Below are 57,671 nucleotides of genomic sequence, written 5' to 3'. Positions count from 1 at the left end.
TCGACCCGCTTTTCCTTGGCCAGCTCGGCAATCTTCTCGATCAGGGTGGATTTATTTACCTGATAGGGAATCTCGTCTACGACGATCGCATAGCGATCCTTGCGCGGTTCCTCGATATGGGTTTTGGCGCGGATGATGACGCTGCCGCGCCCTTCCAGATAGGCTTTGCGTGCACCCGAACGGCCAAGGATCGTCGCGCCGGTCGGAAAGTCGGGACCGGGGATGATTTCCAGCAGACGTTCGGTCGGCAGGTCGGGGTTTTCGATCAGCTCCAGCGTGGCGTCGATCACTTCGCCCAGGTTATGGGGCGGGATGTTGGTCGCCATACCGACGGCGATACCACCCGCGCCATTGACCAGCATGTTGGGGAAGCGCGCGGGCAGAACCGTCGGTTCGCGGTCCTTGCCGTCATAGTTGTCCTGAAAATCGACGGTGTCCTTGTCGATATCCATCAACAGATAACTGGCGGGCTTGTCCATGCGGACTTCGGTATAACGCATGGCGGCCGCGCTGTCGCCATCCATGCTGCCGAAGTTGCCCTGACCGTCCAGAAGCGGCAGCGACATCGAAAAGTCCTGCGCCAGACGGACCAGTGCGTCATAGATCGCGCTGTCGCCATGGGGGTGATACTTACCCATGACGTCACCGACCGGACGCGCCGATTTGCGATAGGATTTGTCGGGCGTATTCCCGCTTTCATCCATCGCATAGAGGATCCGGCGGTGAACGGGTTTCAGGCCGTCACGCAAATCGGGAATTGCACGGCTGACGATGACCGACATCGCATAGTCCAGATACGAAGTCCGCATCTCGTCGCTGATGTCGATGACCGGACCTTCATGGTGCATCACCACGCGTGTCTCGGTGCTGGTTTCGTCACCATTCTCGGGGGTTTGGGGCAGATCGTCTTCTGGGGTGTCGGCCACGGGTATTCCTCAACATCTTGTCGATACTAGGTATAGCCGAGGCAGGTGCAGGGGGCAATCGTGGCCCCGCTGTCACCGCAGGTAAATCAGTCAATTAAGCGGCTTTGTTACCCTTGCGGGCCGCCAATGCCCAGATCACGGCCAGAACCGCCGACCAGATCGCGTTCCATCCGGCCATCGACACGCCAAGAAAGCGCCATGCAACCTCGTCGCAGCGGGTGACGGGGGTTTCTTGCAGTTTTGCCATCAGGTCGCTGGCCGACATGCGGGCGATGCTGCTGACGCTGCCCGAACAATGTGCGGGACCGGGCCACCATGTCATTTCGACACCCATGTGGAAGATGGCCAGCCCCATGGCGGCACCCGCTGCAATCATGCCAAGGATCGCCAGCGACCGGGTCCAGCCGGTCAACCAGACCAATGCTGCCAGAACCATCGCTGCGACATGGGGCCAACGCTGCAGGATGCACAGCTCGCACGGCATATAGCCGGCGGCCTGAAAGCCAAGCGCTGCGATCAGCAGCGCCGCAGATCCGGCACCGGCGTAAAAGGAAAGCTGTTGACCGTTCATAGGAACCTCAGGACTGCGAAACCGCCGATCAGGCAGATCATAAAGATGGTAAAGACAAGGCCGAGGCGGCGTTCGATAAAGTCACGGATCGGCGGACCAAACCGCCATAACAATCCCGCAACAATAAAGAACCGTGCGGCACGTCCAATGATCGTGGTCAGCAGAAAGACCGGAATCGACAGCCCGACCGCCCCCGAGAAAATCGTGATGACCTTGAAGGGAAAAGGGGTCAATGCCGCGAACAGGACCGCCCAACCGCCCTGTGCCGCAAATTGCATGGCCAGATGGTCATAGGCAGCCTCTTTCCCGTAAAGCGTCAGCACCCATTGCCCGACTGATCCCATCAAGGTGGCACCGATCCAATAGCCAAGCAAGGCACCGAAAACCGACCCCAGCGTGGCAATCGATGCAATGACCCATGCACGGGCCCGCCGCGCGAGAATCATCGGGATCATCAGGACATCGGGGGGAATGGGAAAGACACTGCTTTCGATAAAGCTGATGCCGAACAGCCATGCATCCGCGCGCTTATGCGCGGCCAGCCCCATCGTCCAATCGTATAGCTTGCGCAGCATTACGGCTCCCTTGTCCCTGAAGTTTATCGTGCATCCCCTTGTGCGTGCCAAAGGTCAAGCATCTTGCGGCAATGTCGCAGCGCTGTGATTATGCTGTGAAACCCGATGACGACGGGCGCGTTGCCTGCATAACATCATCAGAACAGGAAGATCACCGGATGAAATGGCGCGGACGGCGGGGCAGTAACAACATCGAGGATCGCCGCGGCATGGGACGGGCAGGCGGTATCGGTATCGTCGGGACGTTGGTCGTGCTGGGCGTCGGCTATTTCTTCGGAATCGACGTTACCCCATTGGTTCAGGGGCTGGATAGCGGATCACAGCAAACCGAACTGTCCCAACGTGACGATGAATGGGGGCAATTCGTGTCCGTTGTGCTGGCTGACACCGAAGAAGTCTGGGCACCCGTCTTGCCTGATCAGGCGGGCGTCAATTATGTGAACCCCAAGCTGGTGCTGTTCCGCGGTTCGGTGCAATCGGCCTGCGGCGGAGCCTCGGCTGCTATGGGGCCGTTTTATTGCCCCGGTGACCAGAACGTCTATCTGGATACCGATTTCTTCGATATGATGGAAAGCCGTATGGGCGCGGGCGGCGATTTTGCTGCCGCCTATGTTGTCGCGCATGAGGTCGGCCACCACGTCCAGAACCTGACCGGCGTTCTTGGCGCTGTTAATCAGGAACGTGGTCGCCAGTCCGAAGCGGACGCCAACCGCCTTTCGGTCATGACCGAACTGCAGGCCGATTGTTATGCCGGCATCTGGGCACGTCAGGCGCAGGAACGTTTCGGTAGTCTGGACGTTGGTGATCTGGAAGAAGCAATGCGTGCCGCAGAGGCGGTGGGCGACGATGTTATCCAGCAAAGCGCAGGTCGCACACCGGTGCCGGACAGTTTCACCCATGGATCGGCCGACCAGCGACAGGAATGGCTGATGAGGGGTTACAATTCCGGTCAGATGGGACAATGTGACACATTCGGAGCGGCGAATCTGTGACTAGATTTGCTGTATCGGACAGGAGGGACTGAAGAATGACGCTGATCGTAATGGCTATGGGATTGCTGAGTGCTTTCGCGATTACCCTGAAACTGGGTGCACCGCGTCCGCAGCCGGTGGTTATCCGCAAGGATTAACGCAGAACCCGTCCACCTCGGCCGTGATCCATTGTGGCCCAATCGGGCCACATTCCAAGCTTTTCAAGCAAAAGCATCACCAGGCCCGCAGCAATGATCGCGAACACCAGCTTGACCATTTTCGGGCTAGGCGGGTTTCTAACCCATTTTACGGCGCGCATCAGCCAGATCATATTGTTCATCGCGGGTTCCGCCTGTTAATGCCTGCTGTGAATCGAAACAGACGCCGCGACGAAACTCAAGAGCGAACCCTTGCCAAAAACTCACGATACCCGAGATTTGCCCTATAGCGCCCGCCAGATGTATGATCTGGTTGCGGATGTTGAATCCTATCCGCAGTTCCTTCCGTGGAACAGCGCGGCCCGTATCCGTACACGCAGCCCGCGCGACGACGGGTCCGAGGAAATTACTGCCGATCTGGTCATCAGCTTCAAAGTATTCCGCGAACGTTTCGGCAGTCGCGTCGTGCTGTGGCCGGAGAATGCGGATGGTGTATCCAGAATTGACACGGAATATCTGGACGGTCCGTTCAAATACATGAACAGCGGCTGGACCTTCAAGGATCGCCCCGAGGGTGGATGCCATGTCGAGTTCTTCGTGGATTTCGAATTCAAGAACGCTATTCTGCAACGATTGATTGGCGTAGTCTTCAACGAGGCGATGTCGCGCATCATCCGCGCCTTCGAAGATCGGGCGCGCAAACTTTATTCCTGAACCAGAGGTATCAAGATGACGCCTGATCTACAAAAAACTGACCATGACCTGATGCCTGCTAAGATTATCTATGGCCTTTATGCAGTCGGTTATCTGGTGGCCTTCACGTCGATAGCAGGCGTCGTCTATGCCTATATCTCGCGCGGGAAGGATCAGGTTCTGGACAGCCATCTGCGGTTCCAGATCCGGACATTCTGGATCAGTCTTCTGCTGGCTTTCCTTGGAATGCTGACAATGATGATCGGAATCGGTTTCCTGATCTGGGGTTTTCTGGCCGTTTGGGGCCTGATCCGCGTCATTTCAGGCTTTTTGCTGGCGAACGAAGGCCGGCCAATCAGCGGAACGAAATATTGGGGCATCATGGCGTATTAATCGCCAGTCCTTGGATTGAAAAAGGCCGCCCGATCATGGGCGGCCTTTTTGTTTTCAGGTCAAAGCCGCCTTCAACGCCTCGGCGCGATCAGTGCGTTCCCACGTAAATGCAGTTGCCCCGTTCAATGCATAGGCGTCGCGACCGAAATGGCCATAGCTGGCAGTCGGGCGATAGATTGGGTGCAGCAGGTCCAATTCGCGGATGATCGCGAAGGGACGCAGGTCGAAAACCTCGCGCACGGCGGCGACGATCTTATCCGCAGGCACGGTCTCCGTGCCGAAACAGTTGATGCTAATCGAGGTCGGCTCGGCCACGCCAATGGCATAGCTGACCTGAATTTCGCAGCGGCGGGCCAGACCAGCCGCGACGATATTCTTGGCAACCCATCGACCCGCATAGGCCGCAGAACGGTCAACTTTGGACGGATCTTTGCCCGAAAATGCACCGCCACCATGACGGGCCATGCCGCCATAGCTGTCGACGATGATCTTGCGACCCGTCAGACCGCAATCACCCACCGGCCCGCCGATGACAAACTTGCCGGTCGGGTTAATGAAGTATTTTGTGTCGGCATTCAGCCATTCTGCGGGAAGAACCGGCTTGATGATCTCCTCGATCACAGCTTCGCGTAGGTCGGCCAAGCTGATTTCGGGGTTGTGCTGGGTGGACAGCACGACGGCGTCGATACCTTCGGGACGACCATCGGCACCATAACGCAGCGTGACCTGCGATTTGGCATCCGGACGCAGCCACGCCAGCGAACCGTCACGGCGCACCTTCGACTGGCGTTCAACCAGACGGTGGGCATAGGTGATAGGTGCGGGCATCAGCACGTCGGTTTCATCCGAGGCATAGCCGAACATCAGACCCTGATCGCCCGCACCCTGTTCTTCCAGACTGGCGCGGTCGACACCCTGATTGATCTCGGGTGATTGCTTGCCGATGATATTGATGACCGAGCATGTCGCACCGTCAAAGCCGACATCGGATGAATTATATCCGATATCGCTAATGACGCCGCGCACGATGGATTCCAGATCCACCCATGCACTGGTCGTGATTTCACCAGAGATAATGGCGACGCCGGTTTTCACCATCGTCTCGCAGGCCACACGGGCGCGCGCATCTTCGGTCAGGATGGCATCAAGGATCGCATCCGAAATCTGGTCGGCGATCTTGTCGGGATGCCCCTCCGAGACGGACTCAGAGGTAAACAGCGAATATTCTGTCATGTGATTAGTACCGGTAATGGTCTGATTTGAACGGGCCTTCGGGCGTAACGCCGATGTAATCCGCCTGTTCCTTGGAAAGCGTGCTCAGCTTCGCGCCTACCTTTTCAAGGTGCAAACGTGCAACTTTTTCGTCCAGCGCCTTGGGAAGGATATAGACGCCGGGCTTATATTCGTCGCCCTTGGTCCACAGCTCGATCTGCGCCAGAACCTGATTGGTAAAGCTGGCCGACATCACGAAGGACGGGTGGCCGGTGGCATTGCCAAGGTTCAGCAAACGACCCTGGCTCAGCAGGATGATGCGATTGCCCGAGGGCATCTCGATCATGTCCACCTGATCCTTGATGTTGGTCCATTTGTGGTTGCGCAGGCTGGCCACCTGGATTTCATTGTCGAAATGGCCGATATTGCCAACGATCGCCATGTTTTTCATGACGCGCATATGTTCCAGACGGATGACGTCCTTGTTGCCCGTCGTGGTGACAAAAATATCGGCGCTGTCTGCGACGTCTTCCAAGGTCACAACCTCGAACCCGTCCATGGCGGCTTGCAGGGCGCAGATCGGATCGACCTCGGTCACTTTCACGCGAGCACCGGCGCCGACCAGGCTGGCAGCGCAACCTTTGCCGACATCGCCGTAACCGCAGACAACAGCAACCTTGCCAGCCATCATCACGTCGGTCGCGCGGCGGATGCCGTCGACCAGCGATTCCTTGCAGCCGTATTTATTGTCGAATTTCGACTTGGTCACGCTGTCGTTCACGTTGATCGCGGGGAAGGGCAGCTGCCCTTTTTTCTGCAGATCATACAGGCGATGAACGCCGGTCGTGGTTTCTTCGGACACACCAAGGATCTGGTCGCGGGTCTTAGTGAACCAGCCGGGCGATTGCGCCATGCGCTTGGCGATCTGTGCCTTGATGACGGCTTCCTCATCGGATTCCGGCACGGGAATGATGTCTTCACCAGCCTCGGCCCGCGCCCCTAGCAGGACGTAAAGCGTCGCATCGCCACCGTCGTCCAAAATCAGGTTCGCGCCCTCTTCGAACTGGAACGAGCGGTCCAGATAATCCCAATGCTCTTCAAGGCTTTGACCCTTGATCGCGAAAACGGGGATGCCTGCGGCGGCAATGGCGGCCGCTGCATGGTCTTGGGTCGAATAGATGTTGCAGGATGCCCAACGCACATCGGCACCAAGTCCGACCAGCGTTTCGATCAGAACGGCGGTCTGGATGGTCATATGCAGGCTGCCGACGATGCGGGCACCCTTCAGGGGTTTGCTGTCGCCATATTCCTCAAGCAGGGCCATCAGGCCCGGCATCTCGATTTCGGCGATATCCAGTTCTTTACGGCCAAAATCGGCCAGCGCGATGTCCTTGATGATGTAATCGTTCACGTGATGTCTTTCGTCATTCCCAGGTTGCCCAAGGGATACCCCATGGTATGGCGACCTGAAAGGGGATAAAAAGTCACGCTGCGCTATCTGGGCTGTGACCCGCGCGCGACCCGACGGATATAGTCACGGGTGATATTCTGCGCGGCTTCCATTGCGTTATTGCCACCCGAAAAATCACACAGTCTGCCGTCAACAATCATGCGCGCCACGCCATACACAAAGCAACGGCTGGTCAGAACCAATGCAGGGACGTCTTCTTTTGGATGTAATTGCCCCTGCGCTTGCGCGCGATACATCATACGGCCTGCAAGCTCGTTAATGGAATCCTGATAGCGGCGAAGGCTTTCAAAGCGTGCAACATCCAGCAACCTCTGATCCGACATCAAGCGGAACTGTGACGGGTGCTGTGTCACCCACGTCAGATAGGCTTCGATCAGGGCCTGACATTGTCCCATCGGATCATCCGGATCGACCTGCACGACTGCCCGTGTGCAACTGTCGATCAGGATTGTCATAGATTGTTCGATGACCGACACCAGCAGGCATTGCGCTGTCGCATAGATCTCGCTGACCCGCGAAAGAGGCTCGTCCATTTCGCGCGCGATATCGCCCAGATCCGGCAAGCGGGACTGGGTTGTTTCGACCAATCGCAGGAGTGCGACACCTGCACGTTCATGCAGATTTGCAGATTCCGGAGTGACGGGTTTGCTGGTCATGACTGTAAATCCGGTCAGGGGTGAGTGGCGCAAAAAAGCCAAACGTTACAAGTTAAAACCACAAGCACTGCACGGCGATCTGAACCTCTGGCGATTTCAGAGACAACCCGTGAATACAACTTATGGTCGAATATGAAGCTAAATTGGGCAAACTTTCTATCAAGGATAGATAATTTGCATTCATATCGCGACCTGTCGTTTGGATAGGTCGCGTGGCAATGCAGAAACCCCCGAAGACCTGCTTCGGGGGTTTTTGTCATATTATCTCAAGTCGGTTTGACTTATGCGCCCGAACGGGACTGGCGCTTACGCTCGTGCGGGTCAAGGAAGCGCTTGCGAAGACGAATGTTCTTCGGCGTCACTTCGACCAGTTCGTCGTCGTTGATATAGGCAATTGCCTCTTCCAGCGACAGGCGGACAGGCGGCGTCAGGCGGACAGCTTCGTCCGTGCCCGAGGCACGGACGTTGGTCAGCTGCTTACCCTTCAGGGCGTTCACTTCCAGATCGTTATCGCGCGAATGCTCGCCGATAATCATGCCTTGATACAGCTGTTCCTGCGCACCGATGAAGAACTTGCCGCGATCTTCCAGCTTCCACAAAGCGTAGGATACCGAAACGCCGTTTTCCATGCTGATCAGAACGCCCTGACGACGGCCCTGAATGGCGCCTTTATAGGGTGCCCAGCTGTGGAAGATGCGGTTCAGCACGCCGTTGCCGCGCGTGTCGGTCATGAATTCGCCCTGATAGCCGATCAGACCGCGCGACGGCACATGTGCCACGATGCGGGTCTTGCCGACGCCAGCGGGGCGCATTTCCAGCAGATCGCCTTTGCGGTCGCCGGTCAGCTTTTCGATCACGACACCGGTGTATTCGTCATCAACGTCGATGATGGCTTCTTCGATCGGCTCCATCCGCACGCCATCTTCTTCCTGGAAGATAACGCGGGGGCGGCTGATCGACAGTTCGAACCCTTCGCGGCGCATGTTTTCAATCAGCACGCCCATTTGAAGTTCGCCACGGCCCGACACGACGAAAGCATCGCCACCGGGGGTGTCTTCGACCTTGATCGCGACGTTGACTTCGGCTTCTTTCAGAAGACGCTCGCGGATCACGCGCGACTGGACCTTCTTGCCTTCCTGACCGGCCAAGGGGCTGTCATTAATGCCGAAGGTCACGCTGATGGTGGGGGGATCGATCGGCTGCGAGGGCAGGGCCGCTTCGACTTCCATCGCGCACAGCGTGTCGGCCACGGTGGCTTTGGCCATACCGGCCAGGGTCACGATGTCGCCGGCTTCTGCCACGTCGATCGGGGTCTGGGTCAGGCCGCGGAATGCAAGGATCTTGCTGATGCGGAACTGCTCGAGACGCTCGCCGTCGCGCGACAGTGCTTTCAGCGTGTCACCGGCGCGCGCGGTGCCTGCCTCGACGCGACCGGTCAACAGGCGGCCAAGGAAATTGTCGGCACCCAGCGTGGTGGCCAGCATCTGGAAAGGCTCGTCGTGACGCGTGATCTGCTTTGGCGGCTCGACGTGCTTCAGGATCAGATCGAACAGGTCGTTCATGTCCTTGCGTTCGCCGTCCAGCGTCGCATCTGCCCAACCGCCGATGCCCGAGGCATAGACGTGCGGAAAGTCCAGCTGTTCGTCATTCGCGCCAAGGTTGGCGAAAAGGTCAAATACGTCGTTTAACGCATTTTCCGGATCAGCGGCTTGCTTGTCGACCTTGTTCAGAACAACGATCGGACGCAGGCCAAGCGCCAAGGCTTTCGAGGTCACGAATTTGGTTTGGGGCATCGGGCCTTCAGCCGCATCGACCAACAGGCAAACGCCGTCGACCATCGACAGAATGCGCTCGACCTCGCCGCCGAAATCGGCGTGGCCGGGGGTGTCGACGATATTGATACGAGTCCCTTTCCATTCGACCGAAGTTGCCTTCGCCAGAATGGTGATGCCACGCTCACGTTCGATGTCGTTGCTGTCCATTGCACGTTCGGCGACAGCTTGGTTGTCGCGGAAAGAGCCGGACTGCCGCAGCAGCTGGTCCACCAAGGTGGTCTTGCCGTGGTCGACGTGGGCGATGATGGCGATATTGCGGATATCCATGGCAGCCTTCTTTACGGTTCGCGGTCGCCCTATCGGAACCACTGTCCAAAGGCTAGCCCGCAAATGACCGGAACCCCTGCCGAGAGGGCAGAGGTTCCGCTTTAGTGTCGTTCAGGTCGCAGTTTTGGCTGCAAGCCAGACGTCTGCGTCTCTATATCAGCGTAGGCCAAGCAATGATAGAACCGCAATGACAACAACGACGAGGCCAACGATATAAATGATCGAGTTCATGGTCTTCCCCTTAATACATGCAAGGCAGGTCCGGCATTGCTGCTGTTTCCCCCTGTGCGTCTGATGGTGAACGGTCGTATCGCCACCAAGTTCCCCGAACTCTTTGAAAATAATGACACGGCCTAGATGTTTTTGGCCGCGCGCAGCCAGTCCAGCCCCGTAAATGTCGTGCGGATCGGGTTATATTCCGCGCTGACCCACCCCTTGTAGCCATATTCGTCCAAGGCGGCAAAAAACGCCGGATAATCCAGATGTCCGTGGTCCGGTTCATGACGCCCGGGGAACCCTGCGATCTGGATATGGCGCACATAGGGGGCGACTTTTTCCCAGCACGCCATCATATCACCGGTGATGGTCTGGGCATGGTATATATCCAGCTGCAACCCAAGGTTCGGCGCGCCGATCCGGTCAAGGATACCGGTCGCAACGTCATAATCCGAAAGGAAATACCCCGGAGCGGAGGTTTGGCTGATCGGTTCGATGGTCAGGCTGGTATGGGGTGCACGATCCGCCGCCCATGCCAGATTGGCAACATAGGTTTCGATCGCCTCGGGGCCCGATGCCTTGCCTGCCATGATGTGGATATGGCGCGCGCGCAAAGCCTCGCCCACGCGCAGGCTGCGTTCAAAATCACGGCGGAAACGGTCTTCGGTGCCGGGTGTTGCCGCAAAGCCACGCGGACCGCCTGCCCAATTGGGCGGGGGGGCATTGATCAGCGCAATCTGCATGCCTGCCTTGACCGAGGCGCGGTATAATTCCACCGCGGACAGATCATAGGGAAACAGAATCTCGACCCCTTCGAAACCCGCTTCGGCGGCTGCGGTGAACCGTTCGAACATCGGCAATTCGGTGAACATCATCGTTAAATTTGCAGCAAAACGGGGCATCAGGGCTCCAGTGCGAAAAATTGCCCTTGCGAGGTCACGCCGACGCGTCCGTCCGGTCCGGGGTCTGCAGCCGCGGCCAGCCGGTAGAATGTTTTGCGGTCGATCAACGCCTCCAGCCCGCCACGGATGTGGATATAGGGGCGGGGTTCATCCACCCCACCGCGCATGATGATCGGATTGTCGGGACCGGCCACTGCCTGATCCCCCAGATTCGTGGTAAAGGTGATCCGGTCGGGGGAAAAATCGGCATCGGTGGCGATAAAGGGCGCATCCTCGACCTGAATGCCGACCTTTTCGACGGGGGTGACCAGAAAGTACTGGTCGCCTTCACGCTTTAGAATGGTGGAAAACAGGCGCACCATCGCCGGTCGTCCGATGGGGGTGCCTTCGTGGATCCATGTGCCGTCCTTGCGGATGACCATATCCATTTCGCCACAATAGGGCGGGTTCCACAGATGCACGGGCGGCAATCCGCCCTTGGCTGCTTTGCTTGCGACTTGGGCCAAACCCTCGGCGCTCACGCTTTTGTCACTGTTTTCCGGCATTCGATCTGGTCGCCTCCCACCCAACTGCATATGCTTTGATGTAAAGCAGCAGAAGGGCAATGTCATGACGTCGGACGAAATTCTGGTGCAAGAGGTCGAAACCCTTGCCGTACAACTGTCCGAAGCACGGCTTAGCGTCGAAAAGCGGTTTGTCGGACAGCACGAGGTGGTCGAACAGGTACTGGCGGCGATTCTGGCAGGCGGACATGCCTTGCTGGTGGGCCAACCCGGTCTGGGCAAGACGATGCTGGTCGATACGCTGGCAACCGTCATGGGGCTGGACAGCCAGCGCATCCAGTTCACGCCCGATCTAATGCCCGCCGATATTCTGGGGTCCGAGGTATTGGACGTCATGCCCGATGGCACCCGCGCGTTCCGCTTTATCGAAGGGCCGGTCTTCACCCAGCTGTTGATGGCCGATGAAATCAACCGTGCCAGCCCGCGCACGCAATCGGCACTGCTGCAAGCCATGCAGGAACGTGAGGTCACGATCAGCGGCCAGCACCGTCCCCTTGGCCGCCCCTTCCACGTTCTGGCCACCCAGAACCCGATCGAGCAAGAGGGCACCTATCCCTTGCCCGAAGCACAGCTGGACCGTTTCCTGTTGCAGGTCGATATCGACTATCCCGACCGCGACACCGAACGCGCGATCCTGATGGCCACCACCGGAGTGGAAGAAGGCGCGCCCCATGCCGCCTTTACCGGCGATGCGCTGATCGCTGCCCAAAGGCTGATCCGCCAGATGCCCGTTGGCGAATCAGTGGTCGAGGCAATTCTTGACCTGGTCCGTTCCTGCCGTCCGACATCGGCAGACGCGCCCTCATTCGTGCAGGATGCCCTGATCTGGGGACCGGGTCCGCGTGCCGCGCAGGCGCTGATGTTGGTTACCCGCGCGCGCGCCGTGCTGAATGGCCGCTTTGCGCCGACGCTGGATGATGTGGCGGCCATGGCGGTGCCTGTGCTGCGGCACCGGATGGCGCTGTCGTTTGCGGCGCGGGCACAGGGGCAGGGGATCGACACCGTTATCAAGCGCCTGCTGGATGACCGAATCGGCGGCCGTCGCGCGGCATGATCACCCGCCCCTCTGACCTGCGGGCGCAGGCCGAAACCGCCAGCGCCCATTTGCCTGCCCTGATGCTGTCGGCCGAACGGCTGGCCGCGATGATTGCACCGGGTGCCCACGGATTGCGACGTGCCGGCACGGGTGAGGATTTCTGGCAATACCGCCCCGCCGGTATTGGCGACGGCAGCCGCAATATCGACTGGCGACGATCCGCGCGTTCAGACGCCCAATTCGTTCGCGATCAAGAGGCGCAGACAGCTCAGACCGCCCAGATATGGCTGTCCCCCCATGCGGGGATGGATTTTACCGGCGGCGATGACCGCCCCACCAAATCCGCAACAGGCCGTGTTCTGTCATTGGCCTTGGCGATGCTGCTGCTGCGGGGTGGCGAAAAGGTCGGGATACTAGGAGGCCCTGTCGGAACGGGGCGCTTGCAGGCTGATCGTATGGCCGCAACACTTTGTGCGCCCGCCACGGATACCGCATTCCCCGAATACGACCTGCGCCCCAACCGCCGCGTCATCGTCATCGCGGATTTTCTGGACGACCCCGCTTGGGTGCAATCATTCCTGACCCTTGCGGCGGCCACTGGCGTTTCCGGGATGCTAATACAACTTCTTGATCCGGATGAAGAAAGCTTTCCCTTCGAAGGTGCCATCGAATTCCGTGACCCCACGGGCACCACACGCCATCACAGTCGCGATGCAGGCGGGTTGCGTGGCGAATACCTGCAACGGCTGGCCGCCCGCCGCGACTGGCTGCGCCAACAGGCCGGACAGGCGGGGTGGCAGTTCGACCACTATTTGACCTCGCAGGATCCGGCGCATGTCTTGGGGCGTATCTGGGCCTTGCTGGGTGTCGGAGGCCTTCGCTGATGCTGCTTTTGGGACCATTGGGTTTTGCTGCACCTTGGGTGCTGGGTGCATTGGTGGCGTTGCCGGTTCTATGGGTCATCCTGTGGGCGATGCCACCGGCACCCAAGCGGGTCGTTTTCCCCGGCATCGCATTGCTGGCAGGGCTGACTGATCGCAATCCGGTGGCGCGCCGCACGCCATGGTGGTTGCTGTTGCTGCGCCTTGTGGCGGTGGCTGCATTGATCCTTGCCTTTGCGGGTCCGCTTTGGAAACCCGTGGCGCAGGACCGGACATCGGGACCTTTGCTTGTCATCATGGATGCGGGCTGGCCTGCCGCGCCCGATTGGGCCGCACGTCAGACCCGTGCCGAACGCGCGCTGGCAGACGCGGCGGCGGCAGGTCGCCCTACGGCGCTGGTGCTGGCCGATGGCCGCCCCATTCAGGGCGCATTGCCCTTTCAGGCGGCTGATAGCCTGATTGCGCAGCTGCGGGCTGTCCAACCGGTGGCATGGCGTTCGGGGCTGGATGCTGATCCCGATGCTGCGCTGGCCGATGCGCCAGACGGGGGGCTGTCGACCCTGTGGCTGGCGGATGGGACCCATTACGATGGCCGCGGGGCGTGGCTGGCGGCATTGGCGGATCTGGGGCCGGTAACGGTCATTCCACCCAGCCGGCCTTTGCGAAGCCTTTCGCTAAAGGACGGCGACACGCCGGGGCTGATCCTGCGCGCAACCGATCAGGCGGCGATGACGGTATCAGCCATCGGGCCTGACCCTCAGGGCATCCAGCGTGAATTGGCGCAACTGACCCCATCCGACGCGACAACGGTCGATGGTATCACCGAACGTCAGGTGGCCATTGACCTGCCACCCGAGCTGCGAAACCGCATCACCAGTTTCCGCATTTCCGGCGAAAACCACGCTGGCGCGGTGGTGCTGGCCGATGACCGCGTGCGCCGTCGCAAGGTTGCACTGGTCGGTGACACCCTTGGCCAGTCCGAGGGGCAAGACCTGCTGTCGCCTTTGCATTACCTGCGTCAGGCGCTGACCCCCTCGACCGATCTGGTCGAGGGCAGCCTTGGCGATGTTCTGGACGGCGCACCGGATGTCATCATCCTTGCCGATCAGGTCCACCTGGCCGAGATTGGAGAGCTGGCAGAATGGGTCGATCAGGGCGGGCTGCTGATCCGATTTGGTGGTCCCCGCATGGCCGCCTATGATCGCCTGAACGAGGAACCCCTATTGCCCGTCGCCCTGCGTCAAGGGGGGCGTGATATCGGCGGAGCGCTTAGCTGGGGTGATCCGCGCGGGATAAAGCCTTTCCCCGAAGATGGCCCCTTTGCCGGCCTGACGATTCCCGATGATGTCGCGGTGCGTGCACAGCTGATGGCGCAACCCGCCCCCGATCTGGTGGAAAAAACCATTGCGTCTTTGACAGATGATACGCCGCTGATGACCCGCGAACGCTTGGGCGCGGGGCAGGTGGTTCTGGTCCATGTGACGGCCAATGCGGAATGGTCGAACCTGCCTTTGTCGGGGTTGTTTGTGCAGATGATGGACCGTCTGGTCGACTCCGCCCGCCTTGCACCGGCCGAGGAACAGGGCGACGACCGCCAGCAATCTTTCTGGACGCCGGTGACGGTGCTGGATGGTTTTGGCAATCAGGCGCCCGCGGATGATCTGGCACCAGTGGCGGCGGGGGATATGGCCCAAGGACCGGGTCCTGACCGCCCTGCGGGCATTTATGCCGCAGGCGAACGTCAACAGGCCCTGAACGCAAATGCAAAGTTCACGCCTGCAACATGGCCTGCGGCGACCGTGGTGCGGACGGATGCCGCACCGGGCCGCGACCTGAAAGGCATTCTACTGGCGTTTGCGGCCGTGGTATTGGCGCTGGATGCTGTCGGGTCGGCATGGCTGGGCCGGCAGGGGCGGGCTGTTGCCACGGTCTTGTTGCTGATGTCGCTGATGCCGCGTCCCTATGCCATGGCGCAGGAACTGGACCCCGATCTGATCCGCGCAGCTGACGAGGTGGCCTTGTCCTATGTCATCACCGGTGACGCAGAGATCGACCGGATTTCGGAACAGGGTCTGGCGGGGCTGTCGGCCGCATTGCGACAGCGCACCTCGGTCGAGCCGGGCCAACCGATCGGGATTGATCTGGACAGCGATGATCTGTCACTACTAACGTTCCTTTACTGGCCGATGACCCGCGAACAGCCCGCGCCCAGCCCGCAGGCCTATATGCGGTTGAATGCCTTCATGCGGTCGGGTGGGGTGATCCTGTTCGATACACGGGACGGCGATGTCACCGGCGTCGGCGGGCCTGACATGGGCGATACGTTGCAACAGCTTGCGGCCCCTTTGGATATTCCGCAACTGGCCCATATTCCCGAAGATCACGTCCTGACCCGCACCTTCTATCTGCTGCAGGATTTTCCGGGCCGCTGGCAGGGCAATCCTGTCTGGGTCGAAGCCCCCCCCGCAGGGGTTCAGGCCGAAGATGGCGTTCCCTTCCGCCAGTTGAATGACGGCGTCAGCCCCGTCATCATCGGCGGCAACAGCTGGGCCGAGGCTTGGGCCATCGACCATGACGGCTATCCCGTCTTTCCCATCGGCACCGGATGGGAGGGTGAAGAACAACGAGAGATGTCGTTCCGGTTCGGCATCAATCTGGTCACCTATGTGCTGACCGGCAATTACAAATCCGATCAGGTCCATGTGCCAGCCCTGCTTGACCGCCTGCGGACCGAGGAGGCTTTGGCACAATGACCGAATTGCGTTTTGATCCGGCCCTGCCTTGGTGGGCCATCGCCGCGCTGGCGGCACTGGCGCTATGTGTCGCGGGCTTTGCGTTGTGGCGCGGTTTGCGGGGCTGGGCATGGCGCGGGTTGGCGGGGTTGGCGGCGGCTTTGGCGCTGGCCGGTCCGGCGCTGGAGATCGGCACGCGGGCAGGGCTAAGCGATATCGTGATCCTTCTTGACGACCGATCGGCCAGTCAGGATCTGCCGGGCCGCAGCGCGCAGGTCGATCAGGCCATCGCGCAGCTGACCACGCAGATCGAGGGCCTGCCCGATACGGAGCTGCGCCGCGTCACCGTGGGCGATGACGACAATGGCACGATGCTGGGCACAGCAATCCAGCGGGCGGTTGCCGCTGAACCCGACGCGCGGCTGGCGGGCGTGATCAGCGTCACGGATGGTCGTCTGCATGATCCCGCGATGTTGCCCAAAGCTTTGCCCGCGCCCTTTCATGTGCTGCTGACAGGACAGGAACAGGATTGGGACCGCCGCCTTGTGATCGAACAGGCCCCCGCTTTCGGTCTGATCGATCAGGAAGTCTCGATCCGCCTGCGGATCGAGGATCAAGGCGCCATCCCCACAGGCTTGGGCCAAGGCAGCTCCACCCTGCGCCTGTCCGTCGACGGAGAGGACGAACAGACCATCGCCGTACCGCTGAACACCACGCTGACCCTGCCGGTGACGCCGCGCCATGCCGGTCAGAACGTCGTCCAGATCACCGTTCCTGAAATCGAGGGCGAGCTGACCGACCGCAACAATGCCGCCGCGATCAGCATCAATGGTGTGCGTGACCGTCTGCGGGTGCTGCTGGTGTCCGGTGAACCGCATGCTGGCGAAAGAACATGGCGCAACCTGTTAAAATCCGACGCATCTGTCGATCTGATCCATTTCACGATCCTGCGTCCGCCCAACAAAATGGACGGCGTTCCGGTCAGTGAAATGGCGCTGATTGCCTTTCCGACCCAGGAATTGTTTATGGACCGGATCGATGATTTCGATCTGATCATCTTCGACCGCTATCGGGTACGGGGCATTCTTCCGCCTGAGTATTACCAGAACATTGCCCGCTACGTCCGTGATGGCGGCGCGGTGCTGGTGTCTGCGGGGCCGGAAATGGCCTCGGTCGAAAGCCTGAACCTGTCGCCGATGGGTCAGATCCTGCCCGCGCGCCCCACGGGCCGCATCATCGACGAACCCTTCTTGCCGCGCCTGACAGAAGACGGTCAACGCCATCCCGTGACAGCAGGTCTGCCCGGTTCGAACGGAGAGGATGATCCTGATTGGGGACGTTGGCTGCGGATGGCGCAGGTGACGCCAAATCAGGGGGCGCAAGTCGCAATGACAGGGGCCGATGACAATCCGCTGCTGATCCTGAACCGCGTTGGCGAGGGGCGGGTTGCGCTGTTGACCTCGGATCAGGTGTGGCTTTGGGGGCGCGGCTTTGAAGGCGGCGGGCCCCAGCTGGAATTGCTGCGCCGCATCGCCCATTGGTCAATGAAAGAACCCGAGCTGGAGGAGGAAGCCCTGCTAGCGGATGTCACCGGTGGCCTGAATGTCCATATCACCCGCCGCTCGATGGAGGATCGCATCGGTCCCCTTGTCATCATCAAACCCGATGGCGAAACCGAAGCCCTGCCGTTGGCTGCTGACGGACCGGGCCGCTATGTTGCCGATTGGACAGCGCCCGAGCCGGGTCTTTACCGCCTGCAAAATGGCAACGAAAGCCGTGTTCTGGCGCTTGGCCCCTCGGCCCCGCGGGAATTCGAACAGACGGTGGCGGATGCTGCGTTGCTGGCACCGCTGGCCAGCCAGACGAATGGTGCGGTTCTGAACCTGTCCGACGGCATTCCCGATATCCGGCAGACCAGCGCCGGACGCACGGCCAGCGGGCGCGGTGTGACCGGACGCTGGATCGGTATCACCCCGCGCGATGCGGCAACTGTGACCGGTCTGCAACGACGTCCTTTGTTGCCAGCGTGGCTGTGGCTGGCGATTATTGCAGGGTTCTGTCTGACCGGATGGCTGGCGGAAGGTCGCCGGACGCGCGCGTCGTGATTGCCTGTGATTGCCCTGAATGCTTGCCAAGCGCCGCGCCGGTTGGTAACCCGTTGAAAACCGCCTGAAGGAACGCAAATGGCTGACGACGCGCACATTCCCGCCCCCTATACCGAGGCAGACCTGTCGCTGATCAAGCGGATCATTCCGCACCGTTACCCTTTTCTGTTCATCGATAAGGTCCGTGACATCGTGCCGTTCGAAAGTGCCGTGGGCATCAAGAACGTCACCTCGAACGAACCGCATTTCCAAGGACACTTCCCCGACCAGCCGATCATGCCCGGTGTGACATTGGTGGAAGCCATGGCACAAACGGCGGCTGTGGTTGTCGGCATCAGCATCAACGTGCTGGACGAAGAAATGCTGACCTATTTCATGGGGATCGACAAATGCAAGTTCCGCCGCATGGTGGTTCCGGGCGATGTCGTCGAACTGCATGTGAAGGCCATCCGTGGCGGCGGCAAGATCTGGAAATTCGAAGGCAAGGCTATGGTCGAAGGCCAGCTTTGTGCCTCGGCTGAATTTACGGCCATGATGGCGCGGAAAACCGATGCCTGATGCATTGATCCACCCCTCGGCCGTGATCGAGGCTGGCGCGCAGATCGCCGAAGGCGCCTCGGTCGGGCCGTTCTGCGTTGTCGGCGCAAAGGTCAAACTGGCCAAGGGTGTGGTTCTGAAGTCCCATGTCGTCGTCGCCGGTGACACAAGCATCGGTGAAGATACGGTCATCTTTCCCTTCGCCAGCATCGGAGAGGTCCCGCAGGACCTGAAGTTCCGTGGCGAAGAGGTTCGTCTGGACATCGGTGCGCGCAACCGTATCCGTGAATATGTCACCATGAACCCCGGCACCGAAGGCGGTGGTGGGGTCACGGTTGTCGGCAATGACGGGCTGTTCATGTCGGGTTCGCATGTTGCCCATGACTGTCATATCGGTGATCGGGTCATTCTGGTGAATAACGCCTCGGTCGCGGGGCATTGCCATCTTGAGGATGACGTGATTGTCGGCGGTCTGTCCGGCGTGCATCAATGGGTGCGCATCGGGCGCGGGGCGATGATCGGGGCTGTCACCATGGTGACGGCGGATGTTATTCCCTATGGATTGGTTCAGGGGCCGCGCGGTCATCTGGACGGGCTTAATCTGGTCGGGTTGAAACGGCGTGGTGCCAAGCGGTCCGATATTGTCGCATTGCGTGAACTTCTGGGCGCACTTGGACAGGGGTCCTTTCGCGACACTGCCAAACACCGGGCCGAGGAAGATGTTTCCGCGATGGAGCGGGACGTCCTGGATTTCATCCTTGGCCCTTCGGATCGCAGCTTCCTTTCGCCGCGGTCCAATTGATTTTCGCGGGATAAGGCAGAACGGATGACACGCATTGCAGTGATCGCAGGCAAGGGTTTTCTGGCCCCTGCCGTTGCACAGGCTTTGGATAACCCCGCCATTTACGCGCTGGAAGGTTTCGCCCCCGAAGGCATGCAGGCCACGACATTCCGGCTGGAACGTCTGTTGCCGTTTATCGACGAACTGATTGCCCAAGGCATCCAAAAGGTCATTTTTGCCGGCGCGATCCGCCGTCCGAAACTTGACCCCGAAGCCTTTGATCCCCGGACCGCCCAGATCGTTCCGCGCATTCTGATGGCAATGCAATCGGGCGATGACGCGGCCCTGCGCACGGTGCTTGACGTGTTCGAGGAAAACGACCTTACGATTTGTTCTGTAAGTGATATTTGTCCCGACCTTATACCGGAGTCCGGCGTTCTGGCAGGCGAGCCGTCGGTTGCAGACAAGCGCGATGTGACCCGCGCGGCACAGTTGCTGGCGCAAACCGGATCGCTTGATCTGGGACAAGGGGCTGTGGTGGCACAGGGCTTATGTCTTGCGCTGGAAACGCTGCCCGGAACGGCTGCCATGCTGGAATTCGCGGGACGTCACAGTGCTATGAAGCCGAACCCGAATGGCGCAAAGGGTGTGCTGTATAAGGCGCCGAAACCCGATCAGGACCGCCGCGTCGATCTGCCGACCATTGGACCTGATACCGTTGATCAGGCCGCCAAAGCCGGACTGGTGGGCATTGCGTGGCAGGCAGGCGGCGTCATCCTGCTGGACCGCGCCGAGGCTGTGCGCCGTGCGCAGGCAGCGGGGCTGTTCCTCTGGTCGGTGGACGCGCAAGACTGACCGCTGGCGCAGGAAGGACTCGCATCTTGGGCCTTGTCCGCCTACCCATGACCCGACAGCAGTAAGGTGAACCGGCATGAAGTATTTCCTGATCGCAGGCGAACCATCGGGTGATCAGCTTGGCGCGTCCCTGATGTCGGGGCTGATCCATCTGGACCCTGACGCGGCATTTTCCGGTATCGGCGGGCAGGCCATGCAGCAGCACGGCCTTGAAAGCCTGTTCGCGATGGATGAGCTGAGCCTGATGGGCATCTGGGAAATTCTTCCCAAATACCGCCATCTGAAACGCCGGATTGCCGAAACGGCCCAAGCCGTGATCGATGCGAAGCCCGACGTTTTGATAACCATCGACAGCCCCGATTTCTGTCTGCGCGTGGCGCGTCTGGTGCGTGCTGTGCGGCCCGATCTGCGGACGGTGCATTATGTCGCGCCCTCGGTCTGGGCGTGGCGTCCAAAGCGGGCGGTCAAGATGGCCAAGGTCATCGACCACGTGTTGGCAATTCTGCCGTTCGAGCCGCCCTTGATGCAGGCCGCGGGCATGACTTGTGATTTTGTCGGCCATCCGGTCGCGACCTCGGATGTGGCTGACACGGATGAAGCGACACTGTTCCGTAATGCCCATGGCATCGCCCATGATGCGCCGGTCGTCCTGTGCCTGCCCGGATCACGTCGGTCCGAGGTTGCGCGCCTGGCAGGCCGCTTTGACGAGGCGCTGATGCGGCTGCGTGATCGCGTTCCGGAAATTCGCGTTGTCTTGCCAACGGTTCCTGGTGTGTCAACTATGGTGCGGGAAATGACGCGTCGCTGGCCCACGGCCCCTATTGTGATCGAGGAGACGGATGAAAAGCGCGCGGCCTTTGCAGCCGCCGATCTGGCCTTGGCAGCGTCGGGCACCGTCAGTCTGGAATTGGCGGCCAACCGGATCCCCATGGTGATCGGCTATGATATGGCCCCGCTAAGCCGTTTGATCGTGGGAGCGCTGTTGCGAACCGATACGGTGACGCTGGTCAATCTGGTCAGTGAAACACGGGTTGTGCCGGAATTTCTGGGCCGCAATTGCCAGCCCGGTCCCATCGCCGAGGCCCTGCAGGACGCGCTTGAGGATGGCACCACCCGCATGTCCCAGATCGAGGCCATGGATCTGACGATGGACCGCCTTGGAAAAGGGGGTGAGGCGCCGGGCCTTCGCGCGGCGCGCTCGGTCATTGCGGCAATTACAGAACCGCGGTGACGATGATTTCGACTTTATAGTCGGGGGTCGCCAAAGCAGATTCGCCGGTCGCGCGTGCCGGTGCGTTGCCTTGCGGCACCCAAGCGTCCCAAACCGCGTTCATTTCGGCAAAATCGGTCATATCTGCCATCCAGATCTGGGTCGAAACGATGCGGGTCTTGTCGGTGCCAGCTTTTTCCAGCAGCGCCTCGACCTTGGCCAGACATTCCTTGGTCTGATCGGTAACCGAGCTGGTCGGTTCGCCCACCTGACCTGCCAGAAACACAAAGCCGTTGGCAATGACTGCGCCGCTCATGCGGGTGCCGCTGTCGATACGGGTGATGTCGCTCATAATTATACTCCTTGTATGAGATGCCAGAAAAAGATTGCGGTGGTGATAAAGCCGACGCAGATGATCAACATCCGCAGTATACGGCGCGACGTGCGGCGCGCCACGGGCGGCCCTATCAAACCGCCAAGAACGGTACCCAGACCCATTACAGCCGCCGGACCCCATGCGATCGAACCGCCTGCGGTGAATACCGCGCAGGCAATCAGTGACAAGGCGACGCTTAGCCAGCTTTTCAGCCCGTTCATCTGATGCAGGTCACGCATGCCCCACATCGCAAACAGCGCCAGCAGGATGATCCCCAGACCACCGTTGAAATAACCGCCATAGATCGTGACCGGTAACAGGGTTCCCAGACCGAAGGGGGTGACCACACGCGCGTAACGTGCCGCCAGATTGCGCATCGGTTCGGCCCAGATGAAAACCACCGTGGCGATCAATAACAGAAAGGGGACCAATGCCGAAAACGCCTGACTGGTGCTAATCATCAACAGGCCCGCGCCAATCGTCCCGCCCGCCATCGTCCACAGGGTAACGCGGACCAGGCGAACGTCTTGCATGGCAGCAATATCACGGCGAAAGCCATAGCTGGCCGCAAGATAGCCGGGAAAGGATGCCACAGTAGACGTGGCATTGGCCACGATAGGGGGAATGCCTGTCAGCACCAATGCGGGGAAAGTAATGAACGTGCCGCCGCCAGCGATGGCGTTCAGCAGTCCGCCGATCAGCCCGGCAACAAACAGCAGGGCGATGTCGGACATGTAAACCTTTCAGAGACATTCGAATCGTGTTGGGCCAGACGCTATACGCCACGTCAGGCAGCAGCAAGACAGCTTGAGATTGTTGCTGCTTCGTTCTATTTTATTGTTATGCAAATCAACCAAGATGCCTATTTGCCCGCCATGCCCGGTCAACGCCTTGCGCGGGGGACAGGGCGCATGCTGCGCAGTCTGGACCATGCTGTATTGACCGAATTTGTTCCGGTGCGCGGTTTGCGGGTTGATGTGATCAGTCTGGGGCCAAAGGGCGAATTGTGGATTGTCGAATGCAAAAGCGGTCGCGCCGATTTCCAGTCAGACCGCAAGTGGCAGGGCTATCTGGAATGGTGCGACCGCTATTTCTGGGCCGTTGACGGGGATTTCCCCGTCGATTTGTTGCCGGAAGACACCGGCCTGATCATGGCAGACGCCTATGGCGCCGAGATTTCGCGCATGGCGCCCGAAACACGCCTTGCACCTGCACGCCGGACCAAGATCCAGCGCGACTTTGCCCGCACGGCGGCCCTGCGCCTTCAGGGCCTTGCCGATCCCGAAGGAATCAGCGCCGGGGCTTTTTAGCGTCGCTGCGAACAGATTCGGCGGCTGCCAGCAATTCCTCTGCGATTTCGGTCGCTTCTTCGGCGTCGAAATCCATCGGGAGGTCGATGCTGTCGCCCTGAATGTAAATTCGCACCATTCCCTGATCGGTCGGACCGATCTGCAGGTTGGCTGTGACGTCGCTTTCGCTGTTGATACCCATGGTCTGTCCTTTCAGTTTAGAACTTTCTGTAACGCGGACGCAAATTAACGGCAAGCGGGGGTTGCAACCCCCGTCAGCTGGGATTATTGAACCGCCCAGTGCCGCCTTAGCTCAGTTGGTTAGAGCGCTAGATTGTGGATCTAGAGGTCACCCGTTCGAGACGGGTAGGCGGTACCATTCTTCCCCATCCGACATCTTAGCGATACCCCTGCGCTTGCAGGTCGAATAATTCACGATAGCGGCCATCAATCGCCAGCAGTCCGTCATGCGTGCCCTGCGAATCGACGCGGCCTTTTTCCAGAACAATAATTCGGTCCGCCATACGAACGCTGGAAAACCGGTGCGAGATCAGCAGCGCCGTCCGGCCTTGGGTCAGGTCCTTGAAACGCCGGAAAATCTCGTATTCGGCGCGGGCATCCAGGGCTGCGGTGGGTTCATCCAGAATCAGCAGCTGTGCGTCGCGCATATAGGCGCGTGCGATGGCCAGTTTCTGCCATTCCCCGCCTGACAGGTCCAACCCCTTGCTGAACCGCTTGCCGACCATCTGGTCATAGCCCTGCGGCAGTTGCGCAATGACCTGATCGGCCAGCGATCTTTTTGCGGCCGCGACGATTCGGGGGCGGTCGTCGCGCGCCTCGATCCGGCCAATGGCGATGTTTTCCGATGCTGTAACGGCATAGCGGACGAAATCCTGAAAGATCACCCCGACGGTGCCGCGTAATTCGTCCAGATCGTAATCGCGCAGGTCCCGGCCATCCAGCAGGATGCGCCCTTCGTCGGGGTCATAGAGCCGCGCCAGCAATTTGACGATGGTGGTCTTGCCCGCGCCGTTTTCACCCACCAGCGCGACGGTTTCACCGGCTTTCAGATCAAAGCTCATTCCGCGGATGGCCCAATCGTCGCGACCGGGATAGCGGAAGCCGACTTTTTCAAAGGTGAACCCTTGGGTGATCGGCGTCGGAATAGGCCAGGCGTCGGACGCCGAGGCAATTGCAGGGACCGAGGTGAAAAATTCAAACAGGTCATCCAGATACATCGCCTGACCCGCCATCGCGGAAAAGCTGGTCAGCAGCCCCTCTAACAGGCCGCGCAGGCGCAGGAAGCTGCCCGATAGGAAGGTCAGATCACCAAGGGTCAACTCGCCTGTCAGGGCGTTTGCAATGATCCAAAGGAAGGCACCGTAATAGGCCAGTGTGCCCATTCCGGTCAGTGCCGCCATTGCCGTCAGCTGCCGGCGCTGAATTGCACGGTTTTCAACGTAAAAGCGCCGTGCAAGCGTCAGATAGCGGTCGCGAAGAAAGGGCGACAGGCCAAATATTTTGACCTCTTTCGCGGTTTCGGCACTGGCGCCGATCATCCGCAGGTAATCGCGCTCGCGGCGGTCGGGCGCGCGGCGGTGGTTCAGGGCATAGGTCTGTGCGTTGAAGTGCATCTCGCCGAACAGCGACGGGACTAGTGCCAGCGCCAGCAGCACGACCAGCCACGGGTTATAAACCAGCAGGCCGATGGCAAAGCTGCCCACAGTGACCAGATCCTGCATCTGTTGCATGATCTGGTTGACCAAGGGGATGCGGCCCATCGTCTGGCGGCGGGCGCGGTCCAGACGGTCCTGAAAGGCGGCGTCCTCGAAATTGGCAAGGTCCAGACCGGCGGCGTGATCCATCAGCCGGATCGAGATGTCGATTACCAGCTTTTCTTGCAACAGGCTGTCGGTATAGCTGACAAGCCGTCCAAGGATATCCTGCGCCAGTGCCAGCGCTAGTTCCGCAATGACCAGCCAGAACAGACCGGTCGCCAAACCGCTGTCCCACCAGCCGGACAGGGTGACGGGGTGATCGGGAAGGGATGACAGACGGACCACCTGATCGATGATCAGCTTGCCCACCCACAGCATCGCCACCGGCATGACCGCACGCATCAGGCGCAAAACGATCATCGTCAGGGTCAGGCTGGCGCTGGCGTGCCAGACCATCCGCAGGAAGGGCGGAATGTTTTTTAGCGCCGCCCAACGCGCCGCAAAGTGAGGGGCGGTCGCATCGGGCGGCGGCATCTTACGCGGCCTCGTTTCTGCGGGCGTGGGCGATTTCCGCTTCGGTCAGGGGACCGGGGAAATGGCAGGCGATTTTATGATCGCTGCCTTCCGGTTCCGGAACCTCGGACGCGCAACGGGCCTGGGCACGCGGGCAGCGAGTGCGGAAGACGCATCCCGAAGGCGGGCTCATCGGGGATGGCAGATCACCTGCCAAGGGAACGATGGTTTTCGATGTCTCGATCGTGGGATCGGGCACCGGAACAGCCGACAGCAGCGCCTGCGTATAGGGGTGCTGGGGGTTGCCATAAAGCTCGGTCGAGGATGCAACCTCCATCACCTTACCCAGATACAGCACCATCACGCGGTCGCTGATGTGTTTCACCACCGACAGATCATGCGCGATGAAAACCAAAGCAAGCCCCAGTTCCTTTTGCAGCTTGATCAGCAGGTTGATGACCTGCGCCTGAATCGAGACATCCAGCGCCGAAACAGGTTCGTCACAGATGATCAGTTTGGGTTCCACAATCAGCGCCCGTGCAATGCCAATACGCTGGCACTGCCCGCCGCTGAATTCATGCGGATAGCGGTTGATCTGGTTGGGCAGCAAACCGACCTTTTCCATCATCGCCTTCACGCGATCCTTGACCTCGGACCGGCCCAGTTCGGGGCGGTGCGTGGTCAACGGTTCGGCAATGATCTGGCCCACGGTCATCCGCGGGTTCAGGCTGGCCAGAGGGTCCTGAAAGACCATCTGAATGTCGCTGCGGTATTTCATCATCTGGCGCGGCGACATGGCCAGCAGGTCCTTGCCGTCGATCCATTCCGCTTCGCCGGTTGCCGGCACAAGGCCGATCAACGCGCGGGCAAGGGTGGATTTTCCGCAGCCCGATTCACCCACAACACCAAGCGTTTCACCCGGTTGTAGTGTAAAATCGACACCTGCCACGGCATGCAGCGGACGTGGTTTTGCCCAAGGCAGGTCCCCCTCGCGGCGGATCTGGAAGGTCACGCGCAGGTCGCGCACATCAAGAAGCGGGGTCATTGCTGTCCCTCCACCGTGCTGGGGGTTCCGGCTGCGCCAGCGCCAGCAACGGCACCACGCGGGATGGCTTGGGTGGGGCCATCGCCCAAATGGGCGGCGGGTTGATCCGCATCCGGCTGAAGTCGGGTCTGGCGGGCGATGATTTCAGCCACCGGTGCATGGCAGGCGCGCGCCTGTTCGGGCGCGAAACCTTCCAGCGGCGGATCAATAGTATCACAGCCTTCGCGAACATAGGGGCAGCGCGGTGAAAAGGCGCAGCCACTGGGCGGGCGGCTCATGTTGGGGGGCTGGCCGGGGATGGCGTGCAGTTCCTCGTCCTGCTGATCAACGCGCGGGATCGCGTCCAGCAGCCCTTGGGTATAAGGATGCGTCGGTGCCGCAAAGATCGGACGCACCGGACCGGTTTCGCGGATACGGCCGCCATACATGACGGCAACCCGTTCACAGGAACCGGCAACAACGCCCAGATCATGGGTGATCAGGATCATCGCCATGCCGAAATCACGCTGCAATTCCTTGAGCAGCTGCATGATCTGCGCCTGAACGGTCACATCCAGCGCGGTCGTGGGTTCATCCGCGATCAGCAGCTTGGGTTTGCACAAAAGCGCCATGGCGATCATCACGCGCTGACGCATGCCGCCGCTGAATTCATGCGGATAAAGCCGCACGCGGCCCTTGGCGTCGGGGATCTTCACCGCGTCAAGCATCTGCACCGCTTGGGCCACAGCCTCGCGCTTGTTGATGCCTTTGTGCAGGGTCAGCACCTCGGCCATCTGGTCAGCCACCCGCATATAGGGGTTCAGCGAGGTCATCGGGTCCTGAAAGATCATCGCCATTTTCGCGGCGCGGATGCTGTTCAGCACTTTGGGTTTGGCGTTCAGAACCTCTTGCCCGTCGAACATGACCGAACCCGATGCCTGACCGTTGCGTGCCAGCAGGCCCATGATGGCAAAGGACAGCTGCGATTTACCGCTGCCCGATTCACCGACCACGCCAAGGGTCTGGCCCGCCTCGATCGACAGGTTGACGTTATTGACTGCGCGGACTTCGGCGTCGTTGGTCTGGAAGCGGACCGAAAGGTCTTTGATTTCTAGAAGGCTCATGCTCAACGCTCCTTCGGGTCTAGGGCATCACGCAGGCCATCGCCTACGAAGAAAAAGCCGAACAGCGTGATGACAAAGAAGAACAGCGGGAAAGCCAGCTGCCACAGCGTGCCATAGTTCATCGTGCCGGCCCCTTCAGAAATCAACGCGCCCCAGCTGGTCAGCGGTTCCTGAACACCCAAGCCCAAGAAGCTGATAAAGCTTTCGGTCAGGATCATCAGCGGCACCAACAGCGTGGCATAGACCGCAACGACACCCAACAGGTTGGGGACGATATGACGGATGATGATCTTCCATGCGGGAACGCCGGTGGCGCGCGCGGCCTCGATGAATTCGCGGTTCTTCAGCGACAGGGTCTGACCGCGCACGATGCGTGACATATCCAGCCAGCTGATCAGACCGATGCCCAGAAACAGCATCGACATCGACCGTCCGAACATCACCAACAGCAGGATCAGCACGAACATGTAAGGGATCGACATCAGGATATCGACCGTCCGCATCATGATCTGGTCGGTGCGACCGCCGACATAGCCCGCCGTCGCGCCATAAAGCGTGCCAACGATGACGGCGATGCCTGCGCCGACGACGCCGACCATCAGACTGATCTGCGTGCCCTGCACGACACGCGCGAACAGGTCGCGACCAAGGTTGTCGGTGCCGAAATAATGGCCGTTCGCGAAAGAGGGCTGACCCATCTGGGCGACCTGACCCATGACGCTGAAGTCCAGCTCCTCATTCGACCAGACGGCGAAATAGCCGCCGATGATGGCGAAGATCGACACCAGAACCAGAATGATCAGTCCAAGCATCGCGCCCTTGTTACGGATGAACCGCTTGCGCGCATCGGCCCAAGGGCTGCGGCCCCGAACCTCGTCCTGAACCAGCTTGGTGGACAGGGATTTCATTTTTTGTTCGTCAATGACCATGGGTTAGTACCTGATCTTCGGGTCGATCCATGCGTAAAGCACATCGACGATAAGATTGAACAGGATGGTCAGTGCACCCACAAGGATCGTCACGCCCATCATCACCGCGTAGTCGCGGTTCAGCGCCGAATCCACAAAGGCCTTACCGATCCCACCGGTCGAGAAATACATATCGATCACCACCGAACCGGTGATCATCGACACGAAAACCGGACCCAGATAGCTGATCACCGGCAGCATCGCAGGCTTCAGCGCGTGGCGGATAATCACCCTGTATTCGGGCATCCCTTTGGCGCGGGCCGTGCGAATATGGTTGCTGCCCAACACCTCTAGCATCGAAGACCGGGTGATACGCGCGATAGAGGCCATATAGCTGGTGGCAAGCGCGATGACCGGCATGATCCAGAAGCTGGGGTCGCTAAAACTCCAACCGCCGCCGGGAAGCAGGCGGTACCACAGCGTCAGGACCAGCACCAACAGGGGCGCCATGACAAAGTTCGGCAGCACCTGCGCGCCGATGGAAATGCCCACCGCAATGTAATCAACCCATGAATTGTGCCAGATGGCAGCAACGACACCCAAGGACACGCCCAGCACGATGGCCGAGACGAAAGACAGGATGCCATAGGTCAGTGTCACAGGGAAACCGGCCGCGATTAGCTGGTTCACCGAACGGTCGGGATACACAAAGCTGGGGCCGAAGTCGAAATGAACCACAATGTTGTAAAGATAGTGCCAGATCTGCAGCCACAAAGGGTCGTTCAGACCGTATTGCGCCTCGAGGTTGGCGATCACCTGAGGGGGCAATGCGCGTTCGGCGGTGAAAGGACCACCCGGTGCCATATGCATCAGGATGAAAGAAAAGACGATCAGCAGCAGTAATGTGGGTACTGCCACCGCCAACCGTCGCAAGATGAATGCGATCATCGCGTTGGGCTCCCTGCGGGATGATTGAAAGCCGAAGGCCGGGACAGGTCAAAACCCGTCCCGGCCCGATCAGTGAATGTCAGCCGGTTCAGTCGGCGACGCGGTACAGGTCTTTGGCATACCAGGTGTTCAGCAGGTTTTCCCGCGGAAGACCTTTGATGTCGGGATTGATCATCTCGACCTTGGCATAGTGATAGACAAAGATCGCGGGCATTTCTTCAGCCAGAATTTCTTCGGCCTGCTGGTATAGCGGTGCGGGATCTTCTGCGGTTGCGGCCTCGGCCAGCAGTTCGTCGTATTCCGCGTTGGACCATTTACCGCTGTTGTAACCATCGGTGCGGAACCAGTCGAGGAAGGTCGAAGGCTCGTTATAGTCGGCACACCATGCATAGCGGGCAACGTCGAAGTCCTGCGATTGCAGACGGTCGGTATGGACCTTCCATTCGACATTGTTCAGTTCGACCTCGATGCCCAAGGGGCGCCAGAATTGCTGTGCGGCGATCGCCAGCAGGCGGTGGCTGTCATCGGTGTTGTACTGAAGCGAGACCTTGACCGGATTTTCGGGACCATAGCCCGCCTCGGCCAACAATTCCTTGGCCTTTGCAATGCGGTCTTCCATCGACATATCGGCCATGCCGCCTTCGGGCGGGGTAAAGCCGTTGATGGCCCAATGGGTCCAGCTGTAGGCAGGCTTCTGGCCGCCTTGCAGAACCTGATCGACGATCACTTCGCGGTTCAGGCCAAGCGCCATCGCCTGACGGACGCGGACGTCCTTCAAGGCTTCCGGCCCCTTGTCGGACAGGTTCATCACATAGGCATAGGAACAACCGTAAGGAACCGAGACAGCCTCCTCGGGGGATTGTTCGGACAGGCGCGGATACTGGCCAGCGGGGATCTGGACGCGGTCCAGTTCGCCTGCCTGATAACGGGTCAGCGCGACATTGTTGTCGTTGACGGTGACCGCGCGGACGGTTTCCATCAGGACGTTATCGGCATCCCAGTATTCGGGGTTCTTGTTCATCACCAGCTCGACGCCCAGATTATGGCTGGCCAGCGTGAATGCACCGTTGCCGACCAGATGGTCGGGCTGTGTCCAGTTGTCGCCGAATTCCTCGACCACGGCGCGCGGCACGGGGAAGGTCGATGCATGCGACAGGGTGCTGACGAAATAGGGCGTCGGCTTGGTCAGCGTCACTTCCAGCGTCTTGTCGTCGATGGCTTTGACGCCAAGTTCTTCGGCCGGCATGTCACCCGCGACGATTTCAGTCGCGTTCTTGACGTTCATCAGTTCCATGTACCACGCATATTCCGACGCGGTTTCGGGTTTGACGACGCGCTGCCATGCATAGGCGAAATCACCGGCGGTGACGGGTTCGCCATTCGACCATTTGGCGTCGCGCAGCTTGAAGGTATAAACCAGCTGGTCGTCGCTGACCTCATAGCTTTCGGCAACGCCGGGCACCATTTCGCCCTTGGCATCTTCGTTCATCAGACCTTCGAATAGCGAACGCAGCGCGTCCGAACCTTCGACGTCGGTATTCTTGGCGGGATCAAGCGTCTTGATCGCATCCAGCAGCCAATAGGTATATGTCTGGCTGTCTGCCAGTGTCTCGCCATCGGCGGGCTGTACGGCATATGCGGGCAAGGCCAGCGCGGCCAGAAGTGCGGTCGTGGTGAAAAGTTTGGTCATCGCCAACTCCTCCATGTTGCGTTTCGGCGTCTTATGCGCCGGAATGGCGCGACGTTACGCAAACTTGCGCGATGAGCAAGCGGCCTTTGCGGCTTTTCAAGCGTCGCACCTTATGGAAAAGAGATCTGTATGACAGATAATCGACAGATCATCCTTGTGACGGGCGGCGCACGTTCGGGAAAATCGGCATTGGCCGAACGCCTTGTGGCGCGCTTTGAAATGCCCAAAATCTATATTGCCACAGCCGAGCCGCGCGACGGCGAAATGGGCGAAAGAATCCTGAAACATCAACAAAGTCGCGGCAATGGTTGGCACACGGTCGAGGAACCTTTCGACCTTGCCGGTGCCCTTTTTGCCACGGACGGGCAGGGCGTCCGTCTGGTCGATTGCCTGACGTTGTGGATGTCCAACATGATGGGTCAGGCGGATATCGGCGCATTGGTCATGACGTTACGTCAGCAATCCTGTCCTGTCGTATTTGTGACCAATGAGCTGGGTCAGGGAATCGTGCCCGATAACGCGCTTGCCCGCCGCTTCCGCGATGACCACGGTTTGATGAACCAGATGATCGGCGATGTGGCCGATCAGGTCTGGATGTCCGTCAGTGGCCAGCCCCTACGTTTGAAACCTGCGATGGAACCGTTGAATGACCTGCTTTGACCAGAACGCAGCCGATGCCGCCCGTGCGCGTCAGGACAGCCTGACCAAACCCCAAGGGTCGTTAGGTCGCTTAGAGGATTTGGCCGTCTTTATGGCAGGATGGCGGGGAACGGCGCGTCCCGCGTTGGACCGTGTTCAGGCAGTCGTCTTTGCGGGCAATCACGGCATAGTCGGGCAGGGCATCACCCCGTTCCCCGCCGAGGTCACCGAAGCAATGGTCCGGAACTTCCGCAATGGTGGTGCGGCCATCAACCAGATCTGCACGGTCGCAGGCGCGGATTTGCAGGTCATCGATCTGGATCTGGCGCAACCAACGGCAGATTTCACCCAAAGCCCCGCCATGACCACAGCCGAGGTGACATCTGCCATGCAGCGCGGTGCCGAGGCTGTCGATCCCAAGGCCGATCTGCTGGTGCTGGGTGAAATGGGGATCGGCAATTCGACCGTCTCTGCAGCTTTGGCGGCGGCGACATTCGGGGGGGATGCCGCTGATTGGGTGGGGCCGGGCACCGGGGCCGCCGGTCCTATGCTGGCCGAAAAGGTCCGCGTTGTCTCGGAAGGACTGGCGCTGCATTCCACCCGAACCGCCATCGACACATTGGCCGCCTTTGGCGGCCGTGAACAGGCTGCCATCTGTGGTGCAATCCTGCGTGCGCGGGAATTGCGGATACCGGTCATGCTGGACGGCTTTATCTGCTGCGCGGCTGCGGCTGTCCTGACCCGCGATGACAAACAGGCGCTTGCCCATTGCCTGATCGGTCACGAAAGCGCCGAACCCGGTCATCGGCGCCTGATAGCCGCATTGGACATGCACCCTGTGCTCTCGCTGGACATGCGCCTTGGCGAAGGGTCGGGCGCGGCGGTTGCCGTGCTGATCCTGCGTGCTGCCTTGGCATGTCACAACGGTATGGCCACCTTCGCCGAGGCCGGCATTGGTTAGGGTCCAACAACTGATCCTTGCGCTGGTCTTTCTGACCCGCCTGCCGCTGGGGCGCTTCTTGCCCCCGCGGGTTCTTCCCTTGGCAGAGGCTGCATGGGCCTTTCCGCTGGCCGGTGCACTTATCGGCCTGCTTGCCGGTCTGCCAATGTGGGTGCTGGGCGCGGGGCCTCTGCCTGCGGCATTGTCGGTCACGCTGGCGGTCTGGCTGACAGGTGCCCTGCACGAGGATGCATTGGCTGATTTTGCCGATGCGGGTGGCGGGCGCGACCGGCAGGACCGTCTGCGGATCATGCGCGATTCAACCGTCGGCAGCTATGGCGTTGCGGCTTTGGTGTGCACCATGCTGCTGCGGGTATTGGCATTGGCTGCTGCGGGGCCGCTTGCCCTGATCGGAGCCGCGGCCTTGGGGCGGCTTGCACCGGTTCTGTTGATGCGCAGCCTGCCCGTGGCCCGCGATGACGGATTGGGGCATCAGGCCGGACGTCCGTGCAAGGATCAGGTGGCCGTCGCCACGTTAATCGGTCTTGTCATGGTTGCCATGACAGCACCGGCGTTTTCTGCCCTGATCGCGGGTCTTGCACTGGCTGCTGTTGCCATGATCACGGTATCGCGTCGTGCCTGCCGGTTGGTAGGGGGGCAAACCGGCGATGTGCTTGGTGCGGCCTGTTTGCTGGTTGAAACCGGCACATTGATCGGAATTGCCTGCGTTCTTTGATCATCCGTCGCTTGACCACAACCGCTCCCATGCCGCATATCGCAGTGTAACAGGCACGTCGCGGATCAACCGGGCAAGGACCTTGGGAGGGGATATCATGGGCGGCCTACTGGCCATGTCGCGCGGGATCGACCGCGTCAACACCGTGATCGGGCGCAGCGTTGCGTGGCTGATCCTGCTGGCAATTCTGGTCAGCGCAGTGAACGCGATTATCCGCAAGGTTTTCAGCATATCATCGAATGCCTGGCTGGAATTGCAGTGGTATCTGTTCGGCGGCGCTTTCATGCTGGCCTCGGCCTATACGTTGCTGGTCAACGAACATATCCGTATCGATGTGATCTATGGCAGGTGGTCGCGCAAGGTGCAGCACTGGATCGACCTGATCGGAACGGTGCTTTTCCTGCTGCCATTCACGGCATTAATGATCTGGCTGCTGTTTCCGTCATTCATGATCAGCTGGCGCACGAACGAGATTTCGATGAATGCGGGCGGTCTGCTGATCTGGCCTGCCAAGGCCATTCTGGTTGCCGGATTTTCGCTGCTGTTCATTCAGGGCCTGTCCGAGTTGATCAAGAAAGTTGCCGTCATGCGCGGTATCATCCCCGACCCCCACCCGCAGGTGTCCAGCAACGAAGCTGGCCTGAAAGAGGCGGGAATTATGACCGTCGGTCTTGAAAAGGAACGCGCCGCGGCCCGTTCCTCCACGTCGGAGAGCCGCAAGTGATCGACCTTATCGCCCATAACCTTGCCCCCATCATGTTCTTTTCCATGGTGGTGTTTTTGCTGTTCGGCTATCCGATCGCCTTTGCACTTGCCGCCAACGGGCTGCTGTTCTTCTTCTTCGGCGTCTTCCTGACCCCGATGAGTGACCAGATCAATCTGGGCTGGAATCTGCTTGGTGCCCTTGGTGACCGTGTGTTCGGGGTCATGCGAAACGACACCCTGCTGGCAATCCCCTTCTTTACCTTTATGGGCATCGTTCTGGAACGGTCCCGCATGGCCGAGGAGTTGCTGGACACCATCGGGCAGCTGTTCGGTCCGGTCCGCGGCGGTCTTGCCTATGCCGTCATTCTGGTGGGCGCGCTTCTGGCGGCGACCACGGGTGTTGTGGCGGCCTCGGTCATCTCGATGGGGCTGATCTCGCTGCCGATTATGATGCGCTATGGTTATGACAAGCGTCTGGCAACGGGTGTCATTACCGCGTCGGGCACGCTGGCGCAGATCATTCCGCCATCGCTGGTGCTGATCGTGCTGGGTGACCAGCTGGGCCGTTCGGTTGGCGATATGTATAAGGCCGCGATGGTGCCAGCGCTGACGCTGACGGCGGTTTATATGGGCTATGTGCTGGTAATGTCGATCCTGCGTCCCAAGATGATGCCCGCCCTGCCGATAGAGGCGCGCAGCCTCGGCAATGGCGGTTGGTCATTGCTGGGGGCGGTGATCGCCTCGGTCGGGATTTATTACGCCACCGAATATCTGATGGGCACCCATCTGGGTGAAGACAGCCAGATCTGGGCCGCAGCCCTGACGGTTGTGATCATGCTGGTGCTGGCACTGATTGATGAAAAACTGAACACGAATGTTCTGTCGCCTATGACGCGTCAGGTGATCATCGTGATGATCCCGCCGCTGGCACTGGTGTTTCTGGTGCTGGGGACAATCTTCCTTGGTATCGCCACCCCGACCGAAGGCGGCGCGATGGGTGCATCCGGTGCGCTGGTTCTGGCCGCGATGAAACGTCGCCTCAGCTATGAGGTGATCAATCAGGCGTTGCTGTCCACTGTGCGCCTGTCGGCCTTCGTGATGTTCATCCTGATCGGTGCGACGGTCTTCTCGCTGACCTATTATTCGATCAACGGCCATATCTGGGTGCGTGATCTTCTGACAGCACTGCCGGGGGGCGAATACGGCTTTCTGGTGGCGGTCTGCGCGATCATCTTCTTTCTGGCCTTCTTCCTTGATTTCTTCGAACTGGCCTTTGTTATCGTACCCCTGCTGATCCCTGCCGCGAATGCACTGGATATCGATCTGGTCTGGTTCGGGATCATTCTGGCGGTCACGATGCAGACATCCTTCCTGACGCCACCTGTCGGGTTCGCGCTGTTCTATCTGCGATCGGTTGCACCCAAGGAACCCTATGTGGATCATGTTACGGGCAAGACCATGTCGGCGGTCAGCACTATGGATATCTATCGCGGGGCGGTGCCATTTGTCGGCCTGCAGCTGATGATTATTGCCGCTGTGATCATCTTCCCCGGGATGGTGATGCATTACAAAGGTCCGGTGGTCGACACCTCTAGCATTCGTGTGCAGATCCCGATGGGCAACAGCCTTGGCGGCTCGGGCAGCAGTGGCGGTTTCGGATCGTTTGGTGGCCTTGGAGGCGGATCGCCTTTCGGTGAAACGCCTGCAGCCGAACCCAAGCCGGAAGAGCCTGCCTCGGGCGGAATGGGCCTTGGCTTTGGAAGCCCGCCGCCGGGTCTGGGCGGAAACTGAAACGCAAAAAGGGCCGGATTATCATCCGGCCCTTTTTCGTTTCTGCTGTCGGGGATCAGCCCTGCGGGGCCAGATCGCCGTTGCGCTGCTTGATCATCATGAAGGTGTCGAAGGTATATTCAGCCGTCTGCTGATACAGGTACCAATCGTCGCGATATGCCTGCATCGCCTCGTACATCTTCTTGAAGGCTGCGTTTTCTTCGCTCAGCTCTGCGTAAACCTCCTGCGAGGCGGCATAGGCCGCGTTCAGGATTTCCTCGCTGAAAGACCGCAGTTGCGCGCCCGAACCGACCAGCTCTTTCAAAGCAGTCGGGTTTTTCATGTCGTATTCGGCCAGCATGTTCTGGTCGACCGCTTGCGAGGCGGTGCGGAACAGCGACTTGTCTGCGTCCGACAGGGCATTCCATGCGTCCTGGTTCACAAAGAAATGGACCGTCGGGCCGCCTTCCCAGAAACCGGGGTAATAATAATAGGGCGCGACCTTCTGGAAGCCCAGCTTGGCGTCATCATAGGGGCCGACAAATTCAGCCGCATCGATGGTGCCACGTTCCAGCGCGGGATAGATATCGCCGCCGCCGATCTGCTGGGGCACAACGCCCAGACGTTCCATCACGCGACCGGCCAGACCGGCGATGCGTAATTTCAGACCCTTCATATCGTCAAGGGTGTTCACCTCTTTGCGGTACCAGCCGCCCATCTGGGTGCCGGTGTTGCCGCCGGGATAACCGACAAGGTTATATTCCTTCAGGAACTCGTTATAGATTTCGATCCCGCCGCCATGATAGTTATAGGCCGCCTTCGACCGCGCCGAGAAGGTGAACGGCAGGTCGGCGCCGCATGCGAATGCAGGATCCTTGCCCCAGTTGTAATAGCCGACCGAATGCGAACATTCGACCGTGCCTTCGGTCGTTGCGTTGATCGCATCCAGCGCGGGAACGATTTCACCGGCGGAAAAGACCTGAATGGTAAAGCGGCCATCGGTCGCCTCGGCCAGACGTTGTGACAATTCATCGGCACCGCCGAAGATCGTGTCCAGCGATTTGGGGAAGGACGATGCCAACCGCCATGTGACTTTATCGGCAGCCTCCTGCGCGATGGCGGGGGCCGCCAGAACACTGCCCGCAGCCGCGGCAGCACCGCCAACAGACGCACGGGTCAGAAAGGACCGGCGGTCCAGTGACTTGGAATCTTTCATGCTTTCTCCTCCGCTCGGGTCGGGTGGGCGTATTGTCCCAACGTAAGCCCGCCCTGCATGGCAGACAGTTTAGCCGCAGTTCGTGGTGTGTCGAGTGTCCAAGACCCGGTTTGCCCCTAAAAATCGCAAGAAGATGACGGATGGCCGCTGTTTCACGCAAGTCGATGATTGTACCGGTGTTTTTCACGTATTAGCTTGCGTAACGCGCAAATAGGGGGGTCCAGATGCGGATCGAAGATTGGCAACCTGACCTGTCCCTTCATTCGGGTCCGAAATTCCGCGCGTTGGCCAGTGCATTGCGCCTTGCAGCCCGTTCGGGAGAACTGGCACCGGGGACGCGTCTGCCACCAATGCGTGATCTGGCGTGGCGGTTGAAGGTGACAACGGGAACCGTGGCCCGCGCCTATCAGCTGGCCGCAACCGAAGGTGTGGTCGAAAGCCATGTCGGTCGCGGAAGTTTTATCGCCCCGCCGAAGCCGCGCCGTCCGATGCCTGCGCCGTTGCTTTACGAAAGTCTGGACAAACCGCTTAGCGCCGATGGTCCGGTCGATCTTCGCATTCCGCAGCTGCCCGATTGCGGTCAGGCCGATATTATCGGGCAGCATTTGGCGGATCTGGGTGCCGAACTGGGCGTGGATGTGCTTGATTACACACCGCTCAGCCGTGACAAACATTGCCGGCAGACATTGCTGGACTGGTTGTCTGTCAGACCGCTTGGTGATGTGGCCGCCGATGATCTGGTACTGACCCATGGCGGGCAGAATGCCATCATGCTGGTGATGTCGCTGTGTCTGGTCGACCAGCCTGCAAAGGTGCTGATTGAATCGCTGATCTATCCCGGGGTCATTCAGGCCGCACGCATGATGCGTGCCGATGCCCTGCCGGTTGAAATGGATGATCAGGGAATGCTGCCCGAGGCTTTGGACCGTGCTGCCCGCAACAGCGGGGCGCGACTGGTCTGCTTGACGCCATCAGCCCAGAACCCGACTTTGGCAGGAATGGGTCCGGAACGCCGCGCAGAAATCATTAAGGTCGCCCGTCGCCACGATCTGCAAATCATCGAGGATGAATGCTTTGCCAGCGGTCCGGATGCAAACGCGCCGCCCAGCCTGCGGGCGCTTGCGCCTGAACGGGTATGGCATGTCACCAGCCTGTCCAAGATCATCGCGGCGGGTCTGCGTTTTGGCATTCTGGTTTGCCCGCCCGAAATGGGCCAGACCGGACGGATTGCGGCGCAGCACAGTCATATGGGGTTGTCACTGCCGATCACGGGTCTGGTCACACGCCTGATCGCATCTGGTGATGCGCGTCGAATTGCAAGGAATGTCCATCAACTGGTCGAGGATCGCCGCGAACTTGCCCTGCATCATCTGGAAGGGCTGGAAATCGTCAGCAAATCTGGTGTGCCGATGATCTGGCTGGCCCTGCCAAAGCCGTGGAAATCGCAGGACTTCGTGACCCGCGCAGCGGCTTCGGGCATTATCGTCCGTCCCTCTGGCGATTTTGTAACCGACGGTACCGACATCAGGATCGAGGGGGTGCGGATTGCCCTGAACGGCAGAATGCCAAAGGACAAGCTGTCCGAAGCATTGCGTTCCTTGGGTGATATGGCAAGGTCGGGGCCGTTGGTCGGCCCCGACTGATATTGCTTAGCGCAGGATGCTGCGGCCCGCGTAGACGGCGGTCGCGCCCAGCATTTCCTCGATACGGATCAGCTGGTTGTATTTCGCCAAACGGTCCGAACGTGCCAGGCTGCCGGTCTTGATCTGACCGCAGTTGGTGGCGACAGCCAGATCGGCAATGGTCGCATCTTCGGTTTCGCCCGAACGGTGCGACATGACGCTGGTGAAACCGGCGCGGTCGGCCATACGAACAGCGTCCAGCGTTTCGGACAGTGTGCCGATCTGGTTCACCTTGACCAGCAGGCTGTTTGCGCAGCCTTTGGCAATGCCGTCAGCCAGACGGGTCGGGTTGGTCACGAACAGATCGTCGCCAACCAGCTGGATCTTGTCGCCCAGACGGTCGGTCAGCAGCTTCCAGCCATCCCAGTCGTCTTCGGCGCAACCGTCTTCGATCGACAGGATCGGATAGTCGTCGCAAAGGGCGGCCAGATATTCGACGTTTTCAGCAGGCGTCAGCGATTTGCCTTCGCCCTTCATCTCGTATTTGCCATCGCGGAAATACTCGGTCGAGGCGCAATCCAGCGCCAGCATGATGTCGTCGCCGGGCTTGTAGCCCGCTTTTTCAACGGCTTTCAGAATGAAATCCAAAGCGTCGCGGCTGCTGGACAGGTTCGGGGCAAAGCCGCCTTCGTCGCCGATACCGGTCGACAGGCCCGCCGCCGAAAGCTCTTTCTTCAGCGTGTGGAAGATTTCCGAACCCATGCGTACGGCGTCACGGATATTTTCCGCGCTGACCGGCATGATCATGAATTCCTGAATGTCGATAGGGTTGTCAGCATGTTCGCCGCCGTTGATGATGTTCATCATCGGCACGGGCAGAATATGGGCCGAGGTGCCACCGATATAGCGGAACAACGGCTGCGAGGTCGCCTCGGCTGCGGCTTTTGCCACAGCCATCGATACGCCCAGAATCGCATTCGCGCCCAGACGGCCTTTGTTCGGGGTGCCGTCCAGTTCGATCATCATCATGTCGATGGCGCGCTGTTCGGTCGCATCTTCGCCGATCAGGTTTTCGGCAATTTCACCGTTCACGGCGGCGACGGCTTCCAGAACGCCCTTGCCCATATAGCGCGACTTGTCGCCATCACGCTTTTCGACGGCCTCATGTGCGCCGGTGGATGCGCCCGAAGGAACAGCCGCGCGGCCCATGGTGCCGTCTTCCAGCGTCACATCGACTTCGACCGTGGGGTTGCCACGGCTGTCAAGGATTTCGCGGGCATAAATGTCGATAATGGCAGTCATAAGGACTCTCCGTTGATCTACGTTAGCGCTTACATACAAGCCAAAAGCTGCGTCCGAAAGTCGCAATTTTTCAAGGCATGGCGATCCGTGCCCAGATCGGCAGATGATCCGAGGCATCGCGCGCACCGGCGCCGTGAAAAACACCGGTTTCCAGTAATTCCAGATTGCTGGACATAGCGATACGATCAAAGCGCAGCCGTGGCATCGGCGCGGGGTACGAGGGGCCGGGTGTGACCACTTTGAAGCCCGCCAGCGATTCAAGCCCGCGTTCGTCGCGCCATTCGTTGAAATCGCCCATCATCACCACATGATCCGATCCGATACGGGCGGCTTGCGCCGTCAGACGGGCCAGCTGGGCACGGCGCGACGATCGCGCCAGCCCCAGATGTATACCGATGATGGTTAGATGGGGCAGACGCAGGGCGACTGCGCCGCGGGGTTCGATGCCGGGCAGAGGCAGGCGGCGCAGGCTGGCCTGTTCCGCAAGATGCGGGCGCATCAGGATGGTCTGCCCATGCCACCCCAGACTGCTGTCCGATGTGCCGAAGATATCCGCCGGAACCAGACCAGTTTCGGACATGATCAGTTTGCGGGGCAGGGCCTCCAGCCTTGCGCCCAGCCGGAAGTCGACCTCTTGCAGGGCAATGATGTCAGGGTCCAGCGCGCGGATGACCGCCAGATTGCGCATCGGTGCATGGGGACCGGTCAGCCCCCGGCATTTATGCAGATTATAGCTGGCCAGTTTCAGCATAGCGCCCCACATCCGTTCCGGCAGATCATCATCGTCCCGATCCTGACCGCAAGCCCTTTATGTGCCGCAGAACGTTGCCCGCACCACCTCGGATTGCAGGGGGGCATGGGACAGATCATCCCAATCGTCACGCTGCCGATAGGGGTGTGTGACCGCATCGAACAGCCGATCAAACGGCCCCATATCCCCCGCCACAGCCGAGGCGATGGCATCTGCGACCCGATGGTTGCGCGGAATGCGAACCGGATTGACCAGTTTCATCGCCGCCAGATCCGGCGACAGGGCCTGCCATTCGCGGTGCCAGGCGTCGAAAACATCACGCTGGGTGAATTCATCACGGGCGGTGCCATTGTTCAGCCCGTCAAAGACGCGCGTGAAATCGGCGCGCTGTTCGGCCATCATCGTCAGCAGACGCTCGATCAAGGTTTGGTTCGGCGCGCCTTCGATGCCCAGTTTGGCCCCGAAGCGCTTTTGCCATGCGGCCTGATATAGAGGGCCGAAGCTGTGGACGACGCGCGTCGCATCCTCGACCGCCTGATCCTGATCGCCCATCAGCGGGATCAGGCAGGTGGCGAATTGCGCCAGATTCCAGACAGCCACCTGCGGCTGCTGCGCCCATGCATAGCGCCCGTTCTGGTCAATCGAGGAAAACACCGTATCCGGATGATAGACATCCATAAATGCACAGGGACCGTAATCAATGGTTTCCCCCGAAATTGCCATATTGTCGGTGTTCATCACCCCGTGGATAAAGCCAAGCGACATCCAGTCCGCGATGGTATCTGCCTGCCGTTCGACCACCTTGTTCAACAGATCCAGTGGACCGGTCGCATCGGGATAGTGGCGCTGGATCACATAATCGGTCAGGGAGGCCAATGCCTCGGGGCGGTCACGGACAGCGAAATACTGGAAGGTCCCGACGCGGATATGGCTGGCGGCCACGCGGGTCAGCACCGCACCGGGCAACCCGCCTTCCTGCCGCCAGACGGTATCACCGGTCTTCACCGCCGCCAACGCACGGGTGGTCGGGACATTCATCGCCGCCATGAATTCGCTGACCAGATATTCGCGCAGCACCGGACCCATCCATGCACGCCCGTCGCCATTGCGCGAAAACGGCGTCGGGCCGCTGCCTTTCAGTTGCAAATCGAAACGTGTGCCATCGGGGGCCACAACCTCGCCCAGCAGGACCGCGCGGCCATCGCCCAGCTGGGGAACAAAACCGCCGAACTGGTGGCCCGCATAGGCTTGGGCGATCGGATCAGCCCCGTCCGGCACCGCGTTTCCGGCCAGTATCGACACGCCATCGCCCTGACGCAGCGCCTGACCGTCAAGACCCAGCCGTTCCGCCAATGCATCATTGAACGCCAAAAGATCAGGCGACCTGACCGGAGAGGGCGACACACGCGCAAAAAAACCTTGGGGCATGCGGGCATAGCTGTTGTCAAAACGGATCATTGGGGTCTCCTTTGATCGTTACATAAGGTCGAACCCGTGTATTGCCAGCCCGTAACCCTTGCACCATTGCCGTCAAACGCGTATCGGCAGTCCGCAAAAGGAGCCGTGTCCATGAAATTTCTTGACCTCGCAAAAGTCTATATCCGTTCGGGCGGCGGCGGAGCGGGCTGCGTATCGTTCCGGCGTGAAAAATTTATCGAATATGGCGGACCCGACGGCGGCGATGGCGGCCGTGGTGGTAACGTCATCGTCGAAACCGTCGAGGGTCTGAACACCCTGATCGATTTCCGCTATCAACAGCACTTTTTTGCCAAGTCCGGCCAGCACGGCATGGGCAGCCAGATGACAGGCCGTTCCGGCGACGACATCGTTCTGCGCCTGCCCGTCGGCACGGAAATTCTGGACGAAGACGAAGAAACCGTTATTGCCGACCTGACCGAGGTTGGTCAGCGCGTTGTTCTTGCCAAGGGTGGCAATGGCGGTTGGGGCAACCTGCATTTCAAATCCGCGACCAACCGGTCACCGCGCACCGCAAATCCGGGCCTGCCGGGGGTGGAACGCACCATCTGGCTACGTCTTAAGCTGATCGCCGACAGCGGTCTGGTTGGCCTGCCGAATGCCGGAAAATCGACCTTCCTTGCGGCGGTGTCCAACGCACGTCCCAAGATCGCCGATTATCCGTTCACCACACTGCACCCAAATCTGGGTGTTGTGGGCATCGACAGTCAGGAATTCGTGATGGCCGATATTCCGGGCCTGATCGAAGGCGCGCATGAAGGCCGTGGTATTGGCGACCGTTTCCTTGGCCATATCGAACGCTGCTCGGTCCTGCTGCATCTGGTGGATGGCACATCCGAAGATGTCGCTGGTGATGCCCGCACCATCCTGAACGAGCTGGAGGCCTATTCGCCGGTTCTGATGGAAAAGCCGCGCGTGACGGCCTTGAACAAGATCGACGCATTGGATGATGAAACGCTGGCCGAACGCCGCGCCGCGCTGGAGGCTGAACTGGGTCAACCGGTGATGCTGATGTCGGGCGTGTCGCGCACCGGCGTGACCGAGGTGCTGCGGTCGCTGTGGACGGAAATCGCCCCGTCCCGTGCGCCCAAACTGGCTGAGGGTGAAGAAGAAGCCCCGTGGCGTCCCTGATCGCACCGCAACTGGATGCGGCACGCCGCTTGGTCGTCAAGGTCGGATCGGCATTGCTGGTCGGACCGGACGGGCTGCGTGGTGAATGGCTGCGGGCCTTATGCGATGATGTCGCAAAATGGCGTGCCATGGGCTGCGATGTGGTGCTGGTGTCGTCAGGGTCGATCGCCTTGGGGCGGCGGGTGCTGGGCCTTACCGATGGGCCTTTGCCCTTGGAACAGGCGCAGGCTGCCGCTGCTGTCGGCCAGATCCGTCTGGCGCGTGCTTATGAACAGGCCTTGGCCCCGCATGGTGTCACCACCGCACAAGTGCTTCTGACGCTGGAAGACAGTGCGGATCGGCGTCGCTATCTGAACAGTCGCGCGACCATGCAGACATTGCTGTCACTTGGCGTTGTACCGATTGTGAATGAAAACGACACGGTGGCCACCGATGAAATCCGCTTTGGCGACAATGACCGCCTGGCCGCCCAGATTGCCGTGACCTGCGGCGCGGATCAGCTGTTGTTGCTGTCGGATGTGGACGGACTTTATACATCGAACCCGAAAACCGACCCTGATGCGCGACATCTGCCGGTGATCGATACAATTACGCCGCAGATCGAGGCGATGGGTGGTGATCCGGTTTCGGGCCTATCAAAAGGCGGCATGAAAACCAAGGTTATGGCCGCACGCACCGCCGTGGCCGGTGGCTGCGCGATGGCAATTGCCGAAGGGTCGGTCTTGCGGCCATTATCGGCAGTAGCTGATGGTGCGCGCTGCAGCTGGTTTCTTGCCGAAGCTGATCCCCAGATTGCCCGCAAACGCTGGATTGCGGCGATGAAGTCCAAGGGCGCGCTGATTGTCGATCAGGGTGCCGCCGACGCTTTGGCACGCGGCAAATCACTGCTACCTGCGGGGATCATCGCAATCGAAGGGGCGTTCGGCCGCGGCGATCCGGTCCAGATTACGGGTCCAGCCGGTCAGCATCTTGCCATCGGTCTGACACGCTATACCGCGCTGGAGGCAGCGCAGATTGCCGGCCATCAATCAGCCGAGATCGAGGCTATCCTTGGTTATTCCGGCCGTGCGGCTTTGGTCCACCGCGACGATATGGCGGTCTAGGGGATTCCCCCTAGCCGCCAACCGGACTTCTTGAGCGTGATATACGAGCGACACCGCGTTCACGGGTCAGTTTTGCACATTCGGTACTTGGGGCAGGCAGGTCCAGAACGCGGTCGCGCAAGACAGCGATGGCCTCTTCGCTGCTGCGGGGCAGATCGGCGGGTTGGACGGGTTTGCCGACGGTGACACGATAGGGGTGGTCGGTCTTGTTCAGAACCTCGTTGAACAGCGTGACATCCCGCAAGGTCGGGTGGATTGCATCCAGCAGATAGAACAGCGGTGAATTTCTGGCGCGTATCCGCAGCGGAATGATCGGCACATCGAACTTGCGGGCAATCATCGCCGCACTGGCCATCCACGGGCGTTCATGCAGCGTCAGACCACGTCGCTTGGCAAGACGACCCGAGGGGAAAATCAGGCCGATGCGCCCCGCCTCGATCGCGTCACGGGTATAATCCATTGTCGCGCGGGTTTTGGCATGGCTGCGCTTTTCTGGACGCCATTCAACAGGGGCAATCATCTCTATCGTTTGGGGCAGCACGCGGATCATGTCGTGATTGGCATAGATGAACAGGTCATCGCGCAACTGCGACACAAGGGCGTTCAGAAAAATCCCATCTGCGATGCCGGTCGGGTGGTTGGCAACAATCAGGGCGGGACCGGTCGCGGGGATATGTTCCAATCCGTCAACCTGCAGGTCATGGACGATCAGGTCGCTCATTCTACGCATGATCTCGGGGGTGGGCAGGTCGCGGAACTCGGCCCCCAGATCAATGGTGCGCGGATAGTGCAGCAGGCCCATCATTGCCGCTTTGGCCAAACGGTGGTGCAGCTTTCCCGAATAAAGCCAAGGCGCGCGTTCCGCGATCAAGGGGTCCAGTCGCGCGCGCATCTCGGCGCGCGACCTTTCGGTGGTGGTATCCGTCCTGACCATCATTCCCCTCCTGCGTGCGGGCAGGTTTTATGTTCCTACCGCAATCATCCGCGAGACCATTTCACGCGTATTACGGCTCAAACCCGCCAAACCTGCAATACGTTCCAATGCATTAAGTGCATGTGTCTTACGACTGTCATCATAGCGCGACCATGTTTCAAAGGCCGTCGACATGCGTGCGGCAATCTGCGGATTGACGGCATCCATGCGGATCAACCAGTCAGCGGTGAACTGGTAACCCGATCCATCCGCCGCGTGGAACCCTGCATGGTTTGCTGCAAGTCCCCCCAGCAACGATCTGAAACGGTTGGGGTTTTTCCAGTCAAAGTCATCGCGCTGTGCCAACTGTTCGGCAATGCGGACCGCATCCTCCGGCCGGGCGGCCATCGGCTGGATGCTGAACCACTTGTCCATGACCAGCCGATTTCCGCCGAATTCGTCATACAGAGCCTGAAGTTCGGCTGAACCTTTGCCCAAACGCAGCAGAATCGCCAAAGCGGCCATGCGTTCGGTCATGTTAGAGGCAGTGCCGAACAGAACCTTGGCGCGTTGGCCGCCATCGATCCGTGCCAGAAGGCCCAGCGCGGCGATACGCAAGGACCGGCATGCCGCGGAAGCAGCGTCGGGGGAATAGGGGCCTGTCACCTCTGTCCGGTCGAACAGGGATGCCAATAGGTCCTGATGCGTTTCGGCCACGCGCAGGGCCAGACCCGAACGTGCTGCATGGATCGCGTCCGGATCAGGTGTAATGCCCAGCGCGGCCAGACGTGTGGCGATGCTGTCTTCGCTTGGCAAAGCAAGGCAAAGGGCGCGGAAGGCCGCGTCAGCCGTGCCATCGGAAAGAAGTGCACCAATGGCATGCACATATCCCGCACCGGCATCGCGGCCCTGTGCCAGATCAACCAACGCGGACATCGCTAGTTCGCGCCCCGCTTCCCAGCGCGCAAATGGGTCGGTGTCATGGGCGAACAGAAAGGCGCGGGTTGCATTATCCATCTGACGGTCCAGCATGACGGGCGCCGAAAAACCGCGAAGGGCGGAGACTACGGGACGCGTGGCAAGCCCGTCGAAGGTAAAGCTTTGCGTCGGTTCGGTCATTTCCAGAACCTGCGTTCCCGCAACTTCGTCCCCGTTCGGGCCAATCAAACCCACCGCAATCGGGATCACGCGCGCGGGTTTATCGGGCTGGCCGGGGGTCGCGGGCGTTGATTGCGTGAAGGTCAGCGACAGCGTGCCGTCGTTCCAATCCTCGGTCATTTTCAGGGTCGGTGTGCCAGCGTCGGTGTACCAACGCTCGAACTGGGCCAGATCGCGACCTGTCGCATCCTCGAACACCTTCAACCAGTCTTCGATGGTGGCGGCGTCGCCGTCATGGCGGTCGAAATACAGATCCAGCGCTTTGGCATAATCGGCATCACCGACCAGACGCTTTAGCATGCCGATCACCTCGGCACCTTTTTCATAAACGGTGGCGGTGTAGAAGTTATTGATTTCTTCGTACCGGTCAGGGCGCGGCGGGTGGGCCAGCGGGCCTTGATCTTCGCGGAACTGGCGCGCGCGCAGGGTTTGCACATCTTCGATCCGCTTGACAGCGGCGCTGCGCATGTCACCGGTAAAAGACTGGTCGCGGAACACGGTCAGCCCCTCTTTCAGGCACAGCTGGAACCAGTCACGGCAGGTGATGCGGTTGCCTGTCCAGTTGTGGAAATATTCATGGGCAATGACCGCTTCGATCCGTTCATAATCGGTATCGGTCGCGGTTTCAGGGCTGGCCAACACCAGCTTCGAGTTGAAGATATTCAACCCTTTGTTTTCCATCGCCCCCATGTTGAAATCATCAACCGCAACAATGTTGAAAACATCCAGATCGTATTCACGACCATAGACATCTTCGTCCCACTTCATCGACTTGATCAGCGACTCCATGGCAAAGCCTGCGCGATCCTGATCGCCCGGACGCACCCAGACGTTCAGATCGACCTTGCGACCAGACTTGGTGGTAAAGCTGTCGCTGACGGCTTTCAAATCACCAGCCACCAATGCGAACAGATAGGCGGGTTTTGGCCAGGGGTCGTGCCATTCGGCAACGCCGTTACCGGCACTGACCGGATTGCCGTTCGACAGCAGCACAGGCAAATCGCTGCGGATCGTAACGTGGAAGGTGGTCATCACGTCGGGACGGTCGGGATAGAAGGTGATGTGCCGAAAGCCCTCGGCCTCGCATTGGGTGCAGAAGATGCCGCCGGACTGATACAGGCCTTCGAAGGCCGTATTATCGGCAGGGTCGATCAGAACCTGTGTCTGCAGGGTGAATCCACCTTGGGGCAGGGCGGCGGCGGCGATGGTCAGCGTTTCGTCATCGCGCGATACATGGGCCGCATCAAGGGTCGTTCCGTTGATCGCCAGCGATTCCAGCGTCAGTCCCTTGCCGCCATCCAGCACCAGATCGGTGATCTGGTTACGTGCTGCAAGGTCCAGTTCTGTCACAACGCGTGTGCCACGCGGGGACAGCGTGAAATCCAGACGTGTCTGGGACAGGACAAACGGATAGGGGGAATAGTCCGAAAGAAGCTGGACCGGCTGGGTCGGGGTCAAGGACATTTATAGCGACCTTTCCTAAAAATGAGGCAAAAGCGGAACCCTTGCGTTGAGACGGTGTTAATCGCCTGAAAGCCGGGTCGCAAGCCGGGTGATCCGGCAGAACGATTGACACACCGGTTTCTCTGCCGCACAGCTTCGCGACCTAACCCTGTCTTTAGACAGCATGAATTGGAGGCCACTATGAGCTATGATCCCAACGATCCGAACCGTCCCCAGCCCGGCGCCACGGATCATAAGGAAACCTATGTCGAACCGGTCGAGCGTAAATCATCCGCGCTGCCGCTGATCATCGGCGTTCTTCTGGCACTGGCATTGGCCTATTTCGTGCTACAGCGTTTTATGACCGACGATACGGTTGCAGTTGATGGTGACACCACCACGGTGACCACCACCGAAAACGCCGACCCGACCGAGCCGGAGGCCCCCGCAGTTGTAGTCGAGCCTGCTGCCGAGGAAGCCGCAGATGAGGCAGCCGTCGAAGCCGAGGTCGAGGCTGACAATGCTGCCGCCGACGCGGAAGCCGCTGCTGAGGATGCCGCTGCTGCTGCCGATACAGCCGCTGACAACGCGGAAAGCACTGCCGACACTGCAACCGAAGATGCCGCCGCTGCCGCATCGGACGCGGCAGATAGTGCTGCCGAAGCTGCCGATAGCGCCGCTGAAGCAACGGGCAATGCTGTTGATGATGCTATGAACGAAGCAGGCGAAACCGCCTCCGAAGCTGCAGACGCAGCCGCTGCTGCCGCGCAGGATGCTGCAGACGCCCTAGATGATGCCATCACCATCGAGGAAGAGCCTGCGGTCACCCCCGAAGCTGCGACCGATGCAGAAACCGAAACGACGACGACCCCGGCAAATTGATCCTTACCGGATAAAAGCCAGCCAATTGCCCGGACACATAACGTGTCCGGGCTTTTTTATGGAAAACTAATCAATTGGGATACTAGTATCCTGAATAATGATATCGTAAAAACGCATTTTGAATGACTGGCGTCTAATTCACACAGACTTGTGAAATATAATTTCGTGATGCTATGAATTCGACGACTGCGAAATCAACAAGGCGGGGGGCATATTTGGCCATGAAGATTGGCGCACTTAAAGATAACCATCCCGGAGAGGCGAGGGTGGCGATCACTCCGGCCTCGGCCGGGCATCTTGGCAAGCTGGGGCATGAGGTTTTTATCCAGACCGGTGCCGGCATTGGTGCCGGTTTTTCCGACGAAGATTACACCAAGGCCAATGTCACGGTCTGTGCCTCATCGGCCGAGCTGATCGGCGCTGTCGATGTCGTGGCGAAAGTCCGTCAGCCATCGGAAGCCGAAATCGACCAGATGCGCGAGGGACAGACCGTCATCTCGTTTTTCTATCCAGCGCAGAACGCTGAATTGCTGGCAAAAGCCAAAGATCAGGGCGTCACGGCAATTGCCATGGATATGGTGCCCCGCATTAGCCGTGCGCAGAAAATGGACGCACTGTCGTCCATGGCCAACATTGCCGGTTACCGTTCGGTGATCGAGGCGGCGAACAACTTTGGCCGCTTCTTCACCGGTCAGGTCACGGCAGCAGGCAAGGTTCCACCCGCCAAGGTTCTGGTTGTGGGTGCGGGTGTTGCAGGTCTGGCCGCCATCGGCACCTCGGTCAGTCTTGGGGCGCAGGTCTATGCCTTTGACGTCCGGCCTGAAGTGTCCGAGCAGATCGAATCCATGGGCGCCGAATTCGTCTATCTGGAATTCGACCAGCCGACCGCCGATGGTGCGGCAACGGGTGGCTATGCGGCGCCCTCCAGCCCCGAATTCCGCGAAAAGCAGTTGGCCAAGTTCCGTGAACTGGCACCCCAGATGGACATCGTCATCACCACGGCGCTGATCCCGGGGCGCGATGCGCCCGTGCTGTGGACCGCTGACATGGTTGCCGCCATGAAGCCGGGCAGCGTGATCGTCGATCTGGCCGCCGAAAAGGGTGGTAATTGCGAACTGACGGTCATGGATGAACGCATCGTGTCCGACAATGGCGTGGTGGTTGTCGGCTATACCGATTTCCCATCGCGCATGGGTGCCCAAGCCTCCGAGCTTTATGGCAACAACGTCCGTCACTTTATTGCGGACCTGACGCCTAAGAAAGATGGCGTGATCGACCATAATATGGAAGATGACGTCATTCGCGGGGCCACTGTCGTCCATGACCACGACGTGACATGGCCGCCCCCCCCGCCAAAAGTTGCTGCGATTGCCGCGCAAAAGCCCAAAGAAAAAGCCAAGGTTCTGACCGCCGAGGAACGCCGCGCCGCCGAGGCTGCTGCTTTCAAGGCCGATACCAAGAAACAGGTCGGCATTCTTGCCGGTGGTGGTTTGCTGCTGCTGTTGATCGGCCTTGTTGCGCCGGTCAGCTTCATGTCGCACTTCATCGTCTTCGTGCTGGCCTGCTTTATCGGCTTCCGCGTCATCTGGAACGTCGCCCATTCGCTGCATACGCCGCTGATGGCCATCACGAATGCGATCAGCTCGATCATCATTCTGGGTGCCCTGATGCAGATCGGTTCCGGTTCGTGGTGGGTTGTTCTGCTGGGCGCGTTGGCCGTGCTGATGGCAAGCATCAACATCTTTGGTGGTTTCATGGTCACGCGGCGCATGCTTGCCATGTTCCAGAAGTCATAAGGAGAGGGTGATGGAATACGGATTCACCACCGCGGCCTATGTGGTCGCCTCGGTCCTGTTCATCCTGTCTTTGGGCGGGTTGTCGGGACAGGAAAGCGCCAAGCGCGCCATCTGGTACGGCATTGCGGGCATGGCATTGGCCGTGCTGGCCACGCTGTTCGGACCCGGTGCTGGCAACTGGTTGCTATCGCTGGTCATGATCGCCATCGGCGGCACCATCGGCTGGATTGTCGCCAAGCGCGTCCAGATGACCGAAATGCCGCAGCTGGTTGCGGCCATGCACAGCCTTGTCGGTTTGGCTGCCGTCTTTGTCGGCTTTAACGCTCAGATCGAACTGGCCCGCGTTATGCGTTTGCGCGCCGAGGGCATAGAAGAGGTCATGCACGGCTTTGCCGCCATTCTGGCCCATAAGACCCCCGCCGAAATTGCTATGCTGAAGATCGAGGTGTTCCTTGGCATCTTTATCGGTGCCGTGACCTTCACCGGTTCGGTCGTGGCCTTTGGCAAACTGGCAGGTCGCGTTGACGGCAAACCGAACAAGCTGCCGGGCGGTCACATGTTGAACGCTGGTGCGCTGGCTTTGGCAGTTCTGTTCGGTATCCTGTACTTTACGGGTATCGGATCGGGCGTCTTCTGGCTGGTCTTGGTCACGTTGCTGGCCTTCTTTATCGGCTATCACCTGATCATGGGCATCGGCGGCGCGGATATGCCGGTCGTTGTGTCGATGCTGAACAGCTATTCGGGTTGGGCTGCTGCCTCGATCGGTTTCACGCTTGGCAATGACTTGCTGATCGTCACTGGTGCGCTGGTCGGTTCGTCGGGCGCGATCCTGTCCTATATCATGTGCAAAGCGATGAACCGGAACTTTGTCAGCGTGATTTTGGGCGGCTTTGGTGGCACCACCGGACCTGCGGCGGAAATCGAAGGCGAACAGATTGCCATCGACGCCGATGGTGTGGCGGGCGCACTGAATGATGCAGACAGCGTCGTTATTGTGCCGGGTTACGGTATGGCAGTTGCACAGGCACAGGGCGCGGTTAGCGAGTTGACCCGTAAACTGCGCGCAGCAGGCAAGAATGTGCGCTTTGCGATCCACCCCGTTGCGGGTCGTTTGCCGGGCCATATGAACGTGCTGCTGGCTGAAGCCAAAGTGCCTTATGACATCGTGCTTGAGATGGACGAGATCAACGACGACTTCCCGACCACGGATGTCGTGATCATCATCGGCAGCAACGACATTGTAAACCCTGCAGCCCAAGACGATCCGAACAGCCCCATCGCGGGGATGCCGGTTCTGGAGGTCTGGAAAGCCAAGCAGGTTTTCGTCAGTAAGCGCGGCCAAGGCACCGGCTATTCCGGCATCGAGAATCCGCTGTTCTTCAAGGACAACACGCGGATGTTCTATGGCGATGCCAAGGACAGCATCAACAAGCTGCTTCCTCTGGTTGACTGAAATATCGGGCGGCGTCATAAAGACGCCGCCCTTTTTCTATTGCTGCGTCTGAAAAAGGCAGCCCATTTTCCATAAATTGAAAATTCAGTTTCTTCCGTTTCTTTGGAAGAAAACACGTGAATGTGCTTGCCTCATTCGGGTGTCGCACAGTGTCATACCCGCGACTGGAACCAGAAAAGCGGGATAGCAGCCATGGTTATACATTCGGACAGTCCACCAAACTCTTCGTTATACAACGAGGATCTGGCACCGATCCCGGTCGAGAAACGCCAATGGGGCGCGTTCGAAGTTTTCAACGTCTGGAACAACGATATCCAAAGCCTGTTCGGATATACGCTGGCGGCATCACTGTTCCTGACATATGGGCTGAACGGCTGGCTGACCTTTGCGGCCATCGTGCTGGCAGGATTCATTGTCATGTTTCTGGTGAACCTGTCCGGACGTCCGTCGGTCAGATACGGCATCCCCTATGCGGTCATGGCACGTGCTTCGATGGGGGTGCATGGGGCGCGGTTTCCGGCATTGGCACGGGGGATCGTCGGGATCTTCTGGTATGGCGTTCAAACCTATTTCGCATCGACCGCCGTTGCCTTGGCACTGCGCGCGATCTTCGGGATCGAGGTTCTTGCCGAAGACGGGGCAGGAACGTTTCTTGGTATGGCAGGTGTCGATTGGATTGCCTATCTGATCGTGGCGGCTTTCCAGATCGGCTTGTTCCTGATGGGGATCGAATGGGTCGGACGTTTCCTGAACTGGGCCGGACCTTTCGTTTATGCCGTTATGATCACGCTGGCGCTGATGATCTGGTATAAGGCGGGCAATGGCATCTGGTCCGAGATTGGTGTGATTTTTCAAGGCGACACAGGTGATACCGGTGGTACCTTGTCAGGTTTCGTTGCCGTTGTCGGGGTGATGGTCGCCTATTTCGCCGCAGTGGTCATCAACTTCGGCGATTTTTCACGCTTTGTGAAAACCGAAGGTCAGATGCGGGCGGGCAACCTTTGGGGCCTGCCGATTTCAATGGCTTTCTTTTCGCTGATCGCTTTATTTATCACAGCGGGTGCGGTGGTGCTGTATGGCGAACGCCTGACCGATCCCACCGAAATTGTGGCCCGTGTTGATAACATCGCACTGACCCTGATCGCAGCGGTCACGTTCTTTGCGGCAACTGTCGGGATCAATCTGGTCGCGAATTTCATTCCAGCCGCTTATGATATCGCCAATATGTCCCCCGCGCGGATCAATGCGAAAGCCGGCGGCCTGATCGCGGCAGGTATTGCGTTTTTCATCGGTGCACTTTGGGTGGCATTCATTTCGGCCATCGGAATTGCGGGGTTCGTGGAGACCGTCGGCGCGTTGCTGGCACCGCTGTATGGCATTCTGATCGCAGATTACTATCTGGTTCAAAAACGTGAACTGGACATGGATGCGCTGTTTTCCGAAGCACCGACCGGTCGTTATTACTATCAGAACGGTTGGAATCGCAGCGCAATCATAGCCTTAGCCATCGCTGCACTGTTTTCGGTCGGTACCGTCTGGCTGCCTGCGTTGCAATCACTGGCAGGTTTTGGCTGGCTGATCGGTGCATTCCTTGGCGGGCTGTTATATGTGGTCCTGAACAAACGACCCTGACAGGAGAATGGCGTGGATCCGGCACGAGAACACCCGCTAAGATTTGAGCTGGTCAACGAATTGCACGCCCGCCCGTCGCCGCGCATGACCGTTCCCTCGACGGCGGCATTTGTGGCGTTCAAGGAACCCAAGGATGCCGCTAATCGGGATTACAGTCAGGATGCGGCGCATCTGGCTACGCTTGTGGCACGGCATGGCGGCCCGCGCCCTGATCCTGACGACAGCCATTATCAGGGACAATTGGGCCGCCATGACCTGAAGTGGGAAAGTCATACCGAATTCGTGACCTATATGGCCATGACGCCTGGCCTTCCGATCCGGCCATTCGATCCTTCGGCTGCCGCAATATTTTCGAACGAATGGCAAGATAAAGCGCCCGGAAAGCGGGTGGCGGCTGTACTAGTACAGGTCGATGTTTTGCCGGAAGACCCGTCTGATGCCATGGACAGCATTTCGGGCTGGTTTGCCAATGACAGTCTTGCAGCCATCTGGGTGCTGGATCAGGCAGCGATGGTGGCGGGCGATTTCCGCATTGATGATGCCGGCTTGATGCGCTTTGCGGTATTCGTCCGGCCCGGAACGACAGAAGCACGTATCGGGCGGCTGGTGCACCGGCTGGTCGAGCTGGAAACATATCGTGCAATGTCGATGCTGGGGCTGGGCCGCGCGCGGGGGCTGGGTCAGCGGTTGAATGAACTGGAACCGCGGTTAACCGCTATTCTGGAATCAATGACCGATGACGACAGGCCGGCGGAACAGATGTTGCATGATCTGCTGACCGTCTCGACCCAGTTAGAGACAGAGGCCGTCCAGCATTCGTTCCGTTTTGGCGCGACAGGGGCCTATCAGGCCATCGTCAGCGACCGGATCGACGCTTTGCGCGAAACACGCTTTCAAGACCGTCAGATGATGACGGAATTCATGCGACGTCGCTATGAACCTGCGATGCGGACGATCAAATCGACCGAACAACGCCTGTCCAAAATGATGGAGCGTGCCGCCCGTGCTGCCGAATTGCTACGGACGCGCGTGGATGTTGAACGTAGTGCGCAAAATCAGGACATTATGAAGCGAATGGACCGCCGCGCCGATTTGCAATTGCGGCTGCAACATACGGTCGAGGGTCTGTCTGTTGTTGCCATCAGCTATTACGCGGTGGGATTGCTGGGGCATGCTTTGGCGCCGGTTTCCGAAATGCTGGGCATAGAGGAAACCCAGCTGGTTGCTGTCCTGACACCGGTTGCGGTCCTTGCCGTCTGGCTGATGATGCGACAGGTGCATAAAAAGCTTCACCGCGACGAAAGCGATTTGTGACTTGCTGACCTATCTAGCGCCCCGCATAACTGGCCGTAAAACAATCCAAAGGATGTATTTCATGCGACCAATCCTTGCCCTGATCGCCGTTCTTGCCGTTTCAGCCTGCGGCGTGCCGCTGGTTCCATTCATCTAACGGGGGTATCATGACAAAGACACTGACAATGTTCGGACTTTTAAAATGCTCGACCTGCCAGAAGGCCAAGACCGCTTTGCAGGAAAACGGTTGGGATGTGCAATTTCGTGACGTCGCGCAAGACCCGTTAACCGCGGAAGAACGGGCGGTTCTTGTCTCTGATTTCAATGATAAAATCATCAATCGTGCCAGCCTGACATGGCGCGGCATGTCAGAGGAGGAGCGTGCAGCCGATCCGGTTCGGATGATGGGTGAAAAACCCAGTGTCATGAAGCGCCCGGCCATCATGGCAGGTGATTTACGGCTGCTGGGATGGACCGCCAACGTCAAACGGGCACTGGACGTGCCGGTCTGATCAGGGCAGGGTGCCCGTTACCCCTTGCGACTGGCAAGCGAGGTGATCAGCGGGCGCACGCCACTTAGATCATAGCCCGCTTTATCCGCGACCTGCATGATCTCATCCTCGGGCAATTTACCGGCTTGCGCCAGCGCCCAAAGAACCGTGCACCGGTTGCCAGACCGGCAATAGGCAATTACCGGACCCTGACCAGCAGTCGCCGTAGCAAAATCCGAAATCAGCTGCGGAGTGACTTGACCCGGATGGAAGGGCAGATACTGATAGGCCATGCCAGCCTTTGCCGCAGCCTCTGCCATTACATCATGGTCAATATCTGCGGTGACTTCTTCATCGGGTCTGTTGTTGATCAGAACCTTGAAACCGGCTTCGGCCAAAGCCGGTATATCTTCGGGCAGAATTTGCGGCGAAACGGCAAGTGTGGCGCTTAGCTGACGCAGATCCATGGAAGACCCTTTCAAATAATTTCAATGGCCGAGGTGCAGGATTTTCGCAGCCCTTGTCAAGTCATAGGGCGCACAGGCCGCTAAACCTGCCGTGAAACAGGTCAAATATCAGGCGAAACGGAAGCCCGGACCAGCGCGGGCAGCTCATTGAAATGATCAAACGCGTGTAAATGGGGCAGGTCAGAAACCGCAGTATTCCGGTAGCCACCCGAATAGATCAGGAACGGAACCGGCACCGCCGCTGCGCAATAGGCGTCAAATTCGCTGTCACCGATGTACAAAGCGCGTTGTTGATAACCGGTGACGCCCATCTGCTGCAAGGCAAATCGCAAGGGCGCAGGGTCAGGCTTCATCTGCGGCAGTGTATCGCCCGCAACGATCGTTGACATGAACACATCCAGTCCGAAATGCGCCAAAGCTGCTTTGGTTGGTTGCATCGGTTTGTTGGTACAAAGGCCCAAGGGATGCCCGTCATCAGCCAAGCGGTTCAACGCATCTATCACACCCGGGAACAAAGCCGTCAATTCGGTCGCCTGATGATAATGGGCCATAAAGGCGTCAATCAAGTCGGGGCGCTTTTCTGCATCGATACCAAGCGCAGCGATGATGCGGGACCACAACAGTTCAACACCTCCGCCGATGAAGCTGCGAACCTGAGGCAGGCTAAGTATCGTAAGATTGTTTTGATCCAGTACTTTGTTCGCACAGGCATGAATGTCAGGTGCGCTATCGATCAACGTCCCATCAAGGTCGAAGACAATCGGACGTGACGCATGATGCATTGTGATTTCCAATCGGTCTGTAAGGTTGTGCCGGCCGCGGATGTAAATACTTCGAAGAACATGTCGTAGCCATGCAGCAACGTAAAGCATATCGATGGCTATTCCGAGCGTATGTAGGTTCGGGATCGTAAAACTGAAAACTTATTTTATTACATAATACAGATTATCGTTTTATGTTATTGTACACGCAAAGTAGACTTGTCGCGAACCGGTAAAGTTGATTTGTCACCTCGCCCCTGACGGATAACGCTTGCAGCATCGGGAAACGAACATGAGGGAATGGACCTGTCGCGTATTTGCGCCGCTCCAAGTGCTCGTTTAAGCCACCTTCCGTTCAAGGCGACGGGGCTTTTCCAGCCTAGTGCCGAATGGCGTCGACGTGGATTATAGAACCCGTTGATGTATTCGAAGATTGCCATCTCAGCCTGCCGCCGCGTTTCCCCTGACCTCCGCCAGATCAACTCGGCCTTGATAGGTTTAAAGAAGGTCTCGACAGCTGCGTTATCATAACAATTTCCTTTGCCGCTCATCGACACTCTGAACCCGTGTTGTCGCAGGATTTTCTGATAGTCGTGAGAACAGTAGTGGCTGTCCCCTGCTGTTCCTACATTTGACTTCAGACCCGCGTCAGCCAACCGTTCTGTGTATTTGATCGACAAATATTGGGCGGATTCAACCGGTCGTCGCAACACATTCGATTATATTCAGTTTGAGCAGTTCGTCTGGAGCTTCGGCAGGTGTTCTCCATCCGAGGGTTTTGCGGGGCCTTGTGTTCAAAGCATGCGCGACGGCGCTCAACTCATTGACACCGTGCTGGCTGAGATCCGTGCCCTT

At 59.3% G+C, this 57,671-nt stretch carries 53 protein-coding genes, 1 tRNA gene and 2 pseudogenes (1 of these 56 running past the window's edge); 27 read left to right on the top strand and 29 right to left on the bottom strand.

The genetic code is table 11. The features are described from left to right. From gyrA to DWB67_RS07765, 3 genes are all read right to left on the bottom strand, one after another. Positions 1-848, bottom strand: partial view of a DNA gyrase subunit A gene (gyrA, locus tag DWB67_RS07775; protein WP_119807206.1) — the 5' end (the start) only. The gene continues 1,846 nt to the left of window position 1, outside the view; only the first 848 of its 2,694 coding nucleotides appear in the window; the start codon lies at positions 846-848; its stop codon lies off the left edge, out of view. Positions 849-1,020: 172 nt separating this feature from the next. Next, entirely contained in the window at positions 1,021-1,497 is a 477-nt protein-coding gene (locus DWB67_RS07770) for a disulfide bond formation protein B (RefSeq protein ID WP_119806975.1), read from the bottom strand. Continuing rightward, complete coding sequence (locus DWB67_RS07765) at positions 1,494-2,072, bottom strand: YqaA family protein (protein ID WP_119806974.1); 579 nt, start codon at positions 2,070-2,072, stop codon at positions 1,494-1,496. The genes DWB67_RS07770 and DWB67_RS07765 overlap by 4 nt, the downstream gene beginning before the upstream one ends. A gap of 158 nt (positions 2,073-2,230) precedes the next feature. On the opposite strand from DWB67_RS07765, the gene DWB67_RS07760 reads away from it, so the two are divergent. After that, positions 2,231-3,064: a neutral zinc metallopeptidase gene (locus DWB67_RS07760; RefSeq protein WP_119807205.1), complete on the top strand. Its 834-nt coding sequence runs from the start codon at positions 2,231-2,233 to the stop codon at positions 3,062-3,064. Positions 3,065-3,197: 133 nt separating this feature from the next. Here the strand turns inward: DWB67_RS07760 and DWB67_RS07755 are convergent, their stop codons facing one another. Next, positions 3,198-3,383 carry a hypothetical protein gene (locus DWB67_RS07755; RefSeq protein WP_119806973.1) on the bottom strand — a complete coding sequence of 62 codons (186 nt, stop codon included), beginning with the start codon at positions 3,381-3,383 and terminating at the stop codon, positions 3,198-3,200. A gap of 70 nt (positions 3,384-3,453) precedes the next feature. Here DWB67_RS07755 and DWB67_RS07750 point away from each other — a divergent pair, with 70 nt between their 5' ends. Continuing rightward, the gene (locus tag DWB67_RS07750; RefSeq protein ID WP_119806972.1) at positions 3,454-3,915 is read left to right on the top strand and encodes a type II toxin-antitoxin system RatA family toxin; all 462 of its coding nucleotides are present in this window, start codon (positions 3,454-3,456) and stop codon (positions 3,913-3,915) included. A 15-nt stretch (positions 3,916-3,930) separates the two neighbouring features. Continuing rightward, the gene (locus tag DWB67_RS07745) at positions 3,931-4,287 is read left to right on the top strand and encodes a hypothetical protein (RefSeq protein ID WP_220475105.1); all 357 of its coding nucleotides are present in this window, start codon (positions 3,931-3,933) and stop codon (positions 4,285-4,287) included. Between the two features lie 54 nt (positions 4,288-4,341). Here the strand turns inward: DWB67_RS07745 and metK are convergent, their stop codons facing one another. From metK to DWB67_RS07715, 6 genes are all read right to left on the bottom strand, one after another. Beyond that, a complete protein-coding gene (gene metK, locus DWB67_RS07740) occupies positions 4,342-5,520 on the bottom strand; it encodes a methionine adenosyltransferase (RefSeq protein ID WP_119806971.1) in 1,179 nt (392 codons plus the stop codon). 4 nt (positions 5,521-5,524) lie between these two features. Further along, positions 5,525-6,910, bottom strand: coding sequence for an adenosylhomocysteinase (gene ahcY / locus DWB67_RS07735; RefSeq protein WP_119806970.1), 1,386 nt, complete (start codon positions 6,908-6,910; stop codon positions 5,525-5,527). A gap of 83 nt (positions 6,911-6,993) precedes the next feature. Then, the gene (locus DWB67_RS07730) at positions 6,994-7,626 is read right to left on the bottom strand and encodes a TetR-like C-terminal domain-containing protein (protein WP_119806969.1); all 633 of its coding nucleotides are present in this window, start codon (positions 7,624-7,626) and stop codon (positions 6,994-6,996) included. A gap of 281 nt (positions 7,627-7,907) precedes the next feature. Next, complete coding sequence (gene typA / locus DWB67_RS07725) at positions 7,908-9,728, bottom strand: translational GTPase TypA (RefSeq protein ID WP_119806968.1); 1,821 nt, start codon at positions 9,726-9,728, stop codon at positions 7,908-7,910. A gap of 353 nt (positions 9,729-10,081) precedes the next feature. Continuing rightward, entirely contained in the window at positions 10,082-10,846 is a 765-nt protein-coding gene (locus DWB67_RS07720; protein ID WP_119806967.1) for a hydroxypyruvate isomerase family protein, read from the bottom strand. Beyond that, positions 10,846-11,391, bottom strand: coding sequence for a DUF1285 domain-containing protein (locus DWB67_RS07715; RefSeq protein ID WP_119806966.1), 546 nt, complete (start codon positions 11,389-11,391; stop codon positions 10,846-10,848). The genes DWB67_RS07720 and DWB67_RS07715 overlap by 1 nt, the downstream gene beginning before the upstream one ends. 64 nt (positions 11,392-11,455) lie before the next feature. Here DWB67_RS07715 and DWB67_RS07710 point away from each other — a divergent pair, with 64 nt between their 5' ends. The 8 genes from DWB67_RS07710 to lpxB all read left to right on the top strand — a co-directional run bounded on the left by DWB67_RS07710 (position 11,456) and on the right by lpxB (position 21,567). Further along, positions 11,456-12,463 (top strand): MoxR family ATPase, encoded by a 1,008-nt coding sequence (locus DWB67_RS07710; RefSeq protein WP_119806965.1) that lies wholly within the window; start codon positions 11,456-11,458, stop codon positions 12,461-12,463. Then, positions 12,460-13,329, top strand: a complete 870-nt coding sequence (locus DWB67_RS07705; RefSeq protein WP_119806964.1) for a DUF58 domain-containing protein — start codon at positions 12,460-12,462, stop codon at positions 13,327-13,329. Before DWB67_RS07710 ends, DWB67_RS07705 begins: the two co-directional genes overlap by 4 nt. Then, on the top strand, positions 13,329-16,079 hold the full coding sequence (locus tag DWB67_RS07700) for a DUF4159 domain-containing protein (protein ID WP_119806963.1): 2,751 nt from the start codon (positions 13,329-13,331) through the stop codon (positions 16,077-16,079). Before DWB67_RS07705 ends, DWB67_RS07700 begins: the two co-directional genes overlap by 1 nt. Further along, positions 16,076-18,163: a hypothetical protein gene (locus DWB67_RS07695; protein WP_119806962.1), complete on the top strand. Its 2,088-nt coding sequence runs from the start codon at positions 16,076-16,078 to the stop codon at positions 18,161-18,163. The genes DWB67_RS07700 and DWB67_RS07695 overlap by 4 nt, the downstream gene beginning before the upstream one ends. Before the next feature lie 78 nt (positions 18,164-18,241). Then, entirely contained in the window at positions 18,242-18,721 is a 480-nt protein-coding gene (fabZ, locus tag DWB67_RS07690; protein WP_119806961.1) for a 3-hydroxyacyl-ACP dehydratase FabZ, read from the top strand. Continuing rightward, positions 18,714-19,502 carry an acyl-ACP--UDP-N-acetylglucosamine O-acyltransferase gene (lpxA, locus tag DWB67_RS07685; protein ID WP_119806960.1) on the top strand — a complete coding sequence of 263 codons (789 nt, stop codon included), beginning with the start codon at positions 18,714-18,716 and terminating at the stop codon, positions 19,500-19,502. Before fabZ ends, lpxA begins: the two co-directional genes overlap by 8 nt. Before the next feature lie 24 nt (positions 19,503-19,526). Next, positions 19,527-20,336: an LpxI family protein gene (locus tag DWB67_RS07680; protein WP_119806959.1), complete on the top strand. Its 810-nt coding sequence runs from the start codon at positions 19,527-19,529 to the stop codon at positions 20,334-20,336. 76 nt (positions 20,337-20,412) lie between these two features. Next, positions 20,413-21,567: a lipid-A-disaccharide synthase gene (lpxB, locus tag DWB67_RS07675; RefSeq protein ID WP_119806958.1), complete on the top strand. Its 1,155-nt coding sequence runs from the start codon at positions 20,413-20,415 to the stop codon at positions 21,565-21,567. Here the strand turns inward: lpxB and DWB67_RS07670 are convergent. Both DWB67_RS07670 and DWB67_RS07665 read right to left on the bottom strand, forming a co-directional pair. Continuing rightward, entirely contained in the window at positions 21,551-21,898 is a 348-nt protein-coding gene (locus DWB67_RS07670) for a RidA family protein (protein ID WP_119806957.1), read from the bottom strand. The two genes, lpxB and DWB67_RS07670, sit on opposite strands and share 17 nt — an antisense overlap. 2 nt (positions 21,899-21,900) lie before the next feature. After that, on the bottom strand, positions 21,901-22,656 hold the full coding sequence (locus DWB67_RS07665) for a sulfite exporter TauE/SafE family protein (RefSeq protein WP_119806956.1): 756 nt from the start codon (positions 22,654-22,656) through the stop codon (positions 21,901-21,903). A 108-nt stretch (positions 22,657-22,764) separates the two neighbouring features. Here DWB67_RS07665 and DWB67_RS07660 point away from each other — a divergent pair, with 108 nt between their 5' ends. Further along, positions 22,765-23,232 carry an MmcB family DNA repair protein gene (locus DWB67_RS07660; protein WP_119806955.1) on the top strand — a complete coding sequence of 156 codons (468 nt, stop codon included), beginning with the start codon at positions 22,765-22,767 and terminating at the stop codon, positions 23,230-23,232. Here the strand turns inward: DWB67_RS07660 and DWB67_RS07655 are convergent. After that, positions 23,213-23,413, bottom strand: coding sequence for a DUF6324 family protein (locus tag DWB67_RS07655; protein ID WP_119806954.1), 201 nt, complete (start codon positions 23,411-23,413; stop codon positions 23,213-23,215). The genes DWB67_RS07660 and DWB67_RS07655 overlap by 20 nt on opposite strands. Before the next feature lie 100 nt (positions 23,414-23,513). On the opposite strand from DWB67_RS07655, the gene DWB67_RS07650 reads away from it, so the two are divergent. Beyond that, positions 23,514-23,590 (top strand) — tRNA-His (locus DWB67_RS07650). A gap of 19 nt (positions 23,591-23,609) precedes the next feature. Here DWB67_RS07650 and DWB67_RS07645 read toward each other — a convergent pair. From DWB67_RS07645 to DWB67_RS07620, 6 genes are all read right to left on the bottom strand, one after another. Then, positions 23,610-25,463 (bottom strand): ABC transporter ATP-binding protein, encoded by a 1,854-nt coding sequence (locus tag DWB67_RS07645; protein WP_220475104.1) that lies wholly within the window; start codon positions 25,461-25,463, stop codon positions 23,610-23,612. A gap of 1 nt (position 25,464) precedes the next feature. Next, on the bottom strand, positions 25,465-26,487 hold the full coding sequence (locus DWB67_RS07640) for an oligopeptide/dipeptide ABC transporter ATP-binding protein (RefSeq protein WP_119806953.1): 1,023 nt from the start codon (positions 26,485-26,487) through the stop codon (positions 25,465-25,467). Beyond that, positions 26,484-27,590 (bottom strand): oligopeptide/dipeptide ABC transporter ATP-binding protein, encoded by a 1,107-nt coding sequence (locus DWB67_RS07635; RefSeq protein ID WP_119806952.1) that lies wholly within the window; start codon positions 27,588-27,590, stop codon positions 26,484-26,486. The genes DWB67_RS07640 and DWB67_RS07635 overlap by 4 nt, the downstream gene beginning before the upstream one ends. A 2-nt stretch (positions 27,591-27,592) precedes the next feature. Beyond that, positions 27,593-28,498 (bottom strand): ABC transporter permease subunit, encoded by a 906-nt coding sequence (locus tag DWB67_RS07630; protein WP_119807202.1) that lies wholly within the window; start codon positions 28,496-28,498, stop codon positions 27,593-27,595. 24 nt (positions 28,499-28,522) lie between these two features. Next, positions 28,523-29,446: an oligopeptide ABC transporter permease OppB gene (gene oppB, locus DWB67_RS07625; protein ID WP_119806951.1), complete on the bottom strand. Its 924-nt coding sequence runs from the start codon at positions 29,444-29,446 to the stop codon at positions 28,523-28,525. 88 nt (positions 29,447-29,534) lie between these two features. After that, positions 29,535-31,136, bottom strand: a complete 1,602-nt coding sequence (locus tag DWB67_RS07620) for a peptide ABC transporter substrate-binding protein (protein ID WP_119806950.1) — start codon at positions 31,134-31,136, stop codon at positions 29,535-29,537. 129 nt (positions 31,137-31,265) lie between these two features. On the opposite strand from DWB67_RS07620, the gene cobU reads away from it, so the two are divergent. The 5 genes from cobU (at position 31,266) to DWB67_RS07595 (ending at position 35,947) form a co-directional block, all read left to right on the top strand. Next, positions 31,266-31,796, top strand: a complete 531-nt coding sequence (cobU, locus tag DWB67_RS07615; RefSeq protein ID WP_119806949.1) for a bifunctional adenosylcobinamide kinase/adenosylcobinamide-phosphate guanylyltransferase — start codon at positions 31,266-31,268, stop codon at positions 31,794-31,796. After that, positions 31,783-32,736: a nicotinate-nucleotide--dimethylbenzimidazole phosphoribosyltransferase gene (cobT, locus tag DWB67_RS07610; protein ID WP_119806948.1), complete on the top strand. Its 954-nt coding sequence runs from the start codon at positions 31,783-31,785 to the stop codon at positions 32,734-32,736. Before cobU ends, cobT begins: the two co-directional genes overlap by 14 nt. After that, positions 32,729-33,451, top strand: coding sequence for an adenosylcobinamide-GDP ribazoletransferase (gene cobS, locus DWB67_RS07605; protein WP_119806947.1), 723 nt, complete (start codon positions 32,729-32,731; stop codon positions 33,449-33,451). The genes cobT and cobS overlap by 8 nt, the downstream gene beginning before the upstream one ends. Positions 33,452-33,548: 97 nt before the next feature. Beyond that, a complete protein-coding gene (locus tag DWB67_RS07600) occupies positions 33,549-34,175 on the top strand; it encodes a TRAP transporter small permease subunit (RefSeq protein WP_119806946.1) in 627 nt (208 codons plus the stop codon). Continuing rightward, positions 34,172-35,947, top strand: a complete 1,776-nt coding sequence (locus DWB67_RS07595; protein WP_119806945.1) for a TRAP transporter large permease subunit — start codon at positions 34,172-34,174, stop codon at positions 35,945-35,947. The genes DWB67_RS07600 and DWB67_RS07595 overlap by 4 nt, the downstream gene beginning before the upstream one ends. A 55-nt stretch (positions 35,948-36,002) precedes the next feature. Here DWB67_RS07595 and DWB67_RS07590 read toward each other — a convergent pair whose 3' ends face one another. Beyond that, the gene (locus DWB67_RS07590) at positions 36,003-37,124 is read right to left on the bottom strand and encodes a TRAP transporter substrate-binding protein (protein ID WP_119807201.1); all 1,122 of its coding nucleotides are present in this window, start codon (positions 37,122-37,124) and stop codon (positions 36,003-36,005) included. Between the two features lie 242 nt (positions 37,125-37,366). On the opposite strand from DWB67_RS07590, the gene DWB67_RS07585 reads away from it, so the two are divergent. Continuing rightward, entirely contained in the window at positions 37,367-38,785 is a 1,419-nt protein-coding gene (locus tag DWB67_RS07585; protein ID WP_119806944.1) for a PLP-dependent aminotransferase family protein, read from the top strand. A 6-nt stretch (positions 38,786-38,791) separates the two neighbouring features. On the opposite strand, the gene eno is transcribed toward DWB67_RS07585, so the two are convergent. The 3 genes from eno to DWB67_RS07570 form a co-directional block, all read right to left on the bottom strand. Continuing rightward, positions 38,792-40,066, bottom strand: a complete 1,275-nt coding sequence (gene eno / locus DWB67_RS07580) for a phosphopyruvate hydratase (RefSeq protein WP_119806943.1) — start codon at positions 40,064-40,066, stop codon at positions 38,792-38,794. Between the two features lie 70 nt (positions 40,067-40,136). Then, positions 40,137-40,817 carry an endonuclease/exonuclease/phosphatase family protein gene (locus DWB67_RS07575; RefSeq protein ID WP_255418594.1) on the bottom strand — a complete coding sequence of 227 codons (681 nt, stop codon included), beginning with the start codon at positions 40,815-40,817 and terminating at the stop codon, positions 40,137-40,139. A gap of 57 nt (positions 40,818-40,874) precedes the next feature. Next, positions 40,875-42,275, bottom strand: coding sequence for a YdiU family protein (locus DWB67_RS07570; RefSeq protein ID WP_119806941.1), 1,401 nt, complete (start codon positions 42,273-42,275; stop codon positions 40,875-40,877). Between the two features lie 111 nt (positions 42,276-42,386). Here DWB67_RS07570 and obgE point away from each other — a divergent pair, with 111 nt between their 5' ends. Next, entirely contained in the window at positions 42,387-43,424 is a 1,038-nt protein-coding gene (obgE, locus tag DWB67_RS07565) for a GTPase ObgE (protein WP_119806940.1), read from the top strand. Beyond that, positions 43,412-44,527 (top strand): glutamate 5-kinase, encoded by a 1,116-nt coding sequence (proB, locus tag DWB67_RS07560; RefSeq protein ID WP_119806939.1) that lies wholly within the window; start codon positions 43,412-43,414, stop codon positions 44,525-44,527. The genes obgE and proB overlap by 13 nt, the downstream gene beginning before the upstream one ends. Before the next feature lie 10 nt (positions 44,528-44,537). Here proB and DWB67_RS07555 read toward each other — a convergent pair whose 3' ends face one another. Continuing rightward, the gene (locus DWB67_RS07555; RefSeq protein ID WP_255418593.1) at positions 44,538-45,461 is read right to left on the bottom strand and encodes a 1-acyl-sn-glycerol-3-phosphate acyltransferase; all 924 of its coding nucleotides are present in this window, start codon (positions 45,459-45,461) and stop codon (positions 44,538-44,540) included. A gap of 27 nt (positions 45,462-45,488) precedes the next feature. Beyond that, on the bottom strand, positions 45,489-48,062 hold the full coding sequence (gene pepN / locus DWB67_RS07550) for an aminopeptidase N (protein WP_119806938.1): 2,574 nt from the start codon (positions 48,060-48,062) through the stop codon (positions 45,489-45,491). A 180-nt stretch (positions 48,063-48,242) separates the two neighbouring features. On the opposite strand from pepN, the gene DWB67_RS07545 reads away from it, so the two are divergent. From DWB67_RS07545 to DWB67_RS07520, 6 genes are all read left to right on the top strand, one after another. Beyond that, a complete protein-coding gene (locus tag DWB67_RS07545) occupies positions 48,243-48,923 on the top strand; it encodes a hypothetical protein (protein ID WP_119806937.1) in 681 nt (226 codons plus the stop codon). A 221-nt stretch (positions 48,924-49,144) separates the two neighbouring features. After that, the gene (locus DWB67_RS07540) at positions 49,145-50,719 is read left to right on the top strand and encodes a Re/Si-specific NAD(P)(+) transhydrogenase subunit alpha (protein WP_119806936.1); all 1,575 of its coding nucleotides are present in this window, start codon (positions 49,145-49,147) and stop codon (positions 50,717-50,719) included. Between the two features lie 10 nt (positions 50,720-50,729). Further along, positions 50,730-52,172, top strand: a complete 1,443-nt coding sequence (locus DWB67_RS07535; RefSeq protein WP_119806935.1) for an NAD(P)(+) transhydrogenase (Re/Si-specific) subunit beta — start codon at positions 50,730-50,732, stop codon at positions 52,170-52,172. A 192-nt stretch (positions 52,173-52,364) separates the two neighbouring features. Next, positions 52,365-53,804 carry an NCS1 family nucleobase:cation symporter-1 gene (locus DWB67_RS07530; protein WP_119806934.1) on the top strand — a complete coding sequence of 480 codons (1,440 nt, stop codon included), beginning with the start codon at positions 52,365-52,367 and terminating at the stop codon, positions 53,802-53,804. A gap of 12 nt (positions 53,805-53,816) precedes the next feature. Continuing rightward, positions 53,817-55,118 (top strand): DUF3422 family protein, encoded by a 1,302-nt coding sequence (locus tag DWB67_RS07525; protein WP_119806933.1) that lies wholly within the window; start codon positions 53,817-53,819, stop codon positions 55,116-55,118. Positions 55,119-55,264: 146 nt separating this feature from the next. Next, complete coding sequence (locus tag DWB67_RS07520) at positions 55,265-55,609, top strand: arsenate reductase family protein (protein ID WP_255418592.1); 345 nt, start codon at positions 55,265-55,267, stop codon at positions 55,607-55,609. Between the two features lie 17 nt (positions 55,610-55,626). Here DWB67_RS07520 and DWB67_RS07515 read toward each other — a convergent pair whose 3' ends face one another. From DWB67_RS07515 to DWB67_RS07500, 4 genes and pseudogenes are all read right to left on the bottom strand, one after another. Continuing rightward, positions 55,627-56,055 carry a TIGR01244 family sulfur transferase gene (locus DWB67_RS07515; protein ID WP_119806931.1) on the bottom strand — a complete coding sequence of 143 codons (429 nt, stop codon included), beginning with the start codon at positions 56,053-56,055 and terminating at the stop codon, positions 55,627-55,629. Between the two features lie 101 nt (positions 56,056-56,156). Beyond that, positions 56,157-56,927, bottom strand: a complete 771-nt coding sequence (gene gph, locus DWB67_RS07510) for a phosphoglycolate phosphatase (protein WP_255418591.1) — start codon at positions 56,925-56,927, stop codon at positions 56,157-56,159. A gap of 228 nt (positions 56,928-57,155) precedes the next feature. Then, positions 57,156-57,427 (bottom strand): annotated as a pseudogene (locus DWB67_RS07505) (integrase core domain-containing protein); the annotation flags it as partial. Positions 57,428-57,509: 82 nt separating this feature from the next. Further along, a pseudogene (locus tag DWB67_RS07500) lies at positions 57,510-57,671 on the bottom strand (IS30 family transposase); the annotation flags it as partial.

The sequence above is a fragment of the Paracoccus sp. JM45 genome, from assembly GCF_003590715.1.
Taxonomy (GTDB): Bacteria; Pseudomonadota; Alphaproteobacteria; order Rhodobacterales; family Rhodobacteraceae; genus Paracoccus.
Note: the sequence above shows the minus strand (reverse complement) of the source record. Positions and strands in the feature narration are given on the sequence as shown.

Coding starts and splice junctions, on each gene's coding strand:
- DWB67_RS07770 (WP_119806975.1), bottom strand. CDS start 1,497: ATGAACGGTCAACAGCTTTCCTTTTACGCCGGTGCCGGATCTGCGGCG.
- DWB67_RS07765 (WP_119806974.1), bottom strand. CDS start 2,072: ATGCTGCGCAAGCTATACGATTGGACGATGGGGCTGGCCGCGCATAAG.
- DWB67_RS07760 (WP_119807205.1), top strand. CDS start 2,231: ATGAAATGGCGCGGACGGCGGGGCAGTAACAACATCGAGGATCGCCGC.
- DWB67_RS07755 (WP_119806973.1), bottom strand. CDS start 3,383: ATGAACAATATGATCTGGCTGATGCGCGCCGTAAAATGGGTTAGAAAC.
- DWB67_RS07745 (WP_220475105.1), top strand. CDS start 3,931: ATGACGCCTGATCTACAAAAAACTGACCATGACCTGATGCCTGCTAAG.
- metK (WP_119806971.1), bottom strand. CDS start 5,520: ATGACAGAATATTCGCTGTTTACCTCTGAGTCCGTCTCGGAGGGGCAT.
- DWB67_RS07730 (WP_119806969.1), bottom strand. CDS start 7,626: ATGACCAGCAAACCCGTCACTCCGGAATCTGCAAATCTGCATGAACGT.
- typA (WP_119806968.1), bottom strand. CDS start 9,728: ATGGATATCCGCAATATCGCCATCATCGCCCACGTCGACCACGGCAAG.
- DWB67_RS07720 (WP_119806967.1), bottom strand. CDS start 10,846: ATGCCCCGTTTTGCTGCAAATTTAACGATGATGTTCACCGAATTGCCG.
- DWB67_RS07715 (WP_119806966.1), bottom strand. CDS start 11,391: ATGCCGGAAAACAGTGACAAAAGCGTGAGCGCCGAGGGTTTGGCCCAA.
- DWB67_RS07710 (WP_119806965.1), top strand. CDS start 11,456: ATGACGTCGGACGAAATTCTGGTGCAAGAGGTCGAAACCCTTGCCGTA.
- DWB67_RS07705 (WP_119806964.1), top strand. CDS start 12,460: ATGATCACCCGCCCCTCTGACCTGCGGGCGCAGGCCGAAACCGCCAGC.
- DWB67_RS07700 (WP_119806963.1), top strand. CDS start 13,329: ATGCTGCTTTTGGGACCATTGGGTTTTGCTGCACCTTGGGTGCTGGGT.
- DWB67_RS07695 (WP_119806962.1), top strand. CDS start 16,076: ATGACCGAATTGCGTTTTGATCCGGCCCTGCCTTGGTGGGCCATCGCC.
- fabZ (WP_119806961.1), top strand. CDS start 18,242: ATGGCTGACGACGCGCACATTCCCGCCCCCTATACCGAGGCAGACCTG.
- lpxA (WP_119806960.1), top strand. CDS start 18,714: ATGCCTGATGCATTGATCCACCCCTCGGCCGTGATCGAGGCTGGCGCG.
- DWB67_RS07680 (WP_119806959.1), top strand. CDS start 19,527: ATGACACGCATTGCAGTGATCGCAGGCAAGGGTTTTCTGGCCCCTGCC.
- lpxB (WP_119806958.1), top strand. CDS start 20,413: ATGAAGTATTTCCTGATCGCAGGCGAACCATCGGGTGATCAGCTTGGC.
- DWB67_RS07670 (WP_119806957.1), bottom strand. CDS start 21,898: ATGAGCGACATCACCCGTATCGACAGCGGCACCCGCATGAGCGGCGCA.
- DWB67_RS07665 (WP_119806956.1), bottom strand. CDS start 22,656: ATGTCCGACATCGCCCTGCTGTTTGTTGCCGGGCTGATCGGCGGACTG.
- DWB67_RS07660 (WP_119806955.1), top strand. CDS start 22,765: ATGCAAATCAACCAAGATGCCTATTTGCCCGCCATGCCCGGTCAACGC.
- DWB67_RS07655 (WP_119806954.1), bottom strand. CDS start 23,413: ATGGGTATCAACAGCGAAAGCGACGTCACAGCCAACCTGCAGATCGGT.
- DWB67_RS07645 (WP_220475104.1), bottom strand. CDS start 25,463: ATGCCGCCGCCCGATGCGACCGCCCCTCACTTTGCGGCGCGTTGGGCG.
- DWB67_RS07640 (WP_119806953.1), bottom strand. CDS start 26,487: ATGACCCCGCTTCTTGATGTGCGCGACCTGCGCGTGACCTTCCAGATC.
- DWB67_RS07635 (WP_119806952.1), bottom strand. CDS start 27,590: ATGAGCCTTCTAGAAATCAAAGACCTTTCGGTCCGCTTCCAGACCAAC.
- DWB67_RS07630 (WP_119807202.1), bottom strand. CDS start 28,498: ATGAAATCCCTGTCCACCAAGCTGGTTCAGGACGAGGTTCGGGGCCGC.
- oppB (WP_119806951.1), bottom strand. CDS start 29,446: ATGATCGCATTCATCTTGCGACGGTTGGCGGTGGCAGTACCCACATTA.
- DWB67_RS07620 (WP_119806950.1), bottom strand. CDS start 31,136: ATGACCAAACTTTTCACCACGACCGCACTTCTGGCCGCGCTGGCCTTG.
- cobU (WP_119806949.1), top strand. CDS start 31,266: ATGACAGATAATCGACAGATCATCCTTGTGACGGGCGGCGCACGTTCG.
- cobT (WP_119806948.1), top strand. CDS start 31,783: ATGACCTGCTTTGACCAGAACGCAGCCGATGCCGCCCGTGCGCGTCAG.
- DWB67_RS07600 (WP_119806946.1), top strand. CDS start 33,549: ATGGGCGGCCTACTGGCCATGTCGCGCGGGATCGACCGCGTCAACACC.
- DWB67_RS07585 (WP_119806944.1), top strand. CDS start 37,367: ATGCGGATCGAAGATTGGCAACCTGACCTGTCCCTTCATTCGGGTCCG.
- eno (WP_119806943.1), bottom strand. CDS start 40,066: ATGACTGCCATTATCGACATTTATGCCCGCGAAATCCTTGACAGCCGT.
- DWB67_RS07575 (WP_255418594.1), bottom strand. CDS start 40,817: ATGCTGAAACTGGCCAGCTATAATCTGCATAAATGCCGGGGGCTGACC.
- DWB67_RS07570 (WP_119806941.1), bottom strand. CDS start 42,275: ATGATCCGTTTTGACAACAGCTATGCCCGCATGCCCCAAGGTTTTTTT.
- obgE (WP_119806940.1), top strand. CDS start 42,387: ATGAAATTTCTTGACCTCGCAAAAGTCTATATCCGTTCGGGCGGCGGC.
- DWB67_RS07555 (WP_255418593.1), bottom strand. CDS start 45,461: ATGGTCAGGACGGATACCACCACCGAAAGGTCGCGCGCCGAGATGCGC.
- pepN (WP_119806938.1), bottom strand. CDS start 48,062: ATGTCCTTGACCCCGACCCAGCCGGTCCAGCTTCTTTCGGACTATTCC.
- DWB67_RS07545 (WP_119806937.1), top strand. CDS start 48,243: ATGAGCTATGATCCCAACGATCCGAACCGTCCCCAGCCCGGCGCCACG.
- DWB67_RS07540 (WP_119806936.1), top strand. CDS start 49,145: ATGAAGATTGGCGCACTTAAAGATAACCATCCCGGAGAGGCGAGGGTG.
- DWB67_RS07535 (WP_119806935.1), top strand. CDS start 50,730: ATGGAATACGGATTCACCACCGCGGCCTATGTGGTCGCCTCGGTCCTG.
- DWB67_RS07530 (WP_119806934.1), top strand. CDS start 52,365: ATGGTTATACATTCGGACAGTCCACCAAACTCTTCGTTATACAACGAG.
- DWB67_RS07520 (WP_255418592.1), top strand. CDS start 55,265: ATGACAAAGACACTGACAATGTTCGGACTTTTAAAATGCTCGACCTGC.
- DWB67_RS07515 (WP_119806931.1), bottom strand. CDS start 56,055: ATGGATCTGCGTCAGCTAAGCGCCACACTTGCCGTTTCGCCGCAAATT.
- gph (WP_255418591.1), bottom strand. CDS start 56,927: ATGCTTTACGTTGCTGCATGGCTACGACATGTTCTTCGAAGTATTTAC.